Origin of the sequence: Nocardia sp. NPDC059154, from assembly GCF_042755705.1 — a bacterium.
Classification (GTDB): domain Bacteria; phylum Actinomycetota; class Actinomycetes; order Mycobacteriales; family Mycobacteriaceae; genus Nocardia.
Map to the genome: position 1 here is coordinate 39,845 of NZ_JBHZCS010000045.1, position 45,649 is coordinate 85,493.

The 45,649-nt window shown below is 69.0% G+C and carries 46 protein-coding genes; 29 read left to right on the plus strand and 17 right to left on the minus strand.

The features are described from left to right. A partial coding sequence (locus ACFXN1_RS32600; RefSeq protein WP_379463742.1) for an FGGY family carbohydrate kinase occupies positions 1 to 312 on the minus strand: 312 nt, incomplete at its 3' end. An 82-nt stretch (positions 313 to 394) separates the two neighbouring features. Here ACFXN1_RS32600 and glpD point away from each other — a divergent pair. Further along, positions 395 to 2,131, plus strand: coding sequence for a glycerol-3-phosphate dehydrogenase (gene glpD / locus ACFXN1_RS32605; protein WP_379394891.1), 1,737 nt, complete (start codon positions 395 to 397; stop codon positions 2,129 to 2,131). Here the strand turns inward: glpD and ACFXN1_RS32610 are convergent. From ACFXN1_RS32610 to ACFXN1_RS32620, 3 genes are all read right to left on the minus strand, one after another. Next, positions 2,113 to 2,751: an NADPH-dependent F420 reductase gene (locus ACFXN1_RS32610; protein ID WP_379440425.1), complete on the minus strand. Its 639-nt coding sequence runs from the start codon at positions 2,749 to 2,751 to the stop codon at positions 2,113 to 2,115. The genes glpD and ACFXN1_RS32610 overlap by 19 nt on opposite strands. Before the next feature lie 104 nt (positions 2,752 to 2,855). Beyond that, complete coding sequence (locus tag ACFXN1_RS32615) at positions 2,856 to 3,623, minus strand: DNA-formamidopyrimidine glycosylase family protein (RefSeq protein WP_379440424.1); 768 nt, start codon at positions 3,621 to 3,623, stop codon at positions 2,856 to 2,858. A 6-nt stretch (positions 3,624 to 3,629) separates the two neighbouring features. Beyond that, a complete protein-coding gene (locus tag ACFXN1_RS32620) occupies positions 3,630 to 8,477 on the minus strand; it encodes an ATP-dependent helicase (protein WP_379440422.1) in 4,848 nt (1,615 codons plus the stop codon). Positions 8,478 to 8,586: 109 nt separating this feature from the next. Here ACFXN1_RS32620 and ACFXN1_RS32625 point away from each other — a divergent pair, with 109 nt between their 5' ends. Next, positions 8,587 to 9,132: a histidine phosphatase family protein gene (locus ACFXN1_RS32625; RefSeq protein ID WP_379394899.1), complete on the plus strand. Its 546-nt coding sequence runs from the start codon at positions 8,587 to 8,589 to the stop codon at positions 9,130 to 9,132. On the opposite strand, the gene ACFXN1_RS32630 is transcribed toward ACFXN1_RS32625, so the two are convergent. After that, entirely contained in the window at positions 9,083 to 9,745 is a 663-nt protein-coding gene (locus tag ACFXN1_RS32630; RefSeq protein WP_379440421.1) for a TetR/AcrR family transcriptional regulator, read from the minus strand. The two genes, ACFXN1_RS32625 and ACFXN1_RS32630, sit on opposite strands and share 50 nt — an antisense overlap. Before the next feature lie 69 nt (positions 9,746 to 9,814). Here ACFXN1_RS32630 and ACFXN1_RS32635 point away from each other — a divergent pair, with 69 nt between their 5' ends. Further along, positions 9,815 to 10,774 carry a patatin-like phospholipase family protein gene (locus ACFXN1_RS32635; RefSeq protein WP_379440419.1) on the plus strand — a complete coding sequence of 320 codons (960 nt, stop codon included), beginning with the start codon at positions 9,815 to 9,817 and terminating at the stop codon, positions 10,772 to 10,774. Further along, positions 10,771 to 11,631, plus strand: a complete 861-nt coding sequence (locus tag ACFXN1_RS32640) for an SDR family oxidoreductase (RefSeq protein WP_379440418.1) — start codon at positions 10,771 to 10,773, stop codon at positions 11,629 to 11,631. The genes ACFXN1_RS32635 and ACFXN1_RS32640 overlap by 4 nt, the downstream gene beginning before the upstream one ends. A 29-nt stretch (positions 11,632 to 11,660) precedes the next feature. Here ACFXN1_RS32640 and ACFXN1_RS32645 read toward each other — a convergent pair whose 3' ends face one another. Next, the gene (locus ACFXN1_RS32645) at positions 11,661 to 13,190 is read right to left on the minus strand and encodes an aldehyde dehydrogenase family protein (protein ID WP_379440416.1); all 1,530 of its coding nucleotides are present in this window, start codon (positions 13,188 to 13,190) and stop codon (positions 11,661 to 11,663) included. 58 nt (positions 13,191 to 13,248) lie between these two features. Between ACFXN1_RS32645 and ACFXN1_RS32650 the strand changes: the two genes are divergently transcribed. The 6 genes from ACFXN1_RS32650 to ACFXN1_RS32675 all read left to right on the plus strand — a co-directional run bounded on the left by ACFXN1_RS32650 (position 13,249) and on the right by ACFXN1_RS32675 (position 19,591). After that, entirely contained in the window at positions 13,249 to 13,701 is a 453-nt protein-coding gene (locus ACFXN1_RS32650; RefSeq protein ID WP_040855781.1) for an Lrp/AsnC family transcriptional regulator, read from the plus strand. 101 nt (positions 13,702 to 13,802) lie between these two features. Next, positions 13,803 to 15,143, plus strand: a complete 1,341-nt coding sequence (lat, locus tag ACFXN1_RS32655) for an L-lysine 6-transaminase (protein WP_379440414.1) — start codon at positions 13,803 to 13,805, stop codon at positions 15,141 to 15,143. A gap of 174 nt (positions 15,144 to 15,317) precedes the next feature. Then, on the plus strand, positions 15,318 to 16,496 hold the full coding sequence (locus tag ACFXN1_RS32660) for a beta-propeller fold lactonase family protein (RefSeq protein ID WP_379440413.1): 1,179 nt from the start codon (positions 15,318 to 15,320) through the stop codon (positions 16,494 to 16,496). 246 nt (positions 16,497 to 16,742) lie between these two features. After that, entirely contained in the window at positions 16,743 to 18,380 is a 1,638-nt protein-coding gene (locus tag ACFXN1_RS32665; RefSeq protein WP_354830132.1) for an acyl-CoA carboxylase subunit beta, read from the plus strand. 212 nt (positions 18,381 to 18,592) lie between these two features. Beyond that, positions 18,593 to 18,910 carry an acyl-CoA carboxylase subunit epsilon gene (locus tag ACFXN1_RS32670; RefSeq protein WP_379394976.1) on the plus strand — a complete coding sequence of 106 codons (318 nt, stop codon included), beginning with the start codon at positions 18,593 to 18,595 and terminating at the stop codon, positions 18,908 to 18,910. A 6-nt stretch (positions 18,911 to 18,916) separates the two neighbouring features. Further along, positions 18,917 to 19,591 carry a Maf family protein gene (locus ACFXN1_RS32675; protein WP_379440411.1) on the plus strand — a complete coding sequence of 225 codons (675 nt, stop codon included), beginning with the start codon at positions 18,917 to 18,919 and terminating at the stop codon, positions 19,589 to 19,591. Here the strand turns inward: ACFXN1_RS32675 and ACFXN1_RS32680 are convergent. Further along, a complete protein-coding gene (locus ACFXN1_RS32680) occupies positions 19,502 to 20,281 on the minus strand; it encodes a helix-turn-helix transcriptional regulator (protein WP_379463743.1) in 780 nt (259 codons plus the stop codon). The genes ACFXN1_RS32675 and ACFXN1_RS32680 overlap by 90 nt on opposite strands. A 165-nt stretch (positions 20,282 to 20,446) precedes the next feature. Between ACFXN1_RS32680 and ACFXN1_RS32685 the strand changes: the two genes are divergently transcribed. The 6 genes from ACFXN1_RS32685 (at position 20,447) to ACFXN1_RS32710 (ending at position 25,679) form a co-directional block, all read left to right on the plus strand. Beyond that, entirely contained in the window at positions 20,447 to 21,346 is a 900-nt protein-coding gene (locus ACFXN1_RS32685; protein ID WP_379440408.1) for a sulfurtransferase, read from the plus strand. Positions 21,347 to 21,546: 200 nt separating this feature from the next. After that, positions 21,547 to 23,343, plus strand: coding sequence for an acetyl/propionyl/methylcrotonyl-CoA carboxylase subunit alpha (locus ACFXN1_RS32690; RefSeq protein ID WP_379440407.1), 1,797 nt, complete (start codon positions 21,547 to 21,549; stop codon positions 23,341 to 23,343). Between the two features lie 90 nt (positions 23,344 to 23,433). After that, positions 23,434 to 23,859 carry a DUF1707 domain-containing protein gene (locus ACFXN1_RS32695; RefSeq protein WP_379440405.1) on the plus strand — a complete coding sequence of 142 codons (426 nt, stop codon included), beginning with the start codon at positions 23,434 to 23,436 and terminating at the stop codon, positions 23,857 to 23,859. Continuing rightward, a complete protein-coding gene (locus ACFXN1_RS32700) occupies positions 23,859 to 24,203 on the plus strand; it encodes a hypothetical protein (protein WP_354830122.1) in 345 nt (114 codons plus the stop codon). Before ACFXN1_RS32695 ends, ACFXN1_RS32700 begins: the two co-directional genes overlap by 1 nt. 255 nt (positions 24,204 to 24,458) lie before the next feature. Next, positions 24,459 to 24,791: a hypothetical protein gene (locus ACFXN1_RS32705; protein WP_379440404.1), complete on the plus strand. Its 333-nt coding sequence runs from the start codon at positions 24,459 to 24,461 to the stop codon at positions 24,789 to 24,791. An 87-nt stretch (positions 24,792 to 24,878) separates the two neighbouring features. After that, positions 24,879 to 25,679, plus strand: coding sequence for a biotin--[acetyl-CoA-carboxylase] ligase (locus ACFXN1_RS32710; RefSeq protein WP_379440402.1), 801 nt, complete (start codon positions 24,879 to 24,881; stop codon positions 25,677 to 25,679). Between the two features lie 60 nt (positions 25,680 to 25,739). On the opposite strand, the gene ACFXN1_RS32715 is transcribed toward ACFXN1_RS32710, so the two are convergent. Continuing rightward, the gene (locus ACFXN1_RS32715) at positions 25,740 to 27,161 is read right to left on the minus strand and encodes a serine/threonine-protein kinase (protein ID WP_379440400.1); all 1,422 of its coding nucleotides are present in this window, start codon (positions 27,159 to 27,161) and stop codon (positions 25,740 to 25,742) included. A gap of 59 nt (positions 27,162 to 27,220) precedes the next feature. After that, positions 27,221 to 28,174, minus strand: coding sequence for an acyl-ACP desaturase (locus ACFXN1_RS32720; protein WP_379440399.1), 954 nt, complete (start codon positions 28,172 to 28,174; stop codon positions 27,221 to 27,223). Between the two features lie 220 nt (positions 28,175 to 28,394). Between ACFXN1_RS32720 and ACFXN1_RS32725 the strand changes: the two genes are divergently transcribed. The 6 genes from ACFXN1_RS32725 (at position 28,395) to ACFXN1_RS32750 (ending at position 33,565) form a co-directional block, all read left to right on the plus strand. Then, positions 28,395 to 28,940, plus strand: a complete 546-nt coding sequence (locus ACFXN1_RS32725; protein ID WP_379394933.1) for a PH domain-containing protein — start codon at positions 28,395 to 28,397, stop codon at positions 28,938 to 28,940. Between the two features lie 9 nt (positions 28,941 to 28,949). Then, positions 28,950 to 29,627 carry a response regulator transcription factor gene (locus tag ACFXN1_RS32730; protein WP_354830111.1) on the plus strand — a complete coding sequence of 226 codons (678 nt, stop codon included), beginning with the start codon at positions 28,950 to 28,952 and terminating at the stop codon, positions 29,625 to 29,627. An 82-nt stretch (positions 29,628 to 29,709) separates the two neighbouring features. Further along, positions 29,710 to 31,020, plus strand: coding sequence for a sensor histidine kinase (locus tag ACFXN1_RS32735; protein ID WP_379381990.1), 1,311 nt, complete (start codon positions 29,710 to 29,712; stop codon positions 31,018 to 31,020). A 114-nt stretch (positions 31,021 to 31,134) separates the two neighbouring features. Further along, entirely contained in the window at positions 31,135 to 31,515 is a 381-nt protein-coding gene (locus ACFXN1_RS32740; protein ID WP_379440397.1) for a hypothetical protein, read from the plus strand. Positions 31,516 to 31,553: 38 nt separating this feature from the next. Further along, positions 31,554 to 32,246, plus strand: a complete 693-nt coding sequence (locus ACFXN1_RS32745; protein WP_379440395.1) for a response regulator transcription factor — start codon at positions 31,554 to 31,556, stop codon at positions 32,244 to 32,246. After that, complete coding sequence (locus ACFXN1_RS32750) at positions 32,243 to 33,565, plus strand: ATP-binding protein (protein WP_379440394.1); 1,323 nt, start codon at positions 32,243 to 32,245, stop codon at positions 33,563 to 33,565. Before ACFXN1_RS32745 ends, ACFXN1_RS32750 begins: the two co-directional genes overlap by 4 nt. Here ACFXN1_RS32750 and ACFXN1_RS32755 read toward each other — a convergent pair. Further along, entirely contained in the window at positions 33,531 to 34,100 is a 570-nt protein-coding gene (locus ACFXN1_RS32755) for a GtrA family protein (RefSeq protein WP_364623406.1), read from the minus strand. The two genes, ACFXN1_RS32750 and ACFXN1_RS32755, sit on opposite strands and share 35 nt — an antisense overlap. A 98-nt stretch (positions 34,101 to 34,198) precedes the next feature. On the opposite strand from ACFXN1_RS32755, the gene ACFXN1_RS32760 reads away from it, so the two are divergent. The 4 genes from ACFXN1_RS32760 to ACFXN1_RS32775 all read left to right on the plus strand — a co-directional run bounded on the left by ACFXN1_RS32760 (position 34,199) and on the right by ACFXN1_RS32775 (position 38,032). Further along, positions 34,199 to 35,422, plus strand: coding sequence for a 5-(carboxyamino)imidazole ribonucleotide synthase (locus ACFXN1_RS32760; protein ID WP_379440392.1), 1,224 nt, complete (start codon positions 34,199 to 34,201; stop codon positions 35,420 to 35,422). Then, complete coding sequence (gene purE, locus ACFXN1_RS32765) at positions 35,415 to 35,918, plus strand: 5-(carboxyamino)imidazole ribonucleotide mutase (RefSeq protein ID WP_379440391.1); 504 nt, start codon at positions 35,415 to 35,417, stop codon at positions 35,916 to 35,918. Before ACFXN1_RS32760 ends, purE begins: the two co-directional genes overlap by 8 nt. Positions 35,919 to 36,010: 92 nt before the next feature. Beyond that, positions 36,011 to 36,703, plus strand: coding sequence for a TetR family transcriptional regulator (locus ACFXN1_RS32770; RefSeq protein WP_379440390.1), 693 nt, complete (start codon positions 36,011 to 36,013; stop codon positions 36,701 to 36,703). 171 nt (positions 36,704 to 36,874) lie between these two features. Further along, positions 36,875 to 38,032 (plus strand): acyl-CoA dehydrogenase, encoded by a 1,158-nt coding sequence (locus ACFXN1_RS32775; protein WP_354831566.1) that lies wholly within the window; start codon positions 36,875 to 36,877, stop codon positions 38,030 to 38,032. Between the two features lie 109 nt (positions 38,033 to 38,141). Here the strand turns inward: ACFXN1_RS32775 and ACFXN1_RS32780 are convergent, their stop codons facing one another. Then, the gene (locus tag ACFXN1_RS32780; RefSeq protein WP_379382003.1) at positions 38,142 to 38,657 is read right to left on the minus strand and encodes a hypothetical protein; all 516 of its coding nucleotides are present in this window, start codon (positions 38,655 to 38,657) and stop codon (positions 38,142 to 38,144) included. Positions 38,658 to 38,969: 312 nt separating this feature from the next. On the opposite strand from ACFXN1_RS32780, the gene ACFXN1_RS32785 reads away from it, so the two are divergent. Continuing rightward, positions 38,970 to 39,290, plus strand: coding sequence for a hypothetical protein (locus ACFXN1_RS32785; RefSeq protein ID WP_379394947.1), 321 nt, complete (start codon positions 38,970 to 38,972; stop codon positions 39,288 to 39,290). On the opposite strand, the gene ACFXN1_RS32790 is transcribed toward ACFXN1_RS32785, so the two are convergent. The 3 genes from ACFXN1_RS32790 to ACFXN1_RS32800 form a co-directional block, all read right to left on the minus strand. After that, positions 39,287 to 39,577, minus strand: coding sequence for a GNAT family N-acetyltransferase (locus tag ACFXN1_RS32790; RefSeq protein ID WP_379463744.1), 291 nt, complete (start codon positions 39,575 to 39,577; stop codon positions 39,287 to 39,289). The genes ACFXN1_RS32785 and ACFXN1_RS32790 overlap by 4 nt on opposite strands. A gap of 46 nt (positions 39,578 to 39,623) precedes the next feature. Further along, complete coding sequence (locus ACFXN1_RS32795) at positions 39,624 to 40,943, minus strand: FAD-binding oxidoreductase (RefSeq protein ID WP_379440442.1); 1,320 nt, start codon at positions 40,941 to 40,943, stop codon at positions 39,624 to 39,626. Positions 40,944 to 41,050: 107 nt separating this feature from the next. Then, on the minus strand, positions 41,051 to 42,514 hold the full coding sequence (locus ACFXN1_RS32800) for an MFS transporter (protein WP_379440389.1): 1,464 nt from the start codon (positions 42,512 to 42,514) through the stop codon (positions 41,051 to 41,053). 147 nt (positions 42,515 to 42,661) lie between these two features. Here ACFXN1_RS32800 and ACFXN1_RS32805 point away from each other — a divergent pair, with 147 nt between their 5' ends. Beyond that, positions 42,662 to 43,285, plus strand: coding sequence for a TetR family transcriptional regulator (locus ACFXN1_RS32805; protein WP_379440388.1), 624 nt, complete (start codon positions 42,662 to 42,664; stop codon positions 43,283 to 43,285). A gap of 30 nt (positions 43,286 to 43,315) precedes the next feature. After that, complete coding sequence (locus ACFXN1_RS32810; RefSeq protein WP_328601883.1) at positions 43,316 to 43,636, plus strand: co-chaperone GroES; 321 nt, start codon at positions 43,316 to 43,318, stop codon at positions 43,634 to 43,636. 62 nt (positions 43,637 to 43,698) lie between these two features. Here the strand turns inward: ACFXN1_RS32810 and ACFXN1_RS32815 are convergent, their stop codons facing one another. The 3 genes from ACFXN1_RS32815 to ACFXN1_RS32825 form a co-directional block, all read right to left on the minus strand. Further along, complete coding sequence (locus ACFXN1_RS32815; protein ID WP_379394954.1) at positions 43,699 to 44,487, minus strand: oxidoreductase; 789 nt, start codon at positions 44,485 to 44,487, stop codon at positions 43,699 to 43,701. A gap of 76 nt (positions 44,488 to 44,563) precedes the next feature. Next, on the minus strand, positions 44,564 to 45,139 hold the full coding sequence (locus ACFXN1_RS32820) for a TetR/AcrR family transcriptional regulator (protein ID WP_379394956.1): 576 nt from the start codon (positions 45,137 to 45,139) through the stop codon (positions 44,564 to 44,566). A gap of 60 nt (positions 45,140 to 45,199) precedes the next feature. Then, the coding region (locus ACFXN1_RS32825) for an NAD(P)(+) transhydrogenase (Re/Si-specific) subunit beta (RefSeq protein WP_379463745.1) at positions 45,200 to 45,649 on the minus strand (450 nt) is incomplete at its 5' end.

Here is a 45,649-nt window from a genome sequence, read left to right on the forward strand (position 1 = left end):
GTCCTGCCAGACGATGGCGTTGTGGATGGGCTTGCCGGTGGCGCGTTCCCAGACCACGGTGGTCTCACGCTGATTGGTGACACCGGCGGCCACCACGTCCGCAGCGCCGATGCCGCAACTCCGCAATGCCTCGGCGATCACCGATTCGGTATTGCGCCAAATGGATTCGGGATCGTGTTCGACCCATCCGGGTCGCGGGAAGATCTGTTCGTGTTCCCGCTGAGCGACTCCGGCGATTCGGCCCTGATGATCGAAGACGATGCACCGACTCGACGTCGTGCCCTGATCGATGGCGGCCACATAGCGACGCATTGATCGAGGCTAACCGACCGGACCTACTACTGTGGGCTACGGTAGCGCTGGGTAGCCGAAAATTAGCCCGGAGGAGACTCGCATGACGAATCAATCGCGATCGCAGTTCCTCGGCCCCGAGCAGCGTGAGGCTGCCTGGGGGCGGCTCGGCAAGGACACCTTCGACGTCATCGTCATCGGCGGCGGCGTGGTCGGCGCCGGAATCGCGCTGGACGCCGCCACCCGGGGCCTGGAGGTCGCCCTGGTCGAGGCCCGCGACCTGGCCTCCGGTACCTCCAGTCGCTCCTCCAAGATGTTCCACGGCGGTCTGCGCTACCTGGAGATGATGGAATTCGGGCTGGTCCGTGAGGCGCTCAGGGAGCGGGAGCTGGCGCTGTCCACGCTGGCGCCGCACCTGGTGAAGCCGCTGAAATTCCTCTATCCGCTCACCCACCTCGGCTGGGAGCGTCCCTACGTGACCGCCGGCCTGGTGCTCTACGACACCATGGGCGGCGCGAAATCCGTTCCCGGACAGCACCATCTGACCCGCTCGGCCGCGCTGCGGCAGGCCCCCGGCCTGAAGCGCGACGCCCTCACCGGCGGGGTGAACTACTACGACACCGTCGTCGACGACGCCCGCCACACCATGACCGTGGCCCGCACCGCCGCCCACTACGGCGCGGTCATCCGCACCTCCACGCAGGTGGTCGGCTTCCTCAAGGAGGCGGACCGGGTGGTCGGCATCAAGGTGCGCGACACCGAGGACGGCCGCACCACCGAGGTGCGCGGCAATGTCGTCATCAATGCCACCGGCGTGTGGACCGACGAACTCCAGGCGCTCGCACAGCAACGCGGCCGATTCCATGTGCGCGCGTCCAAGGGCGTGCACATCGTGGTGCCGCGCGACCGCATCGCCAGCGATACCTCGCTCATCCTGCGCACCGAGAAGTCCGTGCTCTTCGTCATCGCCTGGAACACCGACCACTGGATCATCGGCACCACCGACACCGACTGGAACCTCGACCTCGCGCACCCGGCCGCCACCAGGTCCGACATCGACTACCTGCTCGAACGCGTCAACAAGGTGCTGGTCACGCCGCTCACCCCCGCCGATATCACGGGTGTCTACGCCGGCCTGCGGCCGCTGCTGGCGGGGGAGAGCGACCAGACCTCCAAGCTGTCCCGGGAACACGCGGTGGCCCGCATCGCCCCCGGCCTGGTCGCGATCGCCGGCGGCAAGTACACCACCTACCGGGTCATGGCCTACGACGCGGTCGACGAAGCGGCACAGTACATTCCGCAGCGGGTGCCACCCACCATCACCGAGAAGGTGCCGCTGCTGGGCGCGGACGGCTATCACGCGCTGATGAACCAGACCCCGCACCTGGCCGAGAAGTACGGCGTCCACCCGTATCGGATCCAGCATCTGCTCAACCGATACGGCTCCCTCATCGACGAGGTGCTCGGCCTCGCCGACGGCAAACCCGATCTGCTGCAACCGATCACGGACTCACCCGGCTATCTGCGGGTGGAGGCCGTCTACGCGGCCGCCGCCGAGGCCGCCCTGCACCTGGACGACATCATGGCCCGGCGCACCCGCATCTCCATCGAATACGCCCACCGCGGTGTCGATTCCGCCGACGAGGTGGCGCGGCTGGTGGCCCCGGTGCTGGGCTGGTCGGAGGCCGATATCGAGCGGGAGGTGGCGATCTACACCGCCCGGGTCCGGGCCGAGATCGACTCCCAGACCCAGCCCGACGACGCCTCCGCCGACGCGCTGCGCCTGGTGGCCCCGGAGGCGCGCCGGGAAGTGGCGGACGCTCAGCGCACCAACTTGTAATTGAACTCCGTGGTGCCCAGTGCACCCATGAGCCGCACCCACAGCGGGAGCATCATCTCGGTGCCGCGGGCGGTGGTGATATCGCCCAGGTCGATGATGTCGCGCCAGCCGAACTCGCGTAGCAGGCCGCTCACGGTCTCCTTGGCCTCGGCGTCGTCACCCGAGACGAAGATCGTGTGGTCGCCGCCCGCCACCCGCTCCGGATGCACCATCACCTCGGCGGTGACGGTATTGAGCGTCTTCACCACTCGCGCCTCGGGAAACGCCCGCTGCACCTGCTCGCCGACCGAATCGGTGTTGCAGATCGCGAGAAACGGCGGAAATCCCAGCGAGAAGTCCAGCGGATTCGAAATGTCCACCACCACCTTTCCCGCCAGATGCGCCGCCCCCGCGCCCGACAGCGCGGCCACACTGGCCTGCCCCGCCGTCGCGTTGATGATCAATTCCGCCCCGGCCGCGGCCGCTGCCGCCGTGGCCAGCGGCGCCGGAAACGGCTCCTCCTCCCGCGCCTCCGTGGCCTGGACATCCCGGGTCCCGATCACCACGTCATGTCCCAGTTCCACCAACCGCGCCGACAACGTCCGCCCGACCGCCCCGGTGCCCAGGATTGCGATCTTCATGCCCGCAACCCTAGGCCCGGAAACCGGGCCCGGGAACGCATTTCGGCAGCGACGAATTGTGACTGTCGCGTGAATTTCGCGCCACGGCGCGCCGCCGAGAGCGGTCAGCGGTGGGGCGGCTGGCAGCGGGGGCAGAAGTAGATGCCGCGTTCGGCGCGGGTCGCGTTCGCGTCGTCGCCGAGCAGATGGACGACCAGGGCCGTGCCGCAGCGGGGGCAGGGGCGGTGCTGGCGGCCGTATGCCTGTGCGCGCCAAGGTGGTTCGTTGGCGGCCTCGACCAGGACACGGTGGGCCTCGTCGACCAGGGCGGGCAGGTCCTCGATCTCGCCGACCGGGGTGGCGGGATGGACGCGGCGGAGGAAACAGATTTCGCTGCGGTAGATATTGCCGATCCCGGCGAGGTTGGTCTGATCGAGCAGGGCCAGGCCGATGGGGCGGCCGGGCTCGCCGGACAGGCGGCGGACCGCCTCGGCGGGATCCCAGTCCGGGCCCAGCAGATCGGGGCCGAGATGGTCGGTCGCGGTGTGTTCGTCGGGGCGGCGCAGGACTTCGACCAGGCCGAGGGAGAAGCCGACGGCTTCGGCGTCCACGGTGGTCAGGATCAGGCGCGCGGTGAAACCCGGTCTGGTCCACCGCTGTCCGGGCGCATAGACCCGCCACTCGCCGTCCATCTTGAGATGGGTGTGGATGCTCAGGTCCGGGGTGCGGACGAACAGGTGCTTGCCGTAGGTCCCGACGCTCTCGATCTCCCGGCCCCTCAGGTCGAGCGTCGCGTATCTGGGCACCCGGAAGTCGCTGCGGGTCAGCACCTTGCCCGCCAGGGCTTTTCGGAGCCGGTTGGCGGTGAGAAAGACCGCGTCGCCCTCAGGCATGCGGGCTCACGGGCGGCTCCGTAGCCGGAAGCCCTTCGGGGTCGTCGCGAAACCGGCCTCGGTGAGGAAGCCGGCGAAGGTGTTGCCGTGCACCGATTCCCCGTTCACCCGGTCGATGACCAGGGAGTCCACCCGGCGGTCGTGGACCAGGGCGGCCAGGGCGGTGGCCGCGGCGGTGCGCACCGCCGGGTCCTCGGTGAAAGTGAGCAGGGTTTTGCCGCCGCGCTCCAGATACAGCGCGAGTTCGCCGTCGACCAGGACCACCAGCGCACCCGCCTTGCGACCGGGACGGTGTCCCGCGCCCTCGGCCGCCGCCTTGGGCCAGGGGAGCGCCGCGCCGTACGGATTCGCCGGATCGCAGGCCGCCAAGGCCACCGCGATCCCGACCGGCTCGGGCGAGAAGCCGTCGCCCGCCGTGCGGGTGCGATCGGTGTCGAAGGAGCGCAGGCGGTCCACCACGTCGGTGGTCGAGAACTGCGCGCCGCCCAGCGAATCCACGAAGTATCCGCGACGGCAGCGGCCGCGATCCTCGAACTCGGTGAGCACCCGGTACATGAGAGCGAACCCGCCTGGCACGCCTTCGCTCTGCACCGAGCCGCGAGTCAGCACGCCGTACCGCTCCAGCAGTACATCGGCGGTGGCGTGGGCGCGAATCGTGGTGTCGGCCACCCGTTCCGGCAGCAGCGACCAGCGGCCCGATACCTGTGGCGAGGCGGTGCGGGCGGGCATTCCGGTGCGCGGCAGGTACATTCGCCCGCGCGGGGCGCGGCGCGGCGTCCGGTGCGCGGTGGTGGTGCGGGTGGTGCCCGCCAGCAGGGCGCGCACGGGCGCGAAGGTGTCGCCGCCGATGTGCCCGGCCCACACCAGATCCCACAGTGCGGTCGTCACGGCGGCCTCGTCGTCGGAACCGGCGCTGTCCACCAGCTGCCGGAAGAAGTACGCGCCCCCGGTATTGCCCGCGACCACCTGGTATTCGCCCTTCGGCAGCGTGGTGCCGACCGGCTCCTCGCCCTCCGCCCCCGCGACCCGTGCGGCCGCATCGACGGTGCCGCCGATCACGGTGGCCCCCAGGGTCGTGAGCAGCCCGATGTGCCGCTCGGTGAGATCGATGTCATCGGGCGGCGGCAGCGTCAGTCCCGCCTGTTCGGCCGGATGCAGGGCGATCCAGCCGTCCTTGGCGGTGATCGACCCGTGCCCCGACCAGATCACCTCGCCGGTGGCCATGAGTTCGTCCAGCATGGCGGGGGAGTAGTCGCGCACCCGCAGCGGCAGGATCAGCGATTCCCACGCCGAGGCCGGAATCGGCACGCCCGCAAGCTGTTCCACCACGGCCGCGACACCGTCCACGCCGTGCAGCTCCCCGGAGCCGACATGCTGCCAGGACGGCAGGAAGCGGCCCAGCGCGGCGGTCGCCACCGGTTCCACCTCCTTGCGGGCGGCGGCCAGCGAGCGCCGGCGCAGGCGGCGCAGCACCTCGCTGTCACACCACTCCGCGCCCGCCGCACCGGGCGTGAATTCGCCCTCCACCACCCGCTTCTCGAGCCCGAGGCGGTGCAGCGCGGTGGCCGCCACGGCCGGGCCCAGCCCGAAACGATGCGCCGCCTGCGTCAGGGTGAACGGCCCGTGCGTGCGCGCGTAGCGGCCGATCAGATCGCCCAGCGGATCGGCGACCGGCTCGATGAAGGCCGCCGGGACCCCGATGGGCAGCGGCACGCCGAGCGCGTCCCGCAGCCGCGAGGCGTCCTCGATGGCCACCCACCACTGCGACCCCGCGAAGGAAACCTCCAGCGCCCGTCGCGATTTCACCAGCTCCGCGAACCACTCGCGCGGCTCCGCCACGCACCGCTCGGCCGCCTCCGCGGCCGTCAGCGGGCCCAGCAGCCGCAGTAGATCGGCCAGCCCCTCCAGATCCCGCGCCTGCCGCTCGGGCGTGAGCCGCTGCAATTCCCGCTCGGTCTGCTCCAGCACCCCGGCATCCAGCAACTCCCGCAGCTCGACCCGGCCCAGCAGCTCCGCCAGCAGGCTGGAATCCAGCGACAGTGCCGCCGCCCGCCGCTCGGCCAGCGGGCTGTCGCCCTCGTACATGAACTGCCCGATGTAGTCGAACAGCAGGGAATTCGCGAACGGCGACGGCGCGGCCGTCTCCACCTCGACCAGCCGGATCTGCCGCCGCGCCACCCGGCCCAGCAGGTCCCGCAGCGAGGGCAGGTCGTAGACGTCCTGGAGGCACTCCCGCACGGTCTCCAGCAGGATCGGGAACTCGGGGAACTTGCGCGCCACGTCCAGCAGCTGCGCCGCCCGCTGCCGCTGCTGCCACAGCGGCGCGCGTTTGCCCGGATCCCGGCGCGGCAGCAGCAGCGCCCGCGCCGCGCACTCCCGGAACCGCGACGCGAAAAGCGCGGAGCCGCCGACCTGTTCGGTCACCAGATCGTCGATCTCGTCGGTCTCGAACACGAACAGCTCGGCCCCCGGCGGATCGTCGGTGGTGTCCGGCAGGCGCACCACGATCCCGTCGTCCGACGGGGTCGGCGCGGCATCCACCCCGAACCGCTCCCGCAGCCGGGCCGCGACCGCCAGCGCCCACGGCGCGTGCACGGGCAGCCCGTACGGCGAGTGCAACACCACCCGCCAGTCGCCCAGTTCGTCCCGGAACCGCTCCACCACCAGCGTCTTGTCCGTCGGCAGCTGCCCGGTGGCCTCCCGCTGTTCGGCGAGCAGCGCCACCAGATTCCCGGTCGCGTTCTCGTCCAGGCCCGCGGTCCGGGAGACCCGCTCGAGTTCGGATTCCGGTGTGGGCTTGCGCCCGGTGGTTTTCGAGGCGCGTGCTTTCGAAGCAGCGGCTTTCGGGGAGTCCGCCGCCTTGGCTTCGGGATCGTGACCCGCGGCGAATTCGGCCAGCGCCTGTGCCAATTCGACGGGGGCCCGCCCCTTGGATTTCCCGGCTGCCTTCTGTCCGGCCGCCGGGGGCTCGGCCGTGCCTCGGCCGGCCGCGCGGTGCTGTTCGACGGCCTGTCCGGCGAGGCGCACGAATTCACCCAGCGCCGCGCCCAATTCGGCGGGGCGGCCCAGGGAATCGCCGTGCCAGAAGGGAAGCCGCCCGGGGAGCCCGAAGGCGGGTGTCACCAGCACTCGATCGAAGGTGATCTCCTCGATCCGCCAGCTCGTCGCACCCAGGGCGAAGACATCACCCACCCGCGACTCGTAGACCATCTCCTCGTCCAGTTCGCCGACGCGGGACGCTTTTTCGCCGACCATGAAGACCGGGAACAGGCCGCGGTCCGGAATCGCCCCGCCCGAGGTCACCGCCAGCCGTTGCGCGCCGGGGCGGCCGGTGAGGGTGCCCGCGTCGCGGTCCCAGACGATGCGCGGCCGGAGTTCGGCGAACTCGTCGGAGGGGTAGCGTCCCGCCAGCAGGTCCAGGACCGACTCGTAGGCCGAACGGGGCAGCGCCGCATAGCTTCCCGTGCCGCGGACGGTGTCGAACCAGGCGTCGGCGTCGATCGGCTCCAGGGCACAGGCCGCCACGGTCTGCTGGGCGAGGATGTCGAGCGGGTGGGCGGGGGCCTGGAGTTGCTCGATCTGCCCGGCGGTCATGCGCAGGGACGCGACCGCGCAGTGGATGACATCGGTGCGGTGCTTGGGGAAGATCACGCCCCGCGAGATTTCACCCACCTGGTGCCCGGCCCGGCCCACCCGCTGCAACCCGGAGGCCACCGAGGGCGGCGCCTCCACCTGCACCACCAACTCGACCGCACCCATGTCGATGCCGAGTTCGAGGCTGCTGGTGGCGACCACGCAGCGCAGCCGTCCACTCTTGAGGTCGTCTTCGATGAGCGCCCGCTGCTCCTTGCTCACCGACCCGTGATGGGCGCGCGCGAGAAGCGTTGTGGCGCCGTGGATCACCTCCGTGGACGCGCCCAGTTGGGCGGGCGGCGCGTGCTCGGTGTCCACCGTCTCGCCGATGCGCGCCGCGTACGCCTCGTTCAGGCGCGCCGTGAGCCGCTCCGACAGCCGCCGCGAATTCGCGAACACGATCGACGACCGGTGCTCGAGCACCAGATCCACGATGGCCTCGTCCACGTGCGGCCAGATCGAGCCCGGCTGATCCGAATCCTCCGCGCCCGCATCGGGTTCGGTCATATCGGGCACCGGCACCCGCACCGACAGGTCGAAGGTCTTGGGCGCGGGCGGGGCGACAATCGTGATGGGCGCGCTCCCGACCAGGAACCGCCCCACCTCCTCCGGCGGCCGCACCGTCGCCGACAGCCCGATCCGCTGTGCCGGACGTGCGGTGAGCAGGTCCAGTCGCGCCAGTGAAAGTGCCAGGTGCGCACCGCGTTTCGAGCCCGCGATGGCGTGCACCTCGTCCACGATCACCGTGTGCACCCCGCTCAGCGTCTCCCGCGCCGCCGAGGTCAGTAGGAGGAACAGCGATTCCGGCGTGGTGATCAGAATGTCCGGCGGGGTGCGCTGCATGGTGCGCCGATCCGCGGCGCTGGTGTCACCGGAACGCACCCCCACGCGAATCTCCGGTGCTGCCACACCCAAACGCTTGGCCGTCTGCGTGATCCCGACCAGCGGCGCCCGCAGATTCCGCTCCACATCCACGGCCAGCGCCTTGAGCGGAGAGATATAGAGCACCGATGTCTTGCGCGGCCCCTCGGCCGGTTCCCGGGTGGCCAGCTGGTCGATGGCCCACAGGAACGCCGACAGCGTTTTGCCCGACCCGGTGGGCGCGATCACCAGCGTGTGCTGCCCCGCCGCGATCGATTCCCACGCCCCCAGTTGCGCGGCCGTCGGCGCGGGGAACGCACCGTCGAACCACTCTCTGGTAGCGGGTGAGAACCGATGCATTGCCCCAGTCTGCACCCGCGCACCGACAGACTCCGCCAACCTGTCGGGGCAACCCCGTCATACGCGGCATCGCGATACGCCTCCAGATCCCGCGCGTAGGCTTCGGACCGTGCAGAAGGTGCTCCGACTCGACCTGGTCAGTCACGGTATGACCGAGGCGATGCGCAGAGCACGATTCCCGGTCGACGAACCCCTCACGGAAGCGGGCCGCCGCGCGGTCTCCGCCTGCGGCCGCCTGACCGCCGCCCGGGTGATCACCGCCCCCGAGCGCCGCACCATCGAAACCGCCACCCTCATGGGACTCACGGGTGACGAGGACGATCGACTACGCGATCTCGACGCCGGGGCCTGGCGCGGTGGCGAACTCATGTCCGTGCCCAAGGAAGACCTCTATCTCTGGCTCACCGACCCGGGCTTCCGCGGTCACGGCGGCGAGGCGGTGGTCGACGTCATCGAGCGCACCGGCGAATGGCTCGCCGATATCGCCCTCGACGGCGAACCCACCGTTGCCGTCACACATCCCGCGGTGATCCGCGCCGCGCTGCTGGTCACCCTCGACGCGCCCGCAAAGTCCTTCTGGCGCATCGATGTTCCGCCCGTCAGCGTCACCCGGCTGCACTATCGGGGCGAATGGACGCTCCACTTCCGCTCGTGACCGGCCAGCTCTGCGGAATGCGCTGCGCGGCGGCCAGCATGGCCCGCACGGCGTCGGTGATCAGGCGGGCCGAGATCCCGGGGTCCACGGCGCGTTGAATGCCAAGGCCCAGGCCGAGACTCAGCAGCGTGGTCGCGGCGTCCTCCGCCGACATGGGCAGGGTCAGGTGCATGGAGTCGGCCAGCGCCTGCAGCTGAACCGCGACCGCGCCGCGCATCATGCTCAGGCTGGAGACCAGCGCGGCCTGCAGATCCGCGTCGTCGCGGGCCACGATGGCGAACTCGAATTCCAGCAGGGTCCAGCCGACATCGCCGAGTGTGCGCTCGGCCCAGCCCTGGAAGCGTGCCATCCGCGCCTCCAGGTCGTCCTCGCCGGCGAGCAGGTCGCTCAGCTCGGTGAACTTGGACTCGTGAATGAGCGCCAGCACCTCGAGGCAGAGCGCGGATTTGGTCCGGAAGTTCGAGTAGACCGCGCCCTTGGAGTACCCGGCCTCCTCGGCGACCCGTTCCAGGCTGGTCTTGGCATACCCGTCCGTCAGGAACATCTCGCGCGCGGTGGCCAGCAGGTCCGCGCGGGTGCGCGCCTGGCTCTCGGTCCTGGTCAGTCGTGCCATGGCCACGATTCTATGTACTCCAGGATTTGGGATACCGACGGTATGTGAAAACTGCTAGTCTGCGAAACCATGAGTAACAGGAACGGGTCACAGCGACGTGGCCTGGCCATCGGGTGCGGCGGCACGGTCGGCATGGCCTGGATCGTCGCCGCGCTGGCCGCGGTACAGGATGTGCTCGACTGGGACCCGCGCACCGCCGACGTCATGATCGGCACCTCCGCGGGCGCGGAGGCGCTGACCATGCTGGGCAGCGGCATCGGGGTCGACGACCTGGTCGCCATGCAGCGCGGCACCGCCACCAACCCGATCCTCACCGACCACATGCGCTCGGAGCCCGGACGATTCCCGCCGTTGCCGCGTCCGCGCCTGGGCGCGCCCGGCCGCGCGGTCCGGGAACTGCTGGCCCGTCCCGGAAACGGTCACGCCCTGCTCACCGCGGGCAGTGGGCTGCTGCCGCAGGGGGGCGGCGACCCGGCCTGGCTCCAGCGACTGGCCGAGCGGCTGAACCCCGGCCGGGACTGGGTCCAGCACCCGGCGACCTGGCTGGTGGCCATGGACAATGCCGGCGGCGAGCGGGTGGCCTTCGGCTCCCCGTCCGCCCCCGCCGCGAATCTCGGTGCGGCCCTGCGTGCTTCGTGGGCGGTGCCCGGCTGGTTCCCGGCCGTCCCGATCGCGGGCCGCCGGTTCATCGACGGCGGCGCGGCCTCCACCGCGTCCGCCGACCTGCTCATCCCGGCCGGCCTCGACGAGGTCGTGGTGATCGCTCCCATGGCCTCCACCGGCCGCCTGCCGGTGACCGGCCCCGGCCACTTCCTGGAGCGTCAACTGCGAAACCGCATGAGCGAGAAGCTCGATGCCGAGATCGCCCTGCTGCGCGCCAGTGGTGTGCGGGTACTGCGCATCGACGCCACGGCCGGGGAGCTCGCGGTCATGGGCCCCAACTTCATGGACGGCCGCCGCCGTCTCGACACCTTCGAACACAGCCTGGGCAGCACCCGCCGCCAGGTCGAACAGGGAGAGTTCAGATGAGCATCTTCGGAAACGGCTATCCCGCCATCGAATTGACCGGCGCCCGGGTGCTGATCACCGGCGCGGGCCGCGGGATCGGCCAGTGCACGGCCGAGCTCTTCGCGAGCAAGGGTGCGCAGGTCGCCATCGCCGATGTGGACACCGCCGCCGCGCAGGCGGCCGCGGCCGCCCTGGACGCCAGGGCTTTCGAGCTCGACGTGCGCGACCGGACCCGGTGGGACAAGGTCGTCGCCGACTTCGGTCCGGTCGACATCCTGGTCAACAATGCGGGCGTGATGCCCGCGGGCGCCTTCCTCGACGAACCGGACGCGGTGGGCCACACCACCATGGACGTCAATGTCTGGGGCCTCATCCACGGCATGCGCGCCGTCGTCCCCGGCATGATCGAGCGCGGCCACGGCCACGTGGTGAACGTCGCCTCGCTGGCCGGCAAGATCCCGATCCCGGGCCTGGCCGTCTACAACGCCAGCAAGTTCGCCGCCGTGGGCCTGTCGGCCGCCACGCGTCTGGAGTTCGCGCCGCACGGCGTCAGCGTCAGCTGCGTCATGCCGTCGGCCGTGCGCACCCGCCTGTCCTCGGGCCTGGCGCTGGGCGGTGCCATGCCGACCGTCGACCCGGAGGACGTGGCCGAGGCCGTGCTCGGCACCGTGCGTACCCGCCGCGCCGAGGTCGCCGTCCCGAACTACCTGGGCCCCATCGACGTCGCGCTGGCCGCCGCGCCCGAGCCCGCGGTCCGCCTGGTGCGCAGGCTCTTCAACGGCGACCGGGCGCTGCACCCGGCCGACGAGCAGGTGCGCGCCCGATACGAGGAACAGGTGCGCGCGATCGCCGCCGAAGAAGACAGGCCCGAGGCATAGGCGGGTACCGGCGGGAAGGCCGAGGGGTGCTACTCGAACCGAATGCCTTGCGCCAGCGGCAATTCCGCAGAGTAGTTGACGGTGTTGGTGGCCCGGCGCATGTACGCCTTCCAGGAGTCCGACCCGGACTCCCGGCCACCGCCCGTCTGCTTCTCGCCGCCGAACGCGCCGCCGATCTCGGCCCCCGAGGTGCCGATATTGACATTGGCGATACCGCAATCCGACCCGTCGGCGGCCAGGAACCGTTCCGCCTCGCGCTGGTCCCGGGTGAAGATCGACGACGAAAGTCCCTGCGGCACACCGTTGTGCAGCTCGATGGCGGTGTCCAGGCGGTGGTAGGTGAGCGCGTACAGGATCGGCGCGAAGGTCTCCTCCCGGACCACCTCGGTCTGCGCGGGCATGCGCACCAGCGCCGGCCGGACGTAGAAGGCGTTCTCGCCCGGCCCCTCGATACGCTCACCACCGCAGATCAATTCACCACCGTCGGCCAGCGCGCGCTCCAGCGCCGCCCGCATGCCGTCGTAGGCCCGCTCGGTGATGAGCGGCCCGACGAGAACGCCCTCCTCGAGCGGGTTACCCACGCGCAGTTGGCGATACGCCGCCGAGATCCGATCCAGCAGCGGCCCGGCCACATCCACGTGCACGATCAGCCGCCGCAGCGTCGTGCACCGCTGGCCCGCGGTGCCCGCCGCCGCGAAAACGATTCCCCGCGTGGCCAGGTCGAGATCCGCCGAGGGGGTGACGATCGCCGCGTTGTTGCCGCCCAGCTCCAGCAGACAGCGACCGAACCGCGCCGCCACCCGCGGCGCGACCTGCCGCCCCATCCGCACCGACCCCGTCGCGCTCACCAGCGCCACCCGCGGATCGTCCACGAGCTGCTCGCCGATCGCCGCCGGGCCCTGGATCAGCTGGTGCACTTCGGGATCCACGCCCACCTCCCGCGCCGCGCGGCGCAGCAGGGTGTGACAGGCCAGCGCGGTCAGCGGCGTCGCCTCCGACGGCTTCCACACCACGGTGTCCCCGCACACCAGCGCGACCGCGGTATTCCAGGCCCACACCGCGACCGGGAAGTTGAACGCCGAGATGACCCCGACCACCCCGAGCGGGTGCCACGTCTCCATGAGCCGGTGCCCGGGCCGCTCCGACGGCATGGTCCGCCCGTACAGCTGCCGCGACAGCCCGATGGCGAACTCGCAGATATCGATCATCTCCTGGACCTCGCCGCGCGCCTCCGCGCCGATCTTGCCCGCCTCCACGGTGACCAGTTCGCCCAGCTCGTCCCGGTGCACGGTGAGCAGCGCCGCCAGCCGCCGCACCACCGCGGCCCGCTGCGGCGCCGGTACCGTGCGCCAGCTGCGGAAGGCGGTCTCGGCGCGGGCGATGGCGGCGTCGACCGCGGCGGAATCGCTCGCGCGCAGGGTGATCAGCTCGTCGCCGGTGATCGGGGTGCGGGCCGAGAGTTCACCCGGTTGGGGTGTTTCGACACCGAGGCGTTGCAGCAACTTCTCCGTTTGCTCACGGAGCTCACGGGTCACCCCGTCTGACAGTGCGTGACTCATTACATGCTCCAGGTTGGGTTCCGGCACCGAGTTCGGTTCGCTGCGTTAGCCTTCGCTGATGGCGGATACACCGGCGAAACTTGTACTCGACGACATCGATCGACTGCTGATCCGTGAGCTGATTGCCGATGGTCGCGCCACCCTGTCCAATCTGGCGGAGAAGGCCAACCTTTCGGTATCCGCGGTGCAGTCGCGGGTGCGGCGGCTCGAGGCGCGGGGCGTGATTCGCGGCTACACGGCGAATGTCGATCCCGAGGCGCTGGGCCAGATGCTGTCGGCTTTCGTCGCGATAACTCCTCTCGACCCGTCTCAACCTGATGACGCACCCGCACTGCTCCAGCACATTCCGGGTATCGAAGCGTGTCACTCGGTCGCCGGCGATGAGAGCTACATGCTCATGGTGCGGGTGGCCTCGCCCAGGCACTTGGAGCAGCTGCTGCAGGAGATCCGAGCGACGGCCAACGTCCGGACGAGAAGCACCATCATTTTGCAGACATTCTATGACAAGTAAGGTCGCGGCCGCCGCAGACCTTCAGGTTTCGCGCCGGTCACGGGCGTAATTATTCCGGAACTTACGGGCATAGCCGTAAAAGTTCATTTACGCTGGGTGGCGTGACCCTCGAACTCGATCGGCTCGGGGCGGCCGCCGAAACCACCCTTGTCACCCCCGCCCGGGTGCATGAGATCCTCGCCGGGAGCATTCTCGCCGACGGCTTCGACCTGGTACTGGACCTGCGCGAGTCCAGGGGCCGCCGGCTCGTGGACGCCCGCGACGGCACCGCGTACCTCGACATGTTCGGCTTCTTCGCGTCCTCGACGCTGGGCATGAACCACCCCGCCCTGCTGGGTGACAAGCCCTTTCTGGCCGGCCTCAGCACGGCCGCGCTCAACAAGCCCAGCAACTCCGACGTCTACACCGTCGAAATGGCGCGCTTCGTGGACACTTTCGTGCGCGTGCTCGGTGATCCGCGACTGCCGCACCTGTTCTTCATCGACGGCGGCGGCCTCGCCGTCGAGAACGCCCTCAAGACCGCCTTCGACTGGAAGTCGCGCCACAACGAAATGCACGGGCGCCCAGGTGAACTCGGCACCAAGGTGCTGCACCTGACCGGAGCCTTCCACGGCCGCACCGGCTACACGCTCTCGCTCACCAACACCGACCCGGTCAAGACCGCGCGCTTCCCCAAGTTCGACTGGCCCCGCATCGACACCCCGTATGTCGGACCCGATCATCCCGACATCGAGGCCGCCGAGCGGCACGCGCTCGACCAGGCGCACCGCGTCTTCGCCGAAAACCCCTACGACATAGCGTGTTTCATTGCCGAGCCGATTCAGGGAGAGGGCGGCGACCGGCATCTGCGCCCGGAGTTCCTGCGTGCGATGCAGCAGATGTGCCACGAGCACGACGCGCTGTTCATCCTCGACGAGGTGCAGACCGGCGTCGGCATGACCGGCAGCGTGTGGGCCTACCAGCAGCTCGGCCTCGAGCCGGATGTCGTGGCCTTCGGCAAGAAGACCCAGGTCTGCGGCATCATGGCGGGCGGCCGGGTGGACGAGGTGCCCGACAATGTCTTCCATGTCAGCTCGCGCCTGAACTCCACCTGGGGCGGCAATCTGGCCGACATGGTCAGGGCCCGGCGGGTTTTCGAGGTGATGGAGCACGAGGATCTGGTGGGCCGAGCCCGGGAGCTGGGCCCGTACCTGCTCACCCGGCTGACCGAATTGTCCACGGCCCATGCGGAAGTCACCGATCCGCGCGGCCGCGGCCTGATGTGCGCCATCACCCTGGCGACCCCGGAGCTGCGCAACGAGGTGGTGAACCGGCTGCGCGAGCAGGAGCGCATCCTGATCCTCGGCACCGGCGAGCGTGGCATTCGTTTCCGGCCGCCGCTGACGGTAACCGAGGCGGAGCTGGATGAGGCCGTGGACGGCCTCGGACGCGTATTGGCCTGAGCCGCAACCCGACCGGTTGGGTCCGAGTTGCCCGCGTTTGCTGAATAGTCGCTTTTGCCCGAAACGCGTGGCGCGGAGCGACACTCCGTGATCGCGCCGCGAACCTCCATGTCGCCGCCTACTATTCGACGACATGTCAGCTCACCGCAATGCCGCCCTGGCACGGTGCGCCCTGTGATCGCGCGCCGTGCACGTCTGGGTCTGGTCATCTCCATCGCAATGCTGGCCGGTTGCTCGAGTGGTAGTGCGGTCACCGTGCCGCGCCCTTCCGCGCCCCCGGCCACCCCGCCCGGTGCGGCGGTGGCGCCGGACCTGCTACCCGGCATGCCGCCGCCGCTCTCGCCCGACGACATCTACGCGGCCACCCGCGAACTCGGTCCCGCCGTGGCCGATCAGCCCACCCGTGTCTACGTCCCCAACAGCGAATCCGACACCATCACCGTCATCGACCCGGACACCTTCCAGGTCATCGACACCCTTCCGGCCGGTGGCCGCGAACCCCAGCACGTCGTCCCCTCCTACGACATGCAGATGCTCTACGCCAACAACGATCTCCCCATCGGCAGCGGCAGCCTGCTGCCCATCGACCCCCGCACCGGCGAGGCAGGCGACCCCATCCCGGTCCGCGATCCGTACAACATGTACTTCACCCCGGACGGCAAGTACGCCCTCGTCGTCGCCGAGGCCGACCGCTCCCTGGACTTCTACGACCCGCACAGCTGGGAGAAGCTGCACGACATCGCGGTCCCCGACTGCCCGGGCGTCAACCACATGGACTTCACCGCCGATGGCCGCACCGCCCTGGTCAGCTGCGAATTCGGCGGGCGCCTGGCCGTGGTCGACATCGCGGGCCTGCGCCTGCTGCGCATGATCGACCTGCCCGGCGGCCGCTCCGGCATGCCGCAGGACGTCAAGCTCGCACCCGATGGCCGCACCTTCTACGTGGCCGACATGATGGCCAACGGCATCTACGTCTTCGATGCCAAGACCTTCGACAACACCGGCTTCATCGCAACCGGCGCGGGCACCCACGGTCTCTACGTCACCCGCGACTCCAAGCAGATGCTCATCACCAACCGCAAGGAGGGCAGCATCTCGGTCCTGGACTTCGCGACCGGGCAGCTGGCGAGCAAGTGGCGGATCCCCGGCGGCGGCAGTCCGGATATGGGAAATCTCTCCGCCGACGGCCGCGTCTTCTGGGTCTCCGGCCGCAACAACAGCGAGGTCTACGCCATCGACATCGTCGAGTGGAAACTGCTGGCGCGCATCCCCGTCGGCCGCGGCCCGCACGGTCTCACCATCTGGCCCCAGCCGGGCAGATACTCGACCGGCCACACCGGCGTCATGCGTTGAGCCCCTCGGCTTTCCGGGGCGCGCGCGGGCCGGAATCCCGCCGGCCCGCGGTGTGTGGACCCGGCCAAAACCGGGCCGGGATGACTGGGGGAATTTGCTATTGAACAGCGTTCGAGTCGCGCCGGTGCGGTGATCGAATCGCGTGCTCTACCTGCGGCTTTCTACTGGCGGGTAGCCAATAACCGTACTCGCGAGTAGCCCCGTCTGGATTACGGAGGGGGTCTGGTACTGGTTACACTCCCCGTCATGACGAGTGTCCAGCAGCAGCCTTCGCCGGGGTCGGCGGGCGCCCCTGATATCCACACCACCGCCGGCAAACTGGCTGATCTGCGCAATCGGCTGGAAGAGGCCAAGCACCCGATGGGTGAGGCCGCGGTCGACAAGGTCCACGCCAAGGGCAAGATGACCGCGCGCGAGCGCATCCTCGCCCTGCTGGACGAAGGCTCGTTCGTCGAACTCGACGCCCTGGCCCGCCACCGCAGCGTGAACTTCGGCCTGGAGAACCAGCGTCCGCTGGGCGACGGCGTGGTCACCGGCTACGGCACCATCGACGGCCGCGACGTCTGCATCTTCTCCCAGGACGTCACCGTCTTCGGTGGTTCCCTCGGTGAGGTCTACGGCGAGAAGATCGTCAAGGTCATGGACCTGGCGCTCAAGACCGGCCGCCCGCTGATCGGCATCAACGAGGGCGCCGGCGCGCGCATCCAGGAAGGCGTCGTCTCCCTGGGTCTCTACGGTGAGATCTTCCACCGCAACATCCAGGCCTCGGGTGTCATCCCGCAGATCTCGCTGATCATGGGCCCGGCCGCCGGCGGTCACGTCTACTCGCCCGCGCTGACCGACTTCGTGGTCATGGTCGACCAGACCTCGCAGATGTTCGTCACCGGTCCCGACGTCATCAAGACCGTCACCGGTGAAGAGGTCACCATGGAGGAGCTGGGCGGCGCCCACACCCACATGGTGAAGTCCGGTGTGGCGCACTACGTCGCCTCCGGCGAGCAGGACGCCCTGGACTACGTCCGCGACCTGCTGAGCTACCTGCCCAGCAACAACCGCGCCGAGGCCCCGCGCTTCCCGGCCACCGCCGCCGCGGGCGCCATCGAGGAGAACCTCACCGAGGCCGACCTCGAGCTGGACACCATCGTCCCGGACTCGCCGAACCAGCCCTACGACATGCACGAGGTCATCAAGCGCCTGGTGGACGACGAGGAGTTCCTCGAGGTCCAGGCCGAGCGCGCGATGAACGTGATCGTCGGCTTCGCCCGGATCGACGGCCGCAGTGTCGGTTTCGTCGCCAACCAGCCCTCCCAGTTCGCGGGCTGCCTCGACATCGACGCCTCGGAGAAGGCCGCACGCTTCGTGCGCACCTGCGACGCCTTCAACGTCCCGATCATCACCCTGGTCGACGTGCCCGGCTTCCTGCCCGGCACCGGCCAGGAGTACAACGGCATCATCCGGCGCGGCGCCAAGCTGCTCTATGCCTACGGTGAGGCCACTGTGGGCAAGATCACAATCATCACCCGCAAGGCCTACGGCGGCGCCTACGACGTCATGGGTTCCAAGCACATGGGCGCCGACGTGAACCTGGCGTGGCCGACCGCGCAGATCGCCGTCATGGGCGCCTCGGGCGCCGTCGGTTTCGTCTACCGCAAGCAGCTGCAGACCGCGGCCGCCGAGGGCAACGACGTCGACGCACTGCGCCTGGAGCTGCAGAACGAGTACGAGGACACCCTGGTGAACCCGTACGTGGCGGCCGAGCGCGGCTACGTCGACGCGGTCATCCCGCCCTCGCACACCCGCGGCCAGATCGTGTCGGCGCTGCGGCTGCTGGAACGCAAGATGGTGTCCCTGCCGCCGAAGAAGCACGGCAACATTCCGCTCTGATAGTGCGATATGCGCGGTGTGGGGCGCACACTGTCGAATGGGACAAAGGTCTCGTACCGCGCACGATCGCCTCATCCGAGCGAAGATGTTCAGGAATGGCCCTCGCCGTCGAGGGTTGTATCGAATACCGTTTGCGGCCCGGACAAACAGGGGCCACGAATGCGCCGCACACCCTGCGGCGAACGGACAGGAGGACTGGCGCTGTGACGACCATGGCCGATGAAGAAGTACTGCGCGCCGCCGAACTGGATCTAGCAACCGTCGATGAATTGGCGGACGCCGTCGACACGGCCGTCACCGAGGTCGCACCGTCGAGCACCGACCCGGTCATCCGGGTCCTGAAGGGCAACCCGACCGACCTCGAGCTCGCCGCCCTGATCACCGTGTTCGCCGCCGCGTCCGCGAGCGCCGCGGCCGCGCCGGCCGAGACCGGCCCGGCCGACAACTGGGGTGTGCCGACCCTGATGCACCGCGGCTCTTCGCCCTTCTCGCCCTACGCTTTTCCGGCGCTGTCGCACCTGCGCGACTGACGGCCTGTGACCGTCTTCGTACTAGCGTCTCAATCTCCGGCCCGGCTCGGCGTCCTGCGCAATGCGGGCGTCGAGCCGGTCGTCCGGGTGTCCCATGTGGACGAGGACGCGGTGGCCGCGGCGCTGCCCGCGGATACCGCACCCGATCGTGTCGTCATCGAACTGGCCCGCGCCAAGGCACGTGAGATCGCCGGTCAGCTGGCGGCCGATCCCGCCTTCGCCGATTCCGTTGTGGTGGGCTGCGATTCGATGCTGCTCGTGGACGGCGTACTCCAGGGCAAACCCCTGACCCCCGAGGTCGCCCGCGCGCGCTGGGCCGAGATGGCCGGGCGGAGCGCCGATCTGCTCACCGGGCACTGCGTGCTGCGGCTGCGTGCCGGTGAGGTCACCGCCGAGGCGGCCGACTGTAGTTCCACCACGGTGCATTTCGCCAAGCCCGAACCCGATGAACTCGACGCGTACATCGCGACGGGGGAGCCGCTGCAGGTGGCCGGATCCTTCACCCTGGACGGCCTGGGCGGCTGGTTCGTGGACAAGATCGACGGTGATCCGTCGAGTGTGATCGGTATCGGCCTGCCGCTGGTGCGCCGGCTACTGGCCGAAGTAGGCGTCGGTATTGCGCAGCTGTGGGTCGGTGGCGGTCCGCAGTTGCGGTGCGGTACGGCCGGTCGAGGGCGCTAGCCGAGGCTCGCCGGACTCGGCCTGACCCTCCTCGCGCCCGGCCTCGCCGGCGCGCCCCTGCAGTAGTTCCAGACGGGCGACACACAGTTCGGGTTCCACGAACGGGTGTAGGCGCACGGTCACGCTCTCGCGGCCGCCGTTGCGGTCCAGTACTTCTCGCATGAGTCCCAGGTGCACGCCACACACCACCTCGGAGTGGGTGCGGGCCAGTTCGCGTAGTGGGCAGGCGGTCATGCGGATCAGGGCCGACTCTTCGGTCTCGCCGGCCTGGTCGCGTTCGGGGGCGAAGCCGAGCTCCGACATCAGGGTGACGGTGAGGTCCTTGGCGTCTTCCAGCGTTTCGATGGGCTGGTCCGCCGCTTCCAGTTTCGAGCCCCAGGCGCGCCCGGCCGCGATGGCGGCCTCGGAGCGCCGGCGCGGATCGCTGCCCAGCTGATCGGCGAGCACCTGCGCCAATTCCTGATAACCCACCGATCGCTGTACAGCGGTATAGCCGATGCGCGGGCGACCGCGGCCGCGTGGCGGCTGTTGAAATTGGCGGACCAGCGATTCCCGGGTTAGGACGTCCAAATGAAAACGCACCGTTGTCACATGTTGTCCGGTGACACGTGCCAGTTCCTGGGCGTCGAGAGGCTCGCTGGCGCCACGTAGGATCGCAAGCAGTCGCCGTCGCGGCCAAGAATCGGACATAGCTCACCCCTCCTCTCGAGAGACTTTATCGGATGAAGCTGCGCTTAATTCGCTCAATCATCCGATTCGTGATCTGAAACGAGTTACGTAACCGCCATATGCCTACGATCGGTGTCGAGATTCGAACCGCCAATACCTAACCCACCACGCGTGAAGGACCACAACGTGCCCGTCGCTCCGGATCCGCATCACTCGTTCGGCTCCTACGCACATCCTCACCGACTAGTAACCACAGAGTGGCTATCGGCAAACATCGGCACGCCGGGACTCAAGATCATCGAGTCCAACGAAGACATATTGCTATACGACATCGGGCATGTGCCCGGCGCCATCAAGATCGACTGGCGCACCGAGCTGATCGATCCCCGCACCCGTGACGTCGTCGACGGCGTGGCCTTCGCCGACCTGATGCGGGTCAAGGGCATCGAGCGCGACGACACCGTGGTCATCTACGGCGACAAATCCAATGGCACCGCGGCCGCCACCCTGTGGGTGTTCTCCCTCTTCGGGCATGAGGACGTGCGCCTGCTGGACGGCGGCCGCGACGCCTGGATCTCCGAGGCCCGCGACACCACCTTCGAGGTGCCCGCGGCCGGGCTGGGCGACTATCCGGTGGCCGATCGTGACGACAAGTCCACCCGCGCGTTCCGTCAGGACGTGCTCGCGCACTTCGGCGGCCCGCTCATCGATGCCCGCGGGTTCGGCGAGTACACCGGGGAGCTGGTCGTTCTCGATCGCCCCGAGGAACAGGCGCTGCGCGCGGGCCACATTCCCACCGCCGTCAATATTCCGTGGACCTCCTCGGTTGGCGCCGACGCGCGCTTCCGGCCGCGGGCCGAGCTCGATGTCATCTACGGCGCGGTGGTCACCGGCGCCGCGCCGCTGGTCTACTCGCGGGTCGGCGAACGGTCCGCGCTGACCTGGTACGTGCTGACGTATCTGCTGGGCGTGCCCGGTGTGCGCAACTACGACGGCTCCTGGACCGAGTGGGCCAATGCGGTCGGTGCGCCCATCGTGATCGGCGAAGAACCCGGCGAGCCGCCCGCGGTCGTGGCAAGCTCGTAACGCCCGCGCCCCTCCCGGGGTATGCACAGGAGAAGGTCGCGGGAGAGTCTGGTAGAACAGGTTCTAAAAAAGGCCGTTCGAAGAGTCGCATTGCTCACTCTTCGGGCCTACTCTTCGGTAGCCCTATCCTCGGTTCGGTGATTGTTGGCACGATGCCTACACTGCCGACAGACGAAAGTATCCAGAGCACAGGAGGCTCAGTGCCCAACCATGCCAACGCGCAGATCACAAAGGTCCTCGTAGCCAACCGAGGCGAGATCGCCGTGCGCGTGATCCGGGCCGCCAAGGACGCCGGTATCGCCAGTGTGGCCGTATACGCCGAACCGGACGCCGATGCGCCGTTCGTCAAGCTCGCCGACGAGGCCTTCGCCCTGGGCGGCCAGACCTCGGCCGAGTCGTACCTGGTGTTCGACAAGATCCTCGACGCCGCCGCCAAGGCCGGCGCGGACGCCATCCACCCCGGCTACGGCTTCCTCTCCGAGAACGCCGATTTCGCGCAGGCCGTGATCGACGCCGGGCTGATCTGGATCGGCCCCTCGCCGCAGTCGATCCGCGACCTGGGTGACAAGGTCACCGCCCGCCACATCGCCGAGCGCGCCAACGCGCCGATGGCCGCGGGCACCAAGGACCCGGTCAAGAACGCCGACGAGGTCGTGGCGTTCGCCAAGGAGTTCGGCGTTCCGGTGGCCATCAAGGCCGCCTTCGGTGGTGGCGGTCGCGGCATGAAGGTCGCGCACACCATCGAGGAGATCCCCGAGCTGTTCGAGTCCGCCACCCGTGAGGCCATCGCCGCCTTCGGTCGCGGCGAATGCTTCGTGGAGCAGTACCTGGACAAGGCGCGCCACGTCGAGGCGCAGGTCATCGCCGACAAGCACGGCAATGTCGTGGTCGCCGGCACCCGTGACTGCTCGCTGCAGCGTCGCTTCCAGAAGCTCGTCGAGGAGGCCCCCGCGCCGTTCCTGTCCGACGAGGTGCGCTCCAAGATCCACGAGTCCGCCAAGCGGATCTGCAAGGAGGCCGGTTACTACGGCGCCGGCACCGTGGAGTACCTGGTGCAGGGCGAGACCGTCTCGTTCCTCGAGGTGAACACCCGTCTGCAGGTCGAGCACCCGGTCACCGAGGAGACCGCGGGCATCGACCTGGTGCGCCAGCAGTTCCGCATCGCCGAGGGTCACGAGCTGTCCATCAAGGAGGACCCGACCCCGCGCGGCCACTCCTTCGAGTTCCGCATCAACGGTGAGGACGCCGGGCGCGGCTTCCTGCCCGCCCCCGGCCCGGTCGTCGTGTACAAGGAGCCCGCGGGCCCCGGTGTGCGTGTCGATTCCGGTGTGGTCGAGGGCTCGGTCATCGGCGGCCAGTTCGACTCCATGCTCGCCAAGCTGATCGTCACCGGCGAGAACCGTGAGCAGGCGCTGCAGCGTGCCGCCCGCGCGCTCGACGAGTACCAGATCGAGGGCCTGGCCACGGTCATCCCGTTCCACCGCCACATTGTCGAGAACCCGGCGTTCGTCGGTGACGGCACCAAGTTCGACGTCTACACCAAGTGGATCGAGAACGAGTGGGACAACCACATCGAGCCCTACGCCGGTGCCCAGCCCATCGAGGACGAGGACGAGGCGCCGCGCCAGAAGGTGGTCGTCGAGGTCGGCGGCCGTCGCCTCGAGGTGTCGCTGCCGGGCCAGTTCTCGGTCGGCACGGCCGCTTCCGGCAATGGCGTGGGTGGTGCGGTGCGCAAGAAGCCGAAGCCGCGCAAGCGCGGTGGCGCGGGCGCCGGTGCCGCCTCCGGTGACGCCGTGACCGCCCCGATGCAGGGCACCGTCGTCAAGGTCGCGGTCGAAGAGGGCCAGTCCGTCGAGGCGGGCGACCTGGTGGTCGTGCTCGAGGCCATGAAGATGGAGAACCCGGTCACCGCCCACAAGGCCGGTGTCATCACGGGTCTCTCGGTGGAGGCGGGCGCCGCCATCACCCAGGGCACCGTCCTGGCCGAGATCAAGTAGCGCAACACAATTCGCATCAAGTAGCGCAACGCAAGTCGCCGAGTGGCCGCTCACCTGCAGGTGGGCGGCCACTCGCGCTAATGTCATGGCATGGCTGAACCACCCGAGATCCGTATTGGCACCGCCGAGCGTGAGGACGCGATGAAGCGGCTGTCCGATCATTTCGCGGCGGGGCGGCTCAGCGTCGCGGAGTTCGACGAGCGCAGTGGGGTCGTGGCCGCCGCCCTGACGCGCGGTGACCTCGAGCGGGTGTTCACCGATCTGCCGGAGCCGGTGGCGGAGAAGAGCGTTCCGGCGCAACGGGAGTCGCGGTTCGGTGCGCACTGGCGTGGTCGGGTGATGCCGGTCGTCCCGATCATCGCGCTGATCCTGTTCTTCGTGACCCACCAGTGGTGGATGTTCCTGTTGATCCCGCTGGCGGGCGCGGTGCTGTACGGCGGCGGCAATCCGCGGCAGCGGCGGGAGCACCGGGAGCGGCGGCGGCAGCGGCGACTGGATCGGGGATCGGAGGACTGATGGAGCCCATCGAGATCAATGCGGGCAGTTGGTATCTGCGTGCCCTGCGGGCGGACGAGCGCATCGACGACCGGCCCGCCCTGGCCGACGCCGGCATCACCGAGCCCGGCTATGTGGCCCGGCGCAGCGCCGAATGGGCCGAGGAGACCCACTTCTCGTGGGCGGTGTGCATCCCCACCACCGCGGAGATGGTCGCCGAGATCGGTGTGCGGCCCAATGCCGACGGCACCGCGACCGTGACCGGTTGGGCCCGTGCGGGATACGACGCCGCGCTGGCGGACGGCCTGGTGACCGTGCGCCGGTTCACTGCGGGCGCCCTCGGCCTGGAACCGGTCGACGCCTGAATCCGAGCCGCCGGACCCGTCCCGCTGTCCGGTCCGGACACCGATCCTTGTCGTGAAAGTCCTTATCTACCAGCCCTGATGCCGTCCGCACCCGAAAAACCGGTCGTGCTCGGCCCCGGTCGTGGGTCACTCTGGAGTCGCATCCGAAACCGACGACCTGGGGAGGCGGTTATGTGGAGCTGGAGTGAACACCAAGCAGATCGGGCAGCGGCGGCATCGTTCACCGCGTGGCGGATCCGTGATCCGGAGCCGACAGTGACCGATCCGGAATTCAGTGAAACCTCGGACGACGACGGCGCGGGCGGCGGCGGGCGCACCGCTCCGCTCGCGGGCGACGGCCGTACCGGGGGTGGCGGCGAATCGACGGGGGACGCCGCCGCCCCTGCGTACGCGGAGATGCCGTGCGCGGGCGGGGCGATGCCGGTCCCGGGCACCCCGGTGGCGGGCGCGGGTACCCCGGTACTCGTGTCCGCCGACGCCGAGTCCGACGCGGCCGAGCCTGCGCGAGAGGACATTTCCGAGCATGTACTCACGGGCCTGTTCGAGGCCCTGGCGGGCATGCTGCAGGCGGTGTCCGCGCCGCGGTAGCCCGCCGGGCGAGAAGGGGCGGGTCCGATCCGGACCCGCCCCTTGTCGTTGCCGTGTGGATGCGGGCGGGGGAGTAGCGTGCGGTGCATGGACAGGTCGCCGCTGGATGTTGACGTGCTGGGCCGGAGTGTTGCCGAGGTGCCCGAGCTGGGTTTCTTCTCGGCCGTCGAGGTGGTCGAGTCGACCGGGTCGACCAATGCGGATCTGGTTGCGCGGGCCGCGGATTCGAGTGCCGATCGGCTGGTGCTGATCGCCGAGTCGCAGGAGCACGGCCGCGGACGCCACGACCGGCGGTGGGTGAGCCCCGCACGGGCGCAGATCGCCATGTCGCTGCTGGTGCGGGTGCGGGGGATCGATCCCGCCGTGCTGGGCTGGCTGCCGCTGCTCACCGGCGTGGCCGTGGTGGACGCGGTGCGCGCGGCGGCCGGGGTGAAGGCGGTGCTCAAGTGGCCCAATGACGTGCTGGTGGACGGCCGCAAGCTGGCCGGGATCCTGGCCGAGATCGCCGCCGCGGGTGCGGACCTGGCGGTGGTGGTCGGGGTCGGGCTGAACGTATCCCTCACCGAGGCCGAACTGCCTGTCCCGCACGCCACGTCCCTGCTGCTGGCCGGGGCTCCCGAGATCGATCGCACGGTGCTGGTGCAGGCGATGCTGCGCGAGTTCGCCCGCCGCTTCACCGCCTGGGAGGCGTCCGGCTGGGATATCGCCGAGCTGTCGGCGGCCTATCGCGAACGGTGCGCCACTCTCGGCGCGCAGGTACGCGCGGAGCTGCCCGGTGGGGAGGTGCTCACCGGAATTGCCACGGGCATCGACGAATACGGCAGGCTGCTGATCGGTGATCGCGCCGTCTCGGCGGGCGATGTCACCCACCTCCGCGCCGAGTACTGACAGAAACGCGTTTCCCGCAACCTGATTCGCGCCGGCCCCCGAACAGGTTCGGCGCGAGGACTATTGGCTGTTCTGTCCGTGCGGGCGGCCGCCGTGGCGGTTGCTGCCGGCGGGCCCGGGGAAGCCCGGAAGGGTGAAGCCTGGACCGGGCAGACCGGGACCGGGGATCTCGAGTCCGGGCAGCCGCGGGCCGGCGTCGATGGTCGGCGGTTCGGCGGGGGCCAGTGTGTCGTCCGGCATCGGTGTGACGGATTCGGCCGCGGGGTCCTCGGGAGGTTCGGTCATCGGCTCGGTGGTCGGTGGAAGCGCCGCCTGGACAGGAACTTTCGTGGTCGGCACGGCCGAGGTCCGGGCGCGCTGCTCGGGCTGCAGTTCCGCGGCCCGGCTCGTGAACAACGCGGCGCCGATCGCGATGGCGGTGGCGGCGGCCGTGAAGCCCGCGGCGGCGAGCAGTCGCCGCCGGGTCCAGCGGCGAGCGGGCAGATCCAGATCGGCTTCCTTGGACAGCGCGACCGTACCGACGTCCATTCCGGCCGGGATTCCGACAGCGGGTACCGGGCGCGGGAGGGCGGTGGTGCGCGCGTCGGTGTCGGCCGGGTTGGGGATTACCACGGTCACCTGTGCCTCGGGACCGGGCTCGGCCGGGACGGCGGGCGCGGTGAGGGCGGCCTTGGCAGCGGCGGCGAATTCGCCTGCGGTGGAATACCGTTCGCCGGGATTCTTGGCCAGGGCGCGCAGGACGACGGCGTCGAGGGCGGCCGGAACGGTCTCGTCGAGGGTGGACGGCGGCTTGGGCGCGAGGTCGAGGTGGGCGCGCATGAGCTGCGCCGGATTACGCACCCGGAAGGGCCGCTGCCCGGTGAGGCATTCGTAGAGGACGCAGCCCAGGGAGTAGATGTCGGAGCTCGGTGAGGCGGCGCCCTCGAACCGTTCCGGCGCCATGTAGGCGGGGGTGCCGACCAGCATGCCGGTCTGGGTGATGGCGCTCTGGCCGTCCTGCAGGGCGGTGCCGAAGTCGATGAGGTAGGCGACGTCGTCGGGGGCGACGATGATGTTCTGCGGCTTGACGTCCCGGTGGATCAGCCCGGCGGCGTGGGCGTCGTCGAGCGCGGAGGCGACCTGGGAGATGAGGTCCACGGCCGCGTCCGCGGCCATCGGGCCCTCCCATTCGAGGAGGGCCTCGATATCGAGGCCGTCCACGAATTCCGAATCGATGTACAGCCGGCCCTCGAGTTCGCCGTAGCTGTGCACCGGCACCACGTGCGGTCCGTGCAGCAGTGCGGCGGCCCGGGCCTCCCGCTCGAAGCGCCGCCGGTATTCGGGATCGGCGGTCAGGACGGGTGCCAGCATTTTGAGCGCGACGGTGCGATCCGCCACGGTGTCGTGCGCACGCCACACTTCCGCCGACCCGCCGCTGCCGAGCAGTTCGTCGAGGCGGTATCGGCCCAGGTAGCCATCCCCCAACGGATTTCCTCTCGTCACACTGGGGGACACCTTAGCGAACCGAATTTATTTCAATCGCACACAACGTCCCCCTGGTGTCAGACCCTTTGCAATTCGTCGCGGGCGGCTTCCCGGGCGAGCATGCGGTCGCGTTGTTCCTCGAACTTGACGACGTCCTGGCCCAGTTTGTCCAGATAGGCGGCCAGCTCTTCGCGCGCCTTCTCGCCGCGCGGCCCGAAGTCGTTGCGCTCGAAGATATTCCAATTCTTCAGCACCGGACCGACCACTTCCTCCAGGTGCTGGCGCAGGTCGTAGATGCCGTGCTTGGCCATCATGACCCCGTTGCGGCGGAAGTTCGGCATACCGTGGCCGGGCATCACGAAATGGGTGAGCACCTTGGTGATGGCCGCCACCGCCTGGTCGGGCGCCAGGTCCAGGCCGGCCGCGCACAGGGTGCGGTAGAAGATCATGTGCAGGTTCTCGTCGGCGGCGATGCGCTGCAGCATGCGGTCCGCGATGGGGTCGTTGCAGACCTGGCCGGTATTGCGGTGACTCACCCGGGTGGCCAGCTCCTGGAAGGTCACGTACGCGACATTCTCCAGGAAGCCGCCCCAATCACCGGGCGACCGCACGCCATTGGTCATGTGGATCAAGCGGGCCTGTTCCAGCGCCACCGGATCCACGCCACGGGTGACCACCAGGTAGTCCCGCATGACGATGCCGTGCCGGTTCTCCTCGGCGGTCCAGCGACCGACCCAGGTGCCCCAGGCGCCGTCCTGCGAGAAGTTCTCGGCGATCTCACGGTGGTACGAGGGCAGATTGTCCTCGGTGAGCAGATTGGTGATCATCGCGATCTTGGCGACCTCGGTCAGCCGCGACTGCGAGGGATCCCAGTCCTCGCCGCCCATGGCGGCGAAATTGCGGCCCTGCTCCCACGGCACGTAGTCGTGCGGGTGCCATTCCTTGGCCATCGACAGATGCCGATTCAGATTCGCCTCGGCGACGGGTTCGAGCTCACGAAGTATCTGGAACTGCGTCAACTCTCGGGTCACACACGCCTCCTGTGTCTTGCACAACCGGGTAGAGCCTGCTGTCGACGATCACCGGCGAAGCCGGATGGTCCTGCTCGGGACAACCCTGAAGGTCTTGCGCGGTACAACTAGGAAGAAAGGCAACTCGTGCCTGCCGATGGTACCGGCAACCGCACGATTGTGCCCTGGCCCGCAGGTCGCCGAGCGGCATTCCGGCATCCGGCCGCGATAGGGTTTCGGCATGGGTTATCCGGAGGAGGCATTGGCACCCGAAGAGGTGCTGCTGCTGCACCGCCATCCGCACTGGAAGATGTTGTTCTGGCCCGCCGTGACTTTCATCCTGATCACCGCGTTGGCCGGATTCGCCGCGGGGGTGACGGCGCGCAATACCGGCGGCACCCTCCAGACCGGTTTGCTGCTCGGCATTCTGGCGCTGTGGCTGGGGATCGTGGTGTGGCGCAGCGTCGCTCCGCTGATCCGGTGGAAGTCGACGCATTTCATCGTGACCGATCGGCGGGTGCTGATCCGGCAGGGCGTGCTCACCCACACCGGCATCGACATTCCGATGAACCGGATCTCGAATGTGCAGTTCCGCCATGGGTTGTTCGATCGCATGCTGGGTACCGGCACGCTGATCATCGGTTCGTCGTCGGAGGATCCGCTGGAGTACGACGACATTCCGCATGTGCAGCAGGTGCACGCGCTGCTCTATCGCCAGGTCTTCGATGTGGTGCAGAACAATCCGAACGGTGGCGGCTTCTACGGATCCGCCGGGGCGTACCCGTAGTCTGGTGCCGTGACCGCAGTACTGCTGGCCGAAGACGACGAGGCCATCGCCGCCCCGCTGTCGCGGGCGCTGGGCCGTGAAGGCTATTCGGTGACCGTGGAGAGCTACGGTCCCGCCGTGCTCGAACGGGCCCTCGAGGGTGGTCACGACCTGCTGATCCTGGACCTCGGCCTGCCCGGTATGGACGGGCTCGAGGTGTGCCGTCAGGTGCGGGCGCGCGGCGCCGAGCTGGCCGTGCTCATGCTCACCGCACGCACCGACGAGGTGGACTTCGTGGTCGGCCTGGACGCCGGCGCGGACGACTATGTGGGCAAGCCGTTCCGGCTGGCCGAGCTGCTGGCCCGGGTGCGGGCGTTGTTGCGCCGCAGCGGAATCGGGGACGAGGCCGTGGAGGTGGGCGGCATCCGGCTGGAGCCGGCCGCGCGGCGGGTGCTGGTGAACGGCATCGAGGTGAACCTGGCGAACAAGGAGTACGAGCTGCTGAAGGTGCTCATCGACCGGGCCGGGCAGGTGGTCTCGCGTGAGATGATCCTGCGCGAGGTGTGGGGTGACGCCGATCTGCGCGGCTCCAAGACCCTGGACATGCACATGTCGTGGCTGCGCCGCAAGATCGGTGACGAGGGGCCGGTGGCCGAGCGGCGTATCGTGACCGTCCGCGGCGTAGGCTTCCGGTTCAATACCGACTAGCCGCTCAGTTCGAAATCCTTCTGTTGTGCTGTTCCGCGCGCGTCCGAACCCCGAAAACCCGGCGAAGCGAGGCATCTCGACGATGAGACGCAGGATCCTGCTGTCCATGGTGGCCGCCTTGACTCTCACCACTCTGGTTCTCGGTGTGCCGCTGGCGTTCACGGCCTGGAAGTGGGTCGAGGACATCAACCGCAATGAACTGCGCAACCGGCTCAACGGCATCTCCGAGGAGGTGACGCGGCAGGAGCGCGACGGCGTGGTGTACGGCGAGCTGGACACCAAGGCGGTACGGCTGCTGATTCCCGCCAACGGCAAGCTGACCATCATCTATCCGACGCCGACCGAGCCCAACAAGAAGGTCGACATCGGCGCGGACACGGTGCGCGATCCGCTGTCGGAGTCCTGGTCGATGGGCACCGACGGCTCGCTGCGGCTGGAAGTGCCCTCGGCCCCAATGCATTCCATGCAGCGGCAGGCGCTCGGCGCGGTGCTGGGCCTGGTGCTCATCTCGCTGGGCGCGGGCATCGCGGTGGCGGTGGTGACCGCGCGCCGGGTGGCCGACCCGCTGCGGGACGTGGCGGCCCGCGCGGCGCGGCTGGCCATGGGCGACTTCCGCGCCGATCCGCGCCGCCACGGCATCACCGAACTGGACCGGGTATCCGACGTCCTGGATTCGGCCACAGTGGAAATCGCGGGCCGGCTGCAGCGCGAGCACGCCCTGGTCGCCGATGTCTCGCATCAGCTGCGCAGCCGGCTCACCGCCGTGCGCCTGCGCCTGGACGAGCTGTCCGCGCACGCGGACCCGGCGGTGGTGCACGAGGCGGAAGAGGCCATGGCACAGGTGGATCGGCTCACCGACGCCATCGACGAACTGGTCCGCGCTTCCCGCGACGAAGGTGCGGCCGAACGCGATCCGCTGCCGGTGGTGGCCGAACTGCGCAGTGTCGTCGCGGAATGGCGGCATCCCTTCGCCGAGGCCGGGCGCAAGCTGGTGCTGCTCGGCGACCCGACTCTCAAAGCGCCCGTGACCGGTTCACGCCTGCGCGAGGCGCTCGCGGTGCTGGTCGACAATGCGCTCATGCACGGCGGCGGCACCTGCACGGTGTCGGTGCGCACGGTGACGGGCCGCATGGACGACCGCGAGCCGCTGGTGGTCGTCGAGGTCGCCGACGAGGGCGACGGCGTGCGAGATGAGCTGGCGCCGCATATCTTCGACCGCGGCTTCTCGGCGGCGGGCTCCACCGGCGTCGGGCTGGCCCTGGCCCGCGCGCTGATCGAAGCCGACGGCGGGCGACTGGAACTCCAGCGTCGCCGCCCCGCCCTGTTCGCCGTGTTCCTCGGCTCTTCGGGGGTGGCGTCGCGGCCCATCGCGGTCGGCACCGAGCCGCGCTGATCTTCTATCCGTTCTCTAACCGTTCGTTAGCCGGTCCTGAGAATCCGCTTCCTACCTTCGGATTCGTCAACCGGAACCGGCGCACGAATTGCCGGTGAGAGAACAGGAGACGCCATGCCGATCTTCACCGTCCGTTGCACCATGACCGCCGCGGTCATCGGGACCGCCGCCCTCGGGGCGCTGGTACTGCCCGCGGCGGCGCAGGCCGCGACGCCGGATTCGATTGCGGGACTGGCGGATACGGGAAGCAACGAGCCCGTCGCCCCGGCCGCCCCCACCGGTCCGGGCGTACTGATCATCAAGGATCGCGACGGCAATGTGACTGTGCGCCAGGCCGAGCCGGGTGTGCCGCCCGGCCCGAACGCCTTGCCGGCCCTCCCGTTGCAGCCGGGCCTGCCGGCGCCCGGCATGGTGAACGTGCAGCCGGGCGATCCGGGCGTGGCGATCCCGCCCGGCAAACCGTCGCAGACCATTGTGGTGAACCCGGGTCGCTGAGGCTCCGCTCTCAGCTCGCGTCAGTATCGTCTGATCTTGTGACGGGTCCCCGGATTCTGATTGTGGACGACGATGTCAGGGTGCTGTCCTCGGTGGCGCGGGGGCTCCGGATGTCGGGTTTCGACGTCGAAACCGCGGCAGACGGGGCCGCCGCGCTCCGCCAGATCGCCGCGTATGCCCCGCAGGCCATGCTGCTCGACCTGAACATGCCGAATCTGGATGGCGTACAGGTCGTCACGGCACTGCGCTCGCTGGGCAACGACATCCCGATCTGCGTGCTCAGCGCCCGCGCGGAGGTCACCGATCGCATCGACGCCCTGGAGGCCGGGGCCGACGACTACCTCACCAAGCCCTTCGACCTGGGCGAGCTGGTGGCCCGGCTGCGCGCCATGCTGCGCCGCGCGCCCGCCCCGGCCCACGTCACCGACGATCACATCACCGTGGGCCCGCTGACCATCGCACCCGGCGCGCGGCGCGCATGGGTCGACGGCACGCCCCTCGAACTCACCAAACGCGAATTCGATCTGCTCGCCGCGCTGGCCGCGGCGCCGGGGCAGGTCTTCTCCCGCGCCCAGCTCCTCGACCGGGTCTGGGGCTACGACTTCGAAACCCAGACCAAGGTGGTCGATGTGTTCGTCTCCTACCTCCGCCGCAAGATCGAGGCCGCCGGATCCCCACGGCTCGTGCACACCGTGCGCGGCGTCGGCTTCGTCCTGCGGACCGAGCCGTGACCAGGCTGCCGCGACGGCCGGTGTCGCTGCGCGCCCGGGTCGCGCTGGCGAGTGCCGCGACGGCCGCGGTGGTGGTCGCCGTCATGTCGGTGGTGTTGTTCGCGTTCGCGCCGAACGACGCGGCGAATCAGGTCGGCCGGGTGGTCAGCGCGATCGCGCTCGCCCCCGCCCAGCTGCAACCCGGCCGGTCGTTGCCGGAACCCGTGCTGCCGAGTCTCCCCGTGCCCGGCGGCACGGCTGCTCCCGAGCCGGGCCTGCCCGCCGTCACGAAACCCGGGGTGCTCATCGTGCGCGGCGAGCCGGGCAGTCCGGAGCCGGAGTACTCGCGCACGGTGGCGCTCGACGGCCATCCGGTGGCGGTGACCGTGCCGACCGATGTGGCCTCGGATTCGGCTGCGCAGCAGCGGATCCGGATCGTGCTCATCGGACTGGCCGCGGTGCTGCTGGCGGCGGTGCTGGGCTGGTATTTCGCGCATCGGGCGGTGGTCCCGCTGCGGCGGCTGACCGCGGCGACGGCCGGGCTGGGAGAGGGGCTGGCCCTGCAGACCCCGCGTCATCCGGTGGCCAGCGAGACGACGGAATTGGCCGAGGCCATGAACACCCTGCTGGGGCGCATCGCGACCGAGCGCCGGCACACCGGCGAAGCACTGGTCACGGCACGCGATTTCGCTGCCACCGCCGCGCACGAGCTGCGCACGCCCCTGACGGCCATGCGCACCGACCTGCAGGTGCTGCGGTCCATGCCGCTGTCGGATGCCGAACGCGCGGAGGTCCTCGACGAGATCCTGAGTGCGCAGAGTTCGGTCGAGGCCACGCTGCAGGCCCTGGAACGGCTGGCGGTGGGCGATCTGGCCACCGAATCCGATCGGGGGGATCTGGAACTCGGACAGCTCATCGATCAGGTGGTGGATGACGCCCGGCGCTCGAATCCCGGCGTGCTCATCGACACCGAGGCGGTGGAGCCCATCGTGCTGCGCGGGCTGGCCGCGGGGCTGCGTTCGATCGTCGACAATGCGGTGACCAATGCCGTCCGGCACGGCGGGGCGCGGCGCATCGAGATCGCGACGCGGCGCGACGACGATCACGTCGTCCTCACCGTCGACGACGACGGTCGCGGCATCCCGGCACCGGATCGGGAGCGCGTCTTCGAACGGTTCTACCGGGCGAGCACGACGCCGGGCAGCGGTCTGGGTCTGGCCCTGGTCGCGCAGCAATCCCGCCTGCACGGCGGTACCGCGACCATCGGGGAAAGTCCGGCGGGCGGCGTCCGCCTGACCGTCACCCTCAGCTGTGACCCAGCTGCTCCTCGTTCTCGGTGACGAGATCTTCGGCCTCGTTGACGAGGTCCTCGAATTCGGTTTGCAGTTCCTGCATTTCGTCGGGGAACACCCACCGCTTCATGGCCCAGAATCGGAATGCCATTTGCAGCAGGTTGCCGATGATGAAGGCGCTGAAGAAGTCGGCGATGTTCTCGACGGTGAAACTCACATTGGGCTGCCGGAGGTCGAACACGTAGCTCGACACCCACAGCGGCAGCGCGGCGAGTCCGACGCCGATTCCGCTGACCAGGAAGAACAACAGCGCTTCGTGGTGCTTCTCGCGCCCACCGCGCTTGTCGAAGGTCCATTCCCGGTTGAGGATGTAGGACACGATGACCGCGATGGTGCCCGACATGATGCGGGCCACGGTCGGCTTGGTGTCCATGATCGTCCATTTCAGGACGTAGAAAATGCCCAGGTCGATGACGAACGTGGTCGCACCGACTATCGCGAACTTGAGTAGTTCGTAATGGCGGTCCGCGAGGGCCCGCAGGGGGGTGGGCAGGCGGTTGACCACTTTGTCGACAAATGACACGGAGCGAGTCTACGTCTCTGATCCATGCGCTGTCCGGCCGGTACAAATCGGGGCAGATACCTGTCATGCGACCCGCGGGTCAGTAGCCGGTGGGTGTCATGACAACATGGTGCAGCGTGAGCGCCCGTTCCTTCGATTCCTCCGCCATGCCCACCGTCACCATGATCGGCGGTGGCCAGCTCGCGCGCATGACCCATCAGGCGGCCATCGCGCTGGGCCAGCGGCTGCGCGTGCTCGCCGAGCGCCCCGACGACCCGGCCGCCCAGGTGACGCCGGACGTGGTCCTCGGCAGCCACGACGATCTGGCCGCGCTGCGCAAGGCCGCCGTCGGCTGCTACGCGCTGACCTTCGACCACGAGCACGTGCCGACCGCGCACCTGGAGGCGCTCATCGCCGAGGGTGTGAACGTGCAGCCGCCGCCGCAGGCGCTGATCTACGCCCAGGACAAGCTCCGGATGCGGCGCAAGCTGGCCGAGCTGGGCGTGCCGATCCCGGCCTACACCGAGGTGACCTCGGTCGCCGACGCGGTGACCTTCGCCGACGAGCACGGTTGGCCGTTCGTGCTCAAGGCGGTACGCGGCGGCTACGACGGCCGCGGCGTGTGGATGCCCGCCGACGCCGCCGAGGCCGCCCCGATCATCGAAGACCAGCTGGCCCACGGCGTCTCGCTGATGGCCGAGGCCAAGGTGGATCTGAAGCGGGAGCTGTCGGCCATGGTGGCGCGCTCCCCGTTCGGGCAGGCCGCCGCCTGGCCGGTGGTGGAGACCGTGCAGCGCAACGGCCAGTGCGCGGTGGTCATCGCACCCGCGCAGGACCTCAGCGAGGCCAGGGCCACCGAGGCCGAGGCGCTCGCCCTGCGCCTGGCCGCCGAGCTCGGCGTGACCGGCGCCATGGCCGTGGAGCTGTTCGAGACCCAGGCCGGCGAGCTGCTGGTCAACGAGCTGGCCATGCGCCCGCACAACTCCGGCCACTGGGGCATGGACGGCGCCTGCACCGGTCAGTTCGAGCAGCACCTGCGTGCGGTCCTGGACTACCCGCTGGGCAGCACCAGGCCGCTGGCCCCGGTCACCGTCATGGCCAATATCCTGGGTGCGCCGCAAGCCCCCGAGATGTCCATGGACGAACGGCTGCACCATCTTTCGGCCCGCATCCCCGAGGCCAAGGTGCACCTCTACGGCAAGGGCGAACGCCCCGACCGCAAGATCGGCCACATCAATATCCTCGGCGACGACGTGGCCGAGACCCGGGAGAAAGCCGAGCGGGCGGCGCACTGGATGTCGCACGCGATCTGGACCGACGGATGGGATCCGCACCATGACTGACACCGCACAGGTTGGCCTCATCATGGGGTCGGACTCCGACTGGCCCACCATGGAGGCGGCCGCGGAAGCCCTGGCCGAGTTCGGCATTCGCTTCGAGGTCGGCGTGGTCTCCGCGCACCGCACCCCGCAGCGCATGCTCGACTACGCCAAGAACGCGGCCGACCGCGGCGTCAAGGTGATCATCGCGGGTGCGGGCGGCGCGGCCCACCTGCCCGGCATGGTCGCCTCCGCCACCCCGCTCCCGGTCATCGGCGTGCCGGTGCCGCTGAAGTACCTCGACGGCATGGACTCCCTGCTGTCGATCGTCCAGATGCCCGCCGGCGTCCCGGTCGCCACCGTGTCCATCGGCGGTGCCCGCAATGCCGGCCTGCTCGCGGTCCGCATCCTCGCCACCGCCGACCCCGAATTGCGTTCCCGTATGGAACGTTTCCAGCAGAGCCTGGAAGAGCTGGTCCTGGAGAAGGACGAGGCGCTGCGGACCAAACTGCTGGGCTGACACGTCACCTTTCTCTCGAGCTGACCTCACCGTTCCGCGCGCCGTCGACCGTGGCGTGCGGAACGGCCCGCCCGGGTCGCTACCGTTGGCGGATGCCTACCGACCAGCCCGCACGGCCGCGCGCCGACGCGGATTCGACCCAGCGCCGTCTCACCGTGGTGGATCAGGCGCTACGGCTGTTCGCCGAAAAGGGTTACGAGGCAACGACGGTCGATGAGATCGCGGAGGCGGCGGGGATTTCGCGGCGGACCTTCTTCCGGCAGTTCCGGTCCAAGGAGGACGTGGTCTTCGCCGATCACGAGTCGCAGCTGGCGCAGGCGCGGGCATTCTTGGAGAGCACGCCGCAGGGGGATCCGTGGGATGCCGTGTGCGAGGCCGTGGTCGAGGTGTTCGAGCGGTTCACGCAGTGGCGGGAGATCGCGGCCCGGCGCTACGGGGTGGTGCGGCAGGTGCCGACGCTGCGCGAGCGGGAGATCGTCACGGTCTTCCGGTACGAGCGGTTGTTCACCGACTATCTGCGCGGGCGATTGCACGGGACCGCGGATCTGGAGTTGGTGCAGTTCACGGCCGCGGTGACGGCTACCCACAACTATCTGCTGCGGCGGATGGTCCGGGGTGAGTCGGCGGCGAGCCCGGCGGATCTGCGGGCGGCGCTGGCGGCGATTCCGCGCGGAGGACGCGGGCTCGCGCCGGCCTCGGACGAGATGGTGGTGGCGGTGTTTCCCCGGGATCTCTCGCCACGGCAGGTCGCGGACCTGCTGGCCCGTCGCCTCGATGCGCTGTGAGATGCCCACAGTGGCGCAAATGACACTGCGTGCCACAGATTGGTGAGCGGGTACCCGCACGTAATTGCGATTTCGCGGCGTATACTCGACTTCGACTGGCACTGAGTGCCGCACAAGTTGGCGATGCTGGGCAACCAGCGGCGATCCCCCGAAGACCAGGAGAAGAACCCCATGGCGGGCAACCCCGATTTCAACTTGTTCCAGCTCGAGGACTTCCACCACGAGCTGCGCGAGGCCATCCGCGGCCTGTCCGAGAAGGAGATCGCCCCCTACGCGAAGGACGTGGACGGCAACGCCCGCTTCCCCGAGGAGGCGCTGACCGCCCTCAACGCGGCCGGCTTCAATGCCGTGCACGTGCCGGAGGCCTACGGCGGCCAGGGCGCGGACTCGGTCGCCACCTGCATCGTGATCGAAGAGGTCGCCCGCGTCTGCGGTTCCTCCTCGCTCATCCCGGCCGTCAACAAGCTGGGCACCATGGGCCTGATCCTGAACGGCTCCGAGGAGCTCAAGCACAAGGTGCTGTCCGACATCGTCGCGGGCAAGATGGCCTCCTACGCCCTGTCCGAGCGTGAGGCCGGCTCCGACGCCGCCTCCATGCGCACCCGCGCCAAGGCCGACGGCGACGGCTGGATCATCAACGGCTCCAAGTGCTGGATCACCAACGGCGGGCGGTCCGACTGGTACACCGTCATGGCCGTCACCGACGCCGACAAGGGCGCCAACGGCATCTCCTCGTTCATGGTCCACAAGGACGACGAGGGCTTCGTGGTCGGCCCGCTGGAGCACAAGCTGGGCATCAAGGGTTCCCCGACCGCCGAGCTGTACTTCGAGAACTGCAAGGTCCCCGGCGACCGCATCGTCGGCGAGCCCGGCACCGGTTTCAAGACCGCCCTGCAGACCCTGGACCACACCCGCCCGACCATCGGCGCGCAGGCCGTCGGCATCGCCCAGGGCGCCCTGGACGCCGCGATCGCCTACACCAAGGACCGCAAGCAGTTCGGCAAGGCCATCGCCGACTTCCAGAACACCCAGTTCATGCTGGCCGACATGGCCATGAAGATCGAGGCCGCCCGCCTCATGGTCTACACCTCGGCCGCCCGCGCCGAGCGTGGCGAGAAGAACCTCGGCTTCATCTCCGCGGCCGCCAAGTGCTTCGCCTCGGACGTGGCCATGGAGGTCACCACCAACGCCGTCCAGCTCTTCGGCGGCGCCGGCTACACCACCGACTTCCCGGTGGAGCGCATGATGCGCGACGCCAAGATCACCCAGATCTACGAGGGCACCAACCAGATCCAGCGCGTCGTCATGTCGCGTCAGATCCTGCGCTGATCCCCTTTCCGATCCGGCATAGATGCGGGAGGCGGCTCCGAGCTGGGCTCGGGGCCGCCTCCGTTGCGTTCGGCCCAGATGAGGGAGTGCCGGGCCGGACGTCTGCGAACTACTGCGCGGACAGGCTGCTGAGCAGGCCGCCGATCAGCGGGATGGAGTTCGAGCTGCCGGTTCCGGTGGACGGGGTGCAGCTGGTCCCGGAGGGTGCGGTCTGCACGACGGTGACCGCCAGCGGGCCCTCGGCGGTGGCCGCGACATGGGCCTCGGTGACGAACAGGTTCCAGGAGCCCGTCGCGGTGGCGGACGCGGGCACCGACTGCGACGGCGTCCACTGGAAGGTCACGTCCTGGCCCGAGGTGGAGGCCACGGCGGCGGACCACCAGGTGACGTTGCTGGTGGTGTTGGTGGCTTCCAGCACGAAGTTGTTGTCGCCGTACTGCGAGGCCATGGCCGCGGCGTCGGCCGCGGGGAAGGTGATGGTGTAGGTGGTGCCGGCGCAGTAGGCCGTGGAGGTCGTGATGGCGAGCTGCGCGGAGGCCGCGGGGGCCATCGCGAGGGTGAGCCCGGCCACGGCAGCGGCTCCGGCGATACCGGCGCTCGAACGAGCAAGGACCGACTTCTTCATCGGGTCTGTTTCTCCCCAGTTGTTGTCGAAAACCCCTGTGTCCAGGGGACTTCCGGACCTTAACCGAGTATTGAAACGATAGTTCTTCACTTAGCCGGGAATCTCCTGTGAATCGGCGAGATTCGACCGCCGCGTGACGCGCGGGCCGCGGACGCGGCGAAATCTGTTCAGTAGCTGAAGGATTGCTCTGGTAATCGGCTCGCCGTCCATGTGCGGCAGGAGGGTTCGCCGGAACTTCTCTTCGCGGCTTCCCCGGGTAAAGCGCGGGTTCGAGGGCTGTTCGGGTGGGGATGCCGGGGGCACTATGGAGCCATGGCCGGAGTCGAAATCAACGACACCTTCGTCCGGCGCACACTGGCCGACGGACGGGTGGAAGAGGTCGCGTGGACCGAATTGGCAGAGGTGCGGATCATTACGGCGGCCGACGGCCCGTTCGCGGGGGACGTGTTCTTCGTATTGATCGGGGCGACCGGTAAGGGGTGTGTGGTGCCCTACTCGGCCGCCGACACCGCGTTCCTGGCCAAGCTGCAATCGCTACCGGGGTTCGACGAGGCGAAGGTGGGGGAGGCGATGGTGGGCAGTGCCGACCGGCATTTCCGGGTCTGGCAGCGTCGGCAGCATCGCGCGAATTAGGCCACCAGGTCGGCGTATTCGGGGTGCTCCCCAATGTACTTCTCGACGTACCAGCAGGTGGGAATGATCGAAAAGCCGTCCGTGCGCGCGTCGTTCAGCGCGAACTCCACCACCTGCGCGGCCACGCCGCGGCCCCGGAACTCGGGAAAGGTGAGGGTGTGCTGGATGTCGCGGACCTTGGTGTCGCCGTCCACCCGCTCCGCGTAGTCGGCGTAGCCCGCGAGAGTGTCGTCCAGGTAGATCTCGTAGCGGGTCGCGTCGGCATTGTGTTCCAGCTTGGTGCTCATGACCGGTGTGAACTCCCTTGTGATGTGGATTGTTCCGGCGGGCCGGTCAGAGGACCGCGCCGGGATTGAGTATCCCGTGCGGATCCAGCGCATCCTTGATCCGGCGAGTGAGCGCCATCACATCGGGGCCGAGCTGATCCGGTAACCAGGCCTTCTTGAGCCGGCCGACGCCGTGTTCGCCGGTGATGGTGCCGCCCAGGCCGATGGCCAGGTTCATGATCTCGCCGAACGCGAGGTGCGCGCGCTCGGACTCCTCCGGGTCGGCGGGGTCGTGGACGATCAGGGGATGGGTGTTGCCGTCGCCCGCGTGCGCGATGACGGAGATGAGCACCCGCCGGTGCGCGGCGATCTCGGCGATGCCGGTGACCAGGTCGCCGAGCCGGGGCAGCGGCACCCCCACGTCCTCGAGCAGTAGCGGCCCTTTGCGTTCCACGGCCGGGATGGCGAATCGCCGTGCCGCGCAGAAGGCTTCGCCCTCCTCTGGATCGTCGGTGCGGAAAGCCTCGGTGGCCCCGGCCTTTTCGCAGGCGGCCAGCATGATGTCCGCCTCGTGCCCGGCGTGTTCGCCCGGGGCGTCGGACCGCGCCACCAGCAGCCCCGCCGCGTTCCGGTCGAGTCCCATGCGCAGCTCGTCCTCGACGGCATTGATGGCCACCGAATCCATGAATTCCAGCATGGAGGGCCGCAATTGGCCGGTGATGGCCAGGATCGCGTCGGTCGCCGCGGTGAGCGTGGGGAAGGTGGCGACCACGGTGGACTGCGGCGGCTGCGCGGGCAGCAGCCGCAGGGTCAGCTCGGTGATGATCCCCAGCGTCCCCTCGCTGCCCACGAACAGTTTGGTCAGCGAGAGCCCCGCCGAGTCCTTGAGCCGCGGCCCGCCCAGCCGCACCGCGGTCCCGTCGGCCAGTACGACCTCCATGCCGAGCACGTAATCGGTTGTGACGCCGTACTTCACGCAGCACAGCCCGCCGGCATTGGTGGCCGCGTTCCCGCCGATGGAGCAGATCTCGAAGGAGGACGGGTCCGGCGGATACCACAGCCCGTGTTCGGCCACGGCCCGCTTGACCTCTGCGTTCAGCAGTCCGGGCTGCACCACCGCGGTCCGCGTCACGGTGTCGACGCTGATCTCCCGCATCTTCTCGGTGCTCAGCACCAGCGCCCCGGGCTGCGCGGTGGCACCGCCGGACAGTCCGGTGCCGGCCCCGCGCGGCACGATCGGCACCCGATGCTCGGCCGCCCACCGCACAGTGGCCGCGACCTGCTCGGTTGTCAGCGGCCGCACCAGCGCGAGCGCGGTCCCGGCGTCCGGATCCAGCGCCCGATCCTGCCGATAACCGGTCAGCACGTCCGGATCGGTCACCACCATGCCCGTCGGGAGCAGACCGCTCAGTGTGTCGAGATCGATGTCCACACTCAGGAACGTACGGGCTTCCGGCTGATTTGTCCGGAAGCCCGTACGACAAGCGGGAGTTCTCAGTGTGCGGTGGCGGCCTTCGGCAGGGCGAGTGCGGCGGTGAGCACGACGGCCAGCACCGCGGCCCCGCCGAGCGCGGCCATCTCCATGGCGGTCACGTAGCCGCCGGTCCCGTGGTGCGCGCCCAGGGCGCTGAAGAAGATCACCCCGAGAACCGTTGCGCCGATGGCGTTTCCGAACTGCTGCGAGGTGGTCAGCACGCCGGCCGCCATCCCGGCCTGTCGCGCCGGAATCCCCGACGACAGCACGGCCCCGACCACCGACGGAATGGTCAGCCCATTGCCGGTGCCGACGATCATCATGCCGGGGATGAGTGCGAGCACGGTCACGTTCCGGCCCATGATGGCCAGCACGGCCAGGGTCAGCGCCAGCCCGGTGAGGCTGGTGAGCGTCCCCACCACCATGACCCGATTGCCGATCCGGGCGGCGACCCGCGGCGCGAGGAAGAACGAGCTGCTCGCGAAGCACAGTCCCAGCGGCGCGAAGGCCAGTCCAGCGGTGAGCGGTGAGAGCCCGAGCCCGTTCTGCAGCATGAGCGTCAGGCACAGCATGAATCCGGCGAAGAAGGTCAGGTACCCGCCCGCGATCACCAGTCCGAGGCTGAACCCGCGTTCACGCACCATGCCGGTGTCGAGGACGGGTTCGCCGCCGCGCGTGGCCAGCCGGTTCTCGTAGCGCAGGGTGAGCAGCAGCACCGGGATCGAGGCGAGCATGCTGACCCAGGTCCACACCGGCCAGCCCTCGGGACGCCCCAGTGTGATCGGGACCAGCAGCAGTGCCAGCGCGGCCGAGATGCCGAGCGCGCCGATCGGGTCCAGTTTCGGCCGGTGGGTCGGCTCGTGCCGGGGCAGCCAGCGCGCGGCCAGGGCGGCGGCGATCAGCCCGATGGGCACATTGATGTAGAAGATGGTGCGCCAGCCCCACCCGAACAGGTCGGCGTCGAGCAGCACCCCGCCCAGCACCTGACCCGATACCGCGCCGATGCCGATGGTAGCGCCGAAAGCGGCCATGGCCCTGGGCCGTTCGTGCGGCGGGAAGAGCGTATTGATGAGCGCGAGCATCTGCGGCACCATGAGCGCCGCGGTGCCGCCCTGCAGAATGCGGAAGGCGACCAGCGCCCAGGCATTGGGCGCGAGCCCGCACAGCAGTGAGGCGAAGGTGAAGGCGAGCATGCCGATCACGAACAGCCGCCGGTGTCCGTGCAGGTCGCCGAGCCGGCCGCCGGTGATCAGGCCCGAGGCGTAGGCGAAGCCGTAGCCGCCGACGATGAGTTCCAGCGCCGATTCACCGGCGTGCAGGTCGTGTTCCAGCGAGGAGGCGGCGACATTGACGACGAACCAGTCGAACATCGCCATGAACATGGCACTGAGGATGACGGGCAGCGCGCGCCAGCGGGCGGCGAACTCGAGGGGGCCGGTCGCGACGGGAGCCGTTGCGGCAAGCCGGTTTTCGAGGGTGGTCACGTCGTTCTCCCGAGCGTGAAGGGGGAATGGGGGTGGCGGGCGCGCCATTGCGCCGGAAACTCGAGTCTTGTAACTAACCGGTTGGTTAGAGATATTCCACGGGGGATCCCGGGTTTGTCAACCAGTTGGTTGGTTACCATCGAGGGCATGGCAGGCACCAGGGATCCCGAGGCCACGAAGGCACGCATCTTCGAGGCCGCGACCGCGGAATTCGCGCAGTACGGGATCGCCGGGGCGCGGGTGGACCGCATCGCGCGCAATGCCAAGGCCAACAAACAGCTCATCTACGCCTACTTCGGCGACAAGGAGAAGCTCTTCCATCAGGTGCTGGAGAAGACCATGCTGGCCGTGGCCGGCTCGGTGACCACCGATATCGAGGACCTCGACACCTGGATCGACCAGCACATCGACTACCACCGCGAACATCCCGAACTGCTGCGCCTGCTGCAGTGGGAGGCCCTGGAACTGGGCCGGGAGCACGCCTCGGCGGGCGAATTGCGCTGCGGCCGTTACCTGGAGAAGCGCGAGAAGGTCGAGGTGGCGCAGGGCAAGGGCCTGATGCGCGCGGACATGCCGTCCGGTCAGGTGCTGATGCTGCTCATGTCGATGATCAACTATCCGCTGGCCGTTCCGCAGGTCAACGCCTTCACCATCGGCGTGGACGCCGATCCGGAGGAGCAGCGCGCCTGGATCAAGGACGCCATCCGCCGCATCGTCGCGCCCGAGACCGCGGCGTCGGCCGTCGGGCCGGACGCGGGCACCGGGGCGTAACCGCTCGTACTCGCGCAGTACACTGCCGCGGTGTCCGATGCCAAGCTAGAGATCCAAATGCTGCACGACCGCGTCATGGTCAAGCTCAATCCCGAGGCGGGCGAGCGGCGCAGCAGCGGCGGCATTCTCATCCCGGCCACCGCGCAGGTGGCCAAGCGCCTGTCGTGGGGCGAGGTCTGCGGCGTGGGTTCCCATGTCCGCGCGGTGAGCGTCGGCGACCAGGTGCTGTTCAGCGCCGACGATCAGTTCGAGGTGGAGATCCAGGCGCAGGCGTATTACGTGCTGCGCGAACGCGATCTGCACGCCGTCGCCAACTCCCACCCCGAGCACGGCACCGGCCTGTACCTGTAGTCGATCGAATATCAACGGCCCGCGTTCTTTTCGAGAACGCGGGCCGTTGTCGTACCGGTGTGTCAGACCGTCTTGATGATGCCGCCGTCGATCACATAGTCCGCGCCGGTGATGATGGCGGCCTGCTCGGAGGCCAGGAAGGTCACCAGCGCCGCCACCTCCTTCGCTTCGGCGATGCGGCCGGCGGTGATATTGAACTGCGCCGGAATGGCATTCAGGAACTGCTCGTGGTCCATGCCGTTGGCCGCGGCCAGCTTCGCGCCGAGGTGGTCGGGGCTGCGCCAGATGTCGGTGCCGACCGGCCCGGGCGAGACCGTGTTGACGCGGACGCCCTGCGGACCGAACTCCTCGCTGAGCCGCTTACCGAGGTTGGTGAGCGCGGCCTTGGCCTCGCTGTAGCCGGCCGGGCCGGCCGCCGGAATCCGGGCATTGATCGAGGACACGGTCACGATCGCGCCGCGCCGTTCGATGATGCTCGGCAATGCTGCGCGGGTGGTGGTCACGACGCCGAACAGGTTGAGGTCGAACAACTTTCGCCACTGCTCGTCCGGGACGTCCAGAAACCCGCCCAGGGTCAGCTGGTCGGCGTCGCCGCCGCCCACATTGTTGACCAGGATATCGATGCCGCCGAGCTCCGACAGCGCCGCCTCGACCGCTGCCAGCGCGCCCTCGGTGGTGCTCAGATCGGCGGAAACCGCTGCTGCCGCGACCTTTTCGAGCTCCGGGGTGACATTGCGGGCCACGCCCACGACGCGCACGCCCTCATCGGCCAGCGCTTCGGCGACGGCCAGTCCGATGCCCCGGCTGGCGCCGGTGACGAGGGCGGTCTTGCCGTTCAGTCCGAGATCCATGATTCGTACCTTTCTTGAACTGCAGGTCAAAAACTGGGGTAAAGGAAAGGGCCGCCGGATGCGGCCCGTGAGTCGGTCAGAGGGTGGTCAGTGCGGTGTCGATAATGCGGTACAGCGTCTCCGCGTCCGCGATCTTGGCCATGATGCGAAGGCCGCCAATGGTATTCATCAAGAACTCGCTGTAGGCCAGGGCGTCGAGCTGCGTCGGGACATCGCCGTCGCGCTGCCCCTGCTCGATGCGCTCGGTGAACGCCTCGACCAGGTGTGCGTGCGCGGCCGTCACCGCCTTGGTCGCCTCGGCGTCATGCCCGCCGAGCTCCATGGCGGTATTCACCACCAGGCATCCCCGGCGGACCGGCTGCGCGAGATCGTTGTCGACGGTCCACCGCATCCAGGCGCGAAGTCGTTCGCGGGTCGTCCCCGGCTGTGACAAGACCTCCCGGGCCAGTTCCGCCCCGGTCCGGTCGTACAGCGCCAGGCACTGGTCGAACAACTCCCGCTTGCTTCCGAAGGTGTTGTACAGACTGCCTTTTCCGACTCCGCAGGCTTCCGCGAGCTGGGCGGGAGAGGTGTTCGCATAGCCATGGGTCCAGAACGTCTCCATTGCGCGTTCCACCACGGCGTCTTCGTCGAAGCTCCGTGGTCGGCCCATGAATGCAAAAGTACCCCGTTCTAGACCTGGAGGTCAAGAACGGGGTACTTCACGAAACCGCTACAGCGCCTTGAGTTCCTCGGTGACGGCACCGACGGACTTCTTGGCGTCGCCGAAGAGCATGGAGGTGTGGTCGGCGTAGAACAGCGGGTTGTCGATGCCGGCGAAGCCGGAGTTCATCGACCGCTTGAGCACGATCACGCTCTTGGCCTGGTCGACGTTGAGCACCGGCATGCCGTAGATCGGGGACGAGGCGTCCTCGCGGGCGGCCGGGTTGGTGACGTCGTTGGCGCCGATGACCAGGGCGACATCGGTGCGGGCGAATTCGCCGTTGATGTCGTCCATTTCCTTCATGGCGTCGTAGGAGACCTCGGCCTCGGCCAGCAGCACGTTCATGTGGCCGGGCATGCGACCGGCGACCGGGTGGATGGCGTACTTGACCTCGACGCCCTTGGCCTCGAGCAGGGCCGCCATCTCCTTGACCGCGTGCTGGGCCTGGGCCACGGCCAT

What these genes read in the sequence shown, in the direction of transcription:
- glpD (WP_379394891.1), top strand. Translation starts at nt 395, where the DNA reads ATGACGAATCAATCGCGATCGCAGTTCCTCGGCCCCGAGCAGCGTGAG.
- ACFXN1_RS32610 (WP_379440425.1), bottom strand. Translation starts at nt 2,751, where the DNA reads ATGAAGATCGCAATCCTGGGCACCGGGGCGGTCGGGCGGACGTTGTCG.
- ACFXN1_RS32615 (WP_379440424.1), bottom strand. Translation starts at nt 3,623, where the DNA reads ATGCCTGAGGGCGACGCGGTCTTTCTCACCGCCAACCGGCTCCGAAAA.
- ACFXN1_RS32620 (WP_379440422.1), bottom strand. Translation starts at nt 8,477, where the DNA reads ATGCATCGGTTCTCACCCGCTACCAGAGAGTGGTTCGACGGTGCGTTC.
- ACFXN1_RS32630 (WP_379440421.1), bottom strand. Translation starts at nt 9,745, where the DNA reads ATGGCACGACTGACCAGGACCGAGAGCCAGGCGCGCACCCGCGCGGAC.
- ACFXN1_RS32635 (WP_379440419.1), top strand. Translation starts at nt 9,815, where the DNA reads ATGAGTAACAGGAACGGGTCACAGCGACGTGGCCTGGCCATCGGGTGC.
- ACFXN1_RS32640 (WP_379440418.1), top strand. Translation starts at nt 10,771, where the DNA reads ATGAGCATCTTCGGAAACGGCTATCCCGCCATCGAATTGACCGGCGCC.
- ACFXN1_RS32645 (WP_379440416.1), bottom strand. Translation starts at nt 13,190, where the DNA reads ATGAGTCACGCACTGTCAGACGGGGTGACCCGTGAGCTCCGTGAGCAA.
- ACFXN1_RS32650 (WP_040855781.1), top strand. Translation starts at nt 13,249, where the DNA reads ATGGCGGATACACCGGCGAAACTTGTACTCGACGACATCGATCGACTG.
- ACFXN1_RS32665 (WP_354830132.1), top strand. Translation starts at nt 16,743, where the DNA reads ATGACGAGTGTCCAGCAGCAGCCTTCGCCGGGGTCGGCGGGCGCCCCT.
- ACFXN1_RS32670 (WP_379394976.1), top strand. Translation starts at nt 18,593, where the DNA reads ATGGCCGATGAAGAAGTACTGCGCGCCGCCGAACTGGATCTAGCAACC.
- ACFXN1_RS32680 (WP_379463743.1), bottom strand. Translation starts at nt 20,281, where the DNA reads ATGTCCGATTCTTGGCCGCGACGGCGACTGCTTGCGATCCTACGTGGC.
- ACFXN1_RS32695 (WP_379440405.1), top strand. Translation starts at nt 23,434, where the DNA reads ATGGCTGAACCACCCGAGATCCGTATTGGCACCGCCGAGCGTGAGGAC.
- ACFXN1_RS32700 (WP_354830122.1), top strand. Translation starts at nt 23,859, where the DNA reads ATGGAGCCCATCGAGATCAATGCGGGCAGTTGGTATCTGCGTGCCCTG.
- ACFXN1_RS32710 (WP_379440402.1), top strand. Translation starts at nt 24,879, where the DNA reads ATGGACAGGTCGCCGCTGGATGTTGACGTGCTGGGCCGGAGTGTTGCC.
- ACFXN1_RS32725 (WP_379394933.1), top strand. Translation starts at nt 28,395, where the DNA reads ATGGGTTATCCGGAGGAGGCATTGGCACCCGAAGAGGTGCTGCTGCTG.
- ACFXN1_RS32735 (WP_379381990.1), top strand. Translation starts at nt 29,710, where the DNA reads ATGAGACGCAGGATCCTGCTGTCCATGGTGGCCGCCTTGACTCTCACC.
- ACFXN1_RS32740 (WP_379440397.1), top strand. Translation starts at nt 31,135, where the DNA reads ATGCCGATCTTCACCGTCCGTTGCACCATGACCGCCGCGGTCATCGGG.
- ACFXN1_RS32760 (WP_379440392.1), top strand. Translation starts at nt 34,199, where the DNA reads ATGACAACATGGTGCAGCGTGAGCGCCCGTTCCTTCGATTCCTCCGCC.
- purE (WP_379440391.1), top strand. Translation starts at nt 35,415, where the DNA reads ATGACTGACACCGCACAGGTTGGCCTCATCATGGGGTCGGACTCCGAC.
- ACFXN1_RS32770 (WP_379440390.1), top strand. Translation starts at nt 36,011, where the DNA reads ATGCCTACCGACCAGCCCGCACGGCCGCGCGCCGACGCGGATTCGACC.
- ACFXN1_RS32775 (WP_354831566.1), top strand. Translation starts at nt 36,875, where the DNA reads ATGGCGGGCAACCCCGATTTCAACTTGTTCCAGCTCGAGGACTTCCAC.
- ACFXN1_RS32780 (WP_379382003.1), bottom strand. Translation starts at nt 38,657, where the DNA reads ATGAAGAAGTCGGTCCTTGCTCGTTCGAGCGCCGGTATCGCCGGAGCC.
- ACFXN1_RS32785 (WP_379394947.1), top strand. Translation starts at nt 38,970, where the DNA reads ATGGCCGGAGTCGAAATCAACGACACCTTCGTCCGGCGCACACTGGCC.
- ACFXN1_RS32790 (WP_379463744.1), bottom strand. Translation starts at nt 39,577, where the DNA reads ATGAGCACCAAGCTGGAACACAATGCCGACGCGACCCGCTACGAGATC.
- ACFXN1_RS32795 (WP_379440442.1), bottom strand. Translation starts at nt 40,943, where the DNA reads ATGGTGGTGACCGATCCGGACGTGCTGACCGGTTATCGGCAGGATCGG.
- ACFXN1_RS32805 (WP_379440388.1), top strand. Translation starts at nt 42,662, where the DNA reads ATGGCAGGCACCAGGGATCCCGAGGCCACGAAGGCACGCATCTTCGAG.
- ACFXN1_RS32815 (WP_379394954.1), bottom strand. Translation starts at nt 44,487, where the DNA reads ATGGATCTCGGACTGAACGGCAAGACCGCCCTCGTCACCGGCGCCAGC.
- ACFXN1_RS32820 (WP_379394956.1), bottom strand. Translation starts at nt 45,139, where the DNA reads ATGGGCCGACCACGGAGCTTCGACGAAGACGCCGTGGTGGAACGCGCA.